Source organism: Mesorhizobium sp. INR15 (assembly GCF_015500075.1).
Lineage (GTDB): Bacteria > Pseudomonadota > Alphaproteobacteria > Rhizobiales > Rhizobiaceae > Mesorhizobium.
This window is the reverse complement of sequence record NZ_CP045496.1, coordinates 5,454,041-5,509,925: the sequence shown is the minus strand read 5'-3', so window position 1 is coordinate 5,509,925 and position 55,885 is coordinate 5,454,041. Positions and strand designations below refer to the sequence as shown.

Annotated in this window: 57 protein-coding genes, 1 tRNA gene and 1 pseudogene (2 of these 59 cut by a window edge); 36 read left to right on the top strand and 23 right to left on the bottom strand. The window is 61.2% G+C overall.

Annotated elements, in window-relative coordinates:
• Positions 1–614, top strand: the 3' portion of a protein-coding gene (locus GA829_RS27000; protein ID WP_195175621.1) for a bifunctional helix-turn-helix transcriptional regulator/GNAT family N-acetyltransferase. It extends 379 nt beyond the left edge of the window; only the last 614 of its 993 coding nucleotides appear in the window; the start codon falls outside the window, past its left edge; the stop codon is at positions 612–614.
• A gap of 22 nt (positions 615–636) precedes the next feature.
• Here GA829_RS27000 and GA829_RS26995 read toward each other — a convergent pair whose 3' ends face one another.
• Positions 637–1,749 (bottom strand): pyridoxal phosphate-dependent aminotransferase, encoded by a 1,113-nt coding sequence (locus GA829_RS26995; RefSeq protein ID WP_195175620.1) that lies wholly within the window; start codon positions 1,747–1,749, stop codon positions 637–639.
• Between the two features lie 144 nt (positions 1,750–1,893).
• Between GA829_RS26995 and GA829_RS26990 the strand changes: the two genes are divergently transcribed.
• Positions 1,894–3,576 carry a tetratricopeptide repeat-containing sulfotransferase family protein gene (locus GA829_RS26990; protein WP_195175619.1) on the top strand — a complete coding sequence of 561 codons (1,683 nt, stop codon included), beginning with the start codon at positions 1,894–1,896 and terminating at the stop codon, positions 3,574–3,576.
• A 370-nt stretch (positions 3,577–3,946) separates the two neighbouring features.
• On the opposite strand, the gene GA829_RS26985 is transcribed toward GA829_RS26990, so the two are convergent.
• Positions 3,947–5,110, bottom strand: coding sequence for a porin (locus GA829_RS26985; protein ID WP_195175618.1), 1,164 nt, complete (start codon positions 5,108–5,110; stop codon positions 3,947–3,949).
• Positions 5,111–5,259: 149 nt separating this feature from the next.
• A tRNA-Ser gene (locus GA829_RS26980) sits at positions 5,260–5,350 on the bottom strand.
• 451 nt (positions 5,351–5,801) lie between these two features.
• Between GA829_RS26980 and GA829_RS26975 the strand changes: the two genes are divergently transcribed.
• Entirely contained in the window at positions 5,802–6,950 is a 1,149-nt protein-coding gene (locus GA829_RS26975) for a porin (protein WP_195175617.1), read from the top strand.
• 289 nt (positions 6,951–7,239) lie between these two features.
• On the top strand, positions 7,240–8,256 hold the full coding sequence (locus GA829_RS26970; RefSeq protein WP_258052365.1) for a tyrosine-type recombinase/integrase: 1,017 nt from the start codon (positions 7,240–7,242) through the stop codon (positions 8,254–8,256).
• Positions 8,257–8,349: 93 nt separating this feature from the next.
• Here the strand turns inward: GA829_RS26970 and GA829_RS26965 are convergent, their stop codons facing one another.
• Positions 8,350–9,240 (bottom strand): alpha/beta fold hydrolase, encoded by an 891-nt coding sequence (locus GA829_RS26965; RefSeq protein WP_195179818.1) that lies wholly within the window; start codon positions 9,238–9,240, stop codon positions 8,350–8,352.
• A gap of 132 nt (positions 9,241–9,372) precedes the next feature.
• A complete protein-coding gene (locus tag GA829_RS26960; RefSeq protein WP_195175616.1) occupies positions 9,373–11,421 on the bottom strand; it encodes a lytic transglycosylase domain-containing protein in 2,049 nt (682 codons plus the stop codon).
• A 272-nt stretch (positions 11,422–11,693) separates the two neighbouring features.
• Between GA829_RS26960 and dapA the strand changes: the two genes are divergently transcribed.
• From dapA to GA829_RS26945, 3 genes are read left to right on the top strand one after another with little or no spacing between them, the layout of a single operon-like run.
• Entirely contained in the window at positions 11,694–12,575 is an 882-nt protein-coding gene (dapA, locus tag GA829_RS26955) for a 4-hydroxy-tetrahydrodipicolinate synthase (protein WP_195175615.1), read from the top strand.
• Positions 12,576–12,600: 25 nt separating this feature from the next.
• Entirely contained in the window at positions 12,601–13,080 is a 480-nt protein-coding gene (smpB, locus tag GA829_RS26950) for an SsrA-binding protein SmpB (RefSeq protein WP_172230692.1), read from the top strand.
• A gap of 57 nt (positions 13,081–13,137) precedes the next feature.
• On the top strand, positions 13,138–13,872 hold the full coding sequence (locus GA829_RS26945; RefSeq protein ID WP_195175614.1) for a glycoside hydrolase family 25 protein: 735 nt from the start codon (positions 13,138–13,140) through the stop codon (positions 13,870–13,872).
• A gap of 24 nt (positions 13,873–13,896) precedes the next feature.
• Here the strand turns inward: GA829_RS26945 and GA829_RS26940 are convergent, their stop codons facing one another.
• Entirely contained in the window at positions 13,897–14,259 is a 363-nt protein-coding gene (locus GA829_RS26940) for a winged helix-turn-helix transcriptional regulator (protein WP_195175613.1), read from the bottom strand.
• Positions 14,260–14,369: 110 nt separating this feature from the next.
• Here GA829_RS26940 and GA829_RS26935 point away from each other — a divergent pair, with 110 nt between their 5' ends.
• A complete protein-coding gene (locus GA829_RS26935; protein WP_195175612.1) occupies positions 14,370–15,383 on the top strand; it encodes a zinc-binding alcohol dehydrogenase family protein in 1,014 nt (337 codons plus the stop codon).
• 43 nt (positions 15,384–15,426) lie between these two features.
• Here GA829_RS26935 and GA829_RS26930 read toward each other — a convergent pair whose 3' ends face one another.
• Both GA829_RS26930 and GA829_RS26925 read right to left on the bottom strand, forming a co-directional pair.
• Positions 15,427–16,089, bottom strand: coding sequence for a uracil-DNA glycosylase (locus tag GA829_RS26930; RefSeq protein ID WP_195175611.1), 663 nt, complete (start codon positions 16,087–16,089; stop codon positions 15,427–15,429).
• 10 nt (positions 16,090–16,099) lie between these two features.
• Positions 16,100–16,681, bottom strand: coding sequence for a LabA-like NYN domain-containing protein (locus GA829_RS26925; protein WP_195175610.1), 582 nt, complete (start codon positions 16,679–16,681; stop codon positions 16,100–16,102).
• 323 nt (positions 16,682–17,004) lie between these two features.
• On the opposite strand from GA829_RS26925, the gene rpoZ reads away from it, so the two are divergent.
• The 8 genes from rpoZ (at position 17,005) to era (ending at position 24,264) form a co-directional block, all read left to right on the top strand.
• Complete coding sequence (rpoZ, locus tag GA829_RS26920) at positions 17,005–17,406, top strand: DNA-directed RNA polymerase subunit omega (protein WP_195175609.1); 402 nt, start codon at positions 17,005–17,007, stop codon at positions 17,404–17,406.
• Positions 17,407–17,517: 111 nt separating this feature from the next.
• Positions 17,518–19,743, top strand: a complete 2,226-nt coding sequence (locus tag GA829_RS26915) for a RelA/SpoT family protein (RefSeq protein ID WP_195175608.1) — start codon at positions 17,518–17,520, stop codon at positions 19,741–19,743.
• 19 nt (positions 19,744–19,762) lie between these two features.
• A complete protein-coding gene (gene pyrE, locus GA829_RS26910) occupies positions 19,763–20,341 on the top strand; it encodes an orotate phosphoribosyltransferase (protein ID WP_195175607.1) in 579 nt (192 codons plus the stop codon).
• Between the two features lie 382 nt (positions 20,342–20,723).
• Entirely contained in the window at positions 20,724–21,323 is a 600-nt protein-coding gene (locus tag GA829_RS26905) for a DUF2062 domain-containing protein (RefSeq protein WP_195179817.1), read from the top strand.
• The gene (acpS, locus tag GA829_RS26900) at positions 21,320–21,733 is read left to right on the top strand and encodes a holo-ACP synthase (protein ID WP_195175606.1); all 414 of its coding nucleotides are present in this window, start codon (positions 21,320–21,322) and stop codon (positions 21,731–21,733) included. Before GA829_RS26905 ends, acpS begins: the two co-directional genes overlap by 4 nt.
• Positions 21,734–21,811: 78 nt before the next feature.
• On the top strand, positions 21,812–22,561 hold the full coding sequence (lepB, locus tag GA829_RS26895; protein ID WP_195175605.1) for a signal peptidase I: 750 nt from the start codon (positions 21,812–21,814) through the stop codon (positions 22,559–22,561).
• Positions 22,561–23,283, top strand: a complete 723-nt coding sequence (rnc, locus tag GA829_RS26890; RefSeq protein ID WP_195175604.1) for a ribonuclease III — start codon at positions 22,561–22,563, stop codon at positions 23,281–23,283. The genes lepB and rnc overlap by 1 nt, the downstream gene beginning before the upstream one ends.
• 51 nt (positions 23,284–23,334) lie before the next feature.
• Complete coding sequence (era, locus tag GA829_RS26885) at positions 23,335–24,264, top strand: GTPase Era (protein WP_195175603.1); 930 nt, start codon at positions 23,335–23,337, stop codon at positions 24,262–24,264.
• Between the two features lie 21 nt (positions 24,265–24,285).
• Here the strand turns inward: era and GA829_RS26880 are convergent, their stop codons facing one another.
• Positions 24,286–24,666 (bottom strand): DUF2147 domain-containing protein, encoded by a 381-nt coding sequence (locus GA829_RS26880; protein ID WP_195175602.1) that lies wholly within the window; start codon positions 24,664–24,666, stop codon positions 24,286–24,288.
• A gap of 185 nt (positions 24,667–24,851) precedes the next feature.
• Here GA829_RS26880 and GA829_RS26875 point away from each other — a divergent pair, with 185 nt between their 5' ends.
• A complete protein-coding gene (locus tag GA829_RS26875; RefSeq protein WP_195179816.1) occupies positions 24,852–25,262 on the top strand; it encodes a DUF2177 family protein in 411 nt (136 codons plus the stop codon).
• Here GA829_RS26875 and GA829_RS26870 read toward each other — a convergent pair whose 3' ends face one another.
• Genes GA829_RS26870 through GA829_RS26860 form a run of 3 tightly spaced genes read right to left on the bottom strand, consistent with a single transcriptional unit; the run spans position 25,263 to position 27,693 of the window.
• The gene (locus GA829_RS26870) at positions 25,263–25,820 is read right to left on the bottom strand and encodes a hypothetical protein (RefSeq protein ID WP_195175601.1); all 558 of its coding nucleotides are present in this window, start codon (positions 25,818–25,820) and stop codon (positions 25,263–25,265) included.
• Positions 25,817–26,857 carry an SAM-dependent methyltransferase gene (locus tag GA829_RS26865; RefSeq protein ID WP_195175600.1) on the bottom strand — a complete coding sequence of 347 codons (1,041 nt, stop codon included), beginning with the start codon at positions 26,855–26,857 and terminating at the stop codon, positions 25,817–25,819. The genes GA829_RS26870 and GA829_RS26865 overlap by 4 nt, the downstream gene beginning before the upstream one ends.
• Positions 26,858–26,862: 5 nt before the next feature.
• Positions 26,863–27,693, bottom strand: coding sequence for a DUF1295 domain-containing protein (locus GA829_RS26860; protein WP_195175599.1), 831 nt, complete (start codon positions 27,691–27,693; stop codon positions 26,863–26,865).
• Between the two features lie 563 nt (positions 27,694–28,256).
• On the opposite strand from GA829_RS26860, the gene GA829_RS26855 reads away from it, so the two are divergent.
• Positions 28,257–29,420, top strand: coding sequence for a porin (locus tag GA829_RS26855; protein WP_195175598.1), 1,164 nt, complete (start codon positions 28,257–28,259; stop codon positions 29,418–29,420).
• A gap of 4 nt (positions 29,421–29,424) precedes the next feature.
• Here GA829_RS26855 and GA829_RS26850 read toward each other — a convergent pair whose 3' ends face one another.
• Entirely contained in the window at positions 29,425–29,631 is a 207-nt protein-coding gene (locus tag GA829_RS26850) for a hypothetical protein (RefSeq protein ID WP_195175597.1), read from the bottom strand.
• A gap of 239 nt (positions 29,632–29,870) precedes the next feature.
• Here GA829_RS26850 and recO point away from each other — a divergent pair, with 239 nt between their 5' ends.
• From recO to GA829_RS26815, 7 genes and pseudogenes are all read left to right on the top strand, one after another.
• On the top strand, positions 29,871–30,632 hold the full coding sequence (gene recO / locus GA829_RS26845; RefSeq protein WP_195175596.1) for a DNA repair protein RecO: 762 nt from the start codon (positions 29,871–29,873) through the stop codon (positions 30,630–30,632).
• A pseudogene (locus GA829_RS37365) lies at positions 30,629–31,148 on the top strand (PaaI family thioesterase). Before recO ends, GA829_RS37365 begins: the two are co-directional and overlap by 4 nt.
• 93 nt (positions 31,149–31,241) lie before the next feature.
• Entirely contained in the window at positions 31,242–34,031 is a 2,790-nt protein-coding gene (locus GA829_RS26835) for a DUF2339 domain-containing protein (protein ID WP_195175595.1), read from the top strand.
• A 161-nt stretch (positions 34,032–34,192) separates the two neighbouring features.
• Positions 34,193–34,711 carry an RNA polymerase sigma factor gene (locus GA829_RS26830; protein ID WP_195175594.1) on the top strand — a complete coding sequence of 173 codons (519 nt, stop codon included), beginning with the start codon at positions 34,193–34,195 and terminating at the stop codon, positions 34,709–34,711.
• Positions 34,708–35,499, top strand: a complete 792-nt coding sequence (locus GA829_RS26825; RefSeq protein WP_195175593.1) for an anti-sigma factor family protein — start codon at positions 34,708–34,710, stop codon at positions 35,497–35,499. The genes GA829_RS26830 and GA829_RS26825 overlap by 4 nt, the downstream gene beginning before the upstream one ends.
• Before the next feature lie 208 nt (positions 35,500–35,707).
• Positions 35,708–36,805, top strand: a complete 1,098-nt coding sequence (locus tag GA829_RS26820; RefSeq protein ID WP_195175592.1) for a peptidase C39 family protein — start codon at positions 35,708–35,710, stop codon at positions 36,803–36,805.
• A gap of 5 nt (positions 36,806–36,810) precedes the next feature.
• Positions 36,811–38,280, top strand: a complete 1,470-nt coding sequence (locus tag GA829_RS26815) for a RimK family protein (RefSeq protein ID WP_195175591.1) — start codon at positions 36,811–36,813, stop codon at positions 38,278–38,280.
• Positions 38,281–38,294: 14 nt separating this feature from the next.
• Here GA829_RS26815 and GA829_RS26810 read toward each other — a convergent pair whose 3' ends face one another.
• Positions 38,295–39,221 carry a LysR substrate-binding domain-containing protein gene (locus GA829_RS26810; protein ID WP_195175590.1) on the bottom strand — a complete coding sequence of 309 codons (927 nt, stop codon included), beginning with the start codon at positions 39,219–39,221 and terminating at the stop codon, positions 38,295–38,297.
• Between the two features lie 108 nt (positions 39,222–39,329).
• Between GA829_RS26810 and GA829_RS26805 the strand changes: the two genes are divergently transcribed.
• A complete protein-coding gene (locus tag GA829_RS26805; protein WP_195175589.1) occupies positions 39,330–40,220 on the top strand; it encodes a fatty acid desaturase family protein in 891 nt (296 codons plus the stop codon).
• A gap of 7 nt (positions 40,221–40,227) precedes the next feature.
• On the opposite strand, the gene GA829_RS26800 is transcribed toward GA829_RS26805, so the two are convergent.
• The 3 genes from GA829_RS26800 to ygfZ form a co-directional block, all read right to left on the bottom strand.
• Positions 40,228–42,372 (bottom strand): putative bifunctional diguanylate cyclase/phosphodiesterase, encoded by a 2,145-nt coding sequence (locus tag GA829_RS26800; RefSeq protein ID WP_195175588.1) that lies wholly within the window; start codon positions 42,370–42,372, stop codon positions 40,228–40,230.
• 93 nt (positions 42,373–42,465) lie between these two features.
• Positions 42,466–43,101: an HD domain-containing protein gene (locus GA829_RS26795; RefSeq protein WP_195175587.1), complete on the bottom strand. Its 636-nt coding sequence runs from the start codon at positions 43,099–43,101 to the stop codon at positions 42,466–42,468.
• On the bottom strand, positions 43,101–43,961 hold the full coding sequence (ygfZ, locus tag GA829_RS26790) for a CAF17-like 4Fe-4S cluster assembly/insertion protein YgfZ (RefSeq protein ID WP_195175586.1): 861 nt from the start codon (positions 43,959–43,961) through the stop codon (positions 43,101–43,103). The genes GA829_RS26795 and ygfZ overlap by 1 nt, the downstream gene beginning before the upstream one ends.
• 75 nt (positions 43,962–44,036) lie before the next feature.
• On the opposite strand from ygfZ, the gene GA829_RS26785 reads away from it, so the two are divergent.
• Positions 44,037–45,371, top strand: a complete 1,335-nt coding sequence (locus GA829_RS26785; protein WP_195175585.1) for a dihydroorotase — start codon at positions 44,037–44,039, stop codon at positions 45,369–45,371.
• Between the two features lie 36 nt (positions 45,372–45,407).
• Here the strand turns inward: GA829_RS26785 and GA829_RS26780 are convergent, their stop codons facing one another.
• The 4 genes from GA829_RS26780 to GA829_RS26765 all read right to left on the bottom strand — a co-directional run bounded on the left by GA829_RS26780 (position 45,408) and on the right by GA829_RS26765 (position 47,734).
• The gene (locus GA829_RS26780) at positions 45,408–46,193 is read right to left on the bottom strand and encodes a hypothetical protein (protein WP_195175584.1); all 786 of its coding nucleotides are present in this window, start codon (positions 46,191–46,193) and stop codon (positions 45,408–45,410) included.
• Between the two features lie 67 nt (positions 46,194–46,260).
• On the bottom strand, positions 46,261–46,518 hold the full coding sequence (locus GA829_RS26775) for a hypothetical protein (protein WP_195175583.1): 258 nt from the start codon (positions 46,516–46,518) through the stop codon (positions 46,261–46,263).
• Positions 46,519–46,877: 359 nt separating this feature from the next.
• Positions 46,878–47,255 (bottom strand): TIGR02301 family protein, encoded by a 378-nt coding sequence (locus GA829_RS26770; RefSeq protein ID WP_195175582.1) that lies wholly within the window; start codon positions 47,253–47,255, stop codon positions 46,878–46,880.
• A 56-nt stretch (positions 47,256–47,311) separates the two neighbouring features.
• A complete protein-coding gene (locus GA829_RS26765; RefSeq protein ID WP_195175581.1) occupies positions 47,312–47,734 on the bottom strand; it encodes an NUDIX hydrolase in 423 nt (140 codons plus the stop codon).
• 129 nt (positions 47,735–47,863) lie between these two features.
• On the opposite strand from GA829_RS26765, the gene GA829_RS26760 reads away from it, so the two are divergent.
• Entirely contained in the window at positions 47,864–48,625 is a 762-nt protein-coding gene (locus GA829_RS26760) for an SOS response-associated peptidase (protein ID WP_195175580.1), read from the top strand.
• Between the two features lie 125 nt (positions 48,626–48,750).
• Here GA829_RS26760 and GA829_RS26755 read toward each other — a convergent pair whose 3' ends face one another.
• Together GA829_RS26755 and GA829_RS36895 are read right to left on the bottom strand one after the other, a co-directional pair.
• Entirely contained in the window at positions 48,751–48,906 is a 156-nt protein-coding gene (locus GA829_RS26755) for a hypothetical protein (protein ID WP_111549195.1), read from the bottom strand.
• Positions 48,907–49,016: 110 nt separating this feature from the next.
• A complete protein-coding gene (locus GA829_RS36895) occupies positions 49,017–49,151 on the bottom strand; it encodes a hypothetical protein (protein WP_258051979.1) in 135 nt (44 codons plus the stop codon).
• A gap of 146 nt (positions 49,152–49,297) precedes the next feature.
• On the opposite strand from GA829_RS36895, the gene cysS reads away from it, so the two are divergent.
• The 8 genes from cysS to GA829_RS26715 form a co-directional block, all read left to right on the top strand.
• A complete protein-coding gene (cysS, locus tag GA829_RS26750; RefSeq protein ID WP_195175579.1) occupies positions 49,298–50,734 on the top strand; it encodes a cysteine--tRNA ligase in 1,437 nt (478 codons plus the stop codon).
• Positions 50,731–51,117 carry a VOC family protein gene (locus tag GA829_RS26745; RefSeq protein WP_195175578.1) on the top strand — a complete coding sequence of 129 codons (387 nt, stop codon included), beginning with the start codon at positions 50,731–50,733 and terminating at the stop codon, positions 51,115–51,117. Before cysS ends, GA829_RS26745 begins: the two co-directional genes overlap by 4 nt.
• Before the next feature lie 6 nt (positions 51,118–51,123).
• A complete protein-coding gene (locus GA829_RS26740) occupies positions 51,124–51,615 on the top strand; it encodes a GFA family protein (protein WP_195175577.1) in 492 nt (163 codons plus the stop codon).
• Positions 51,612–52,088 carry a GFA family protein gene (locus tag GA829_RS26735; protein WP_195175576.1) on the top strand — a complete coding sequence of 159 codons (477 nt, stop codon included), beginning with the start codon at positions 51,612–51,614 and terminating at the stop codon, positions 52,086–52,088. The genes GA829_RS26740 and GA829_RS26735 overlap by 4 nt, the downstream gene beginning before the upstream one ends.
• A complete protein-coding gene (pip, locus tag GA829_RS26730; protein ID WP_195175575.1) occupies positions 52,085–53,041 on the top strand; it encodes a prolyl aminopeptidase in 957 nt (318 codons plus the stop codon). Before GA829_RS26735 ends, pip begins: the two co-directional genes overlap by 4 nt.
• Positions 53,038–54,660: a citramalate synthase gene (gene cimA, locus GA829_RS26725; RefSeq protein ID WP_195175574.1), complete on the top strand. Its 1,623-nt coding sequence runs from the start codon at positions 53,038–53,040 to the stop codon at positions 54,658–54,660. Before pip ends, cimA begins: the two co-directional genes overlap by 4 nt.
• 95 nt (positions 54,661–54,755) lie before the next feature.
• Positions 54,756–55,685, top strand: a complete 930-nt coding sequence (gene rarD / locus GA829_RS26720) for an EamA family transporter RarD (protein WP_195175573.1) — start codon at positions 54,756–54,758, stop codon at positions 55,683–55,685.
• Positions 55,686–55,692: 7 nt separating this feature from the next.
• Positions 55,693–55,885, top strand: partial view of a glutathione S-transferase family protein gene (locus tag GA829_RS26715; protein WP_195175572.1) — the start only. It continues 494 nt past the right edge of the window; the window shows 193 of its 687 coding nt (coding positions 1–193); its start codon is at positions 55,693–55,695; its stop codon lies off the right edge, out of view.

Genomic DNA, 55,885 nt, shown 5'->3' with positions numbered 1-55,885 from the left:
TCGCCGGGCTGCAGGCTGCCGCCAATCACGATATAGCGAGGCTTGTGGAGAACTTGCCCGATCGCCGGCTGCACGAATTGGGAGATGCCTTGCGCAAGGCGGCCGAACTGCTCGGTGATCCGGCGCACGAAAGCCCGACGGTGAGACTACGGCCGCACCGTGTCGGCGACGTCGGCTGGGTTGTGCAGCGCCAGGCGCGGCTTTATGCCGATGAATATGGCTGGAACATCGAGTTCGAGGCCATGCTCGCCGAGATCGGCGCCGATTTCATCCGCAACTTCGTCCCCAGCCGTGATTTCTGCTGGATTGCCGAACGTGGCGATCAGCCGGTTGGCGCGGTTTTTCTGGTTCATCAGGACGATGAGGCGGCGAAACTGCGGATGCTGCATGTTGAAGCGTCGGCCCGTGGCCTGGGCATCGGCAAACAGCTGGTCGACACGTGCATCGCGCAGGCTCGCGCCTGCGGCTACAAGCGGCTTGTGCTGTGGACGAACGATATTCTCCTTGCCGCCCGCGCAATCTACGAGCGCGCCGGCTTCAAGCTGGTTTCGGAAGAACGCCATCACAGTTTCGGCCAGGATTTGACCGGCCAGACCTGGAAATTGCAGCTCTGAGCTCCCCAGGCCGTTTGGGAACCTAGTTGCCCCGCGCGGCCGCAAGAACGCCCGGAAGCTCCTCGGCGAAAATGTCGAGTTCGTGGTCGAGCCCGACACTGACACGGATGCAGCGATCCAGCACTGGCGCCATCGGTTTGCGGATAAACACGTCGCGCGACAGTAGCCCTTGCAGGACTTTCATGGCGAAGGCGCCGTCGCTGCCGCAGTCGATGGTGACAAAGTTGGTTGCCGAGGGCAACGGCTTCAGCCCGTTCTGCTCGGCGATCGTCGAGATGCGATTGCGGCCGGCCGCGACCCGCGCAACCACCGATTCGAGCCAGGCCTGATCGGCAAGCGCCTCGACGCCGGCGATCTGCGCCATGCGGCTGACACCATAGTGGTTGCGGATCTTCTCGAAGTCTCGGATCACCTCGGACTCAGCAACCGCATAGCCGCAACGTATGCCGGCAAGGCCGTAAGCCTTTGAAAAGGTGCGCATGCGGATGACGTTTGGCCGCGAAACATCGATTGGCGGCAGCGCCGAAGCCGGTCCCAGTTCGCCATAGGCCTCATCGAGCACCAGCATCGTGGTTTCCGGCAGGGCTTCGATGAAGCGGCCAAGCTCCGCTGCTTCCCACCAACTGCCCATCGGATTGTCGGGGTTGGAGAGATAGACCAGCGGCGCTTTCTCCCGGCGCACTGCCGCAAGCAGGCCGTCAAGGCTTTCGCGATCATTGTCATAAGCGACAGTGATCAGCCGGCCGCCGACCCCGGCGACGTGGAAATTGAAGGTTGGATAGGCGCCAAGCGACGTCACCACGGCATCGCCAGGCGCCACATACATGCGCGCCACGAGGCTGAGCAGCCCGTCTATGCCTTCGCCGACAACCACATTCTCAGCCGCAACGTTGAGGTGACCGGCAGCGGCCACCTTCAGGTCATGGTTGTCGGGATCGCAATACATCCACATGTCGCGGGCGATGTCTGCCATGCGCTCGATGACGCGCGGCGAGGGGCCAAAACTGCTCTCATTGGCGCCGATGCGGGCGCGAAAAGCGCGGCCGCGATCGCGCTCCTGCGCCTCGGGACCGACAAACGGCACTGTCGATGGAAGTGCGCCGACAAGCGGCGTGAGGAGAGGGCGCTGGCGCATGGCGAGAACTCGCTTGAAAAGGGCCTTCTTGCTAACGCGCGCGGTCGGGCGGTGCAAGTTGCCGATTGGATTGCAGTCGGTCCAGACTTCCGCACAGCGCCTCGGATGCTGGATTCAGTCCTCATTTTTTGCTAGCGAGATGTGATGAACAATCGTCTGCCGCCCGCTTGGTCCAAGCATCTGAAGGTCGCTTCTGGGCCGAAAGCTTCACCAATCCCGATGGCAAAGCCGCCGATCGTAAAAACAGCGCCGAACGCACCGTCCGATGACATGCTGCTGAGGCAGGCGCTTGAGTTTCAGAAAGCAGGGCAATTCCCTGAAGCGGAAAGTCTGTGTCATCGTGTTCTGGCGCGCGCGCCCAACCATTCCTTGGCGCTGTACATACTTGGCACGCTCGGGCTCGATTTTGATGATGATCTGGCCATCAAATATCTTGCGCGCGCCGCTGCCCAAGAGCCTAACAACCCTCATTATCAGCTCACCCTTGGTGAGGCATGGCTGAAAGTTGGCGATTTTTTGCTTGCGATCAAGCATTTGAAGCGTGCCTGCGAACTGAAGCCCGATCTTTTGGAGGCCATATGCCGACTGGGAGAGGCCTATACCAAGTTTGATCAGGCTGAGATGGCTTTGCCTGCCTACGAGAAAGCACTGAAAATCGATAGCAATTCCGCGCGCGCCCGTACGGGTCTGGCGAAGACACTCATGGGTCTTGGGCGGATGGAAGAGGCAGCCGAGTCTCTCAACGAGACCATCGCCCGGCGCCTCGATGTGGCCGAAGCGTACAATAGCCTTGTGAGCACTCGAAAGTTCTCCACAGAAGCCCCCGAGTTGAACAATATCCTGAGCGAGCTTGGCGATCCGACGGTTTCAGGCGAAGCGGCCAGCATGCTTCATTTGGCGGCGGGCAAGATTTTGAACGATCTAGCCCGCTACGACGAAGCGATGGACCATTTCCAGCAGGCTGCCAGAATCAGGGTCTCTGATAAAGCCTATGATTTTGATATTGATTCTTATCGCAGGCGTGTTGACGCTCTGATCAACCTGTTTGACCCAAAGCTGATTGCAGCCAAGGCGGGCCATGGAGATCCCTCCGATGTGCCTGTTTTCGTGTTGGGAATGCCGCGTTCGGGAACGACTCTGACCGAGCAGATATGCTCCAGTCATCCGGCGGTAGATGGGGCAGGTGAAGTCAACAAATTGAAGCGCATGGCCACTGCGCTGGGGTTGGGGATGGAGGCAACGCCAACATTTGGTCGGCAACTCAGGTCGATGACGGAAGAGAAATCGCGGGCGATGGCTAATGAATACGTTGCGAATCTAAAGCAGTACTCGGCTACGGCGCCTTACATTATAGATAAGATGCCTCACAATTTTGAGAATATCGGATTGATCGGTTTTCTTTTTCCAAATGCTAGGATTATTCATTGCACACGCGATGCGATTGACAATTGCCTATCGTGTTTTATGTCGAATCTCAACGACAGCCATAGCTACAGGTATGATTTGAGGCTGCTTGGTTTGTATTATCGGCAATATGATCGATTGATGCGTCACTGGATGGAGCTATTCCCGGGCCGAATATTTGAGAATCGCTATGAAGCACTTATTTCTGACCAGGAAGGCCAGTCTCGGCGTCTGATAGATTATCTTGGCTTGCCTTGGGACGATGCCTGCCTTCGATTCTTCGACAAGTCTGGGTCGGTCAGAACGCTCAGCCGCTGGCAGGTTCGGCAACCGATATACGCATCCTCGGTAAAGCGCTGGAAGAAATACGGCCGCAAAATTCAGCCGCTGATAGATGCTTTGGGTGACCTCGCGGAACTTTGAACGAATTCAGCTTGGGTTGCGGTGCAGAGAGTCGGCCTCCGTTGATGTGCTTGGTAGCTGGAGGGTAGGCATGCACGGCGGCGTGGAGCTCACGACAAAAGGTGGCCCTCGGCACGTTCGCCTTGTCCGCTGCCACCTGCGACCTGCTGCGCCATTTTCACGCCTTTGCATGCAGGACCTCATTCGGGACGAGGCTATGAGACTCTGCGGATAAGGGGCCGATTGGCAATATCCGCTGGTCTGTCCGGAGCGGGGATGTCGCAGCCGACAAACTTGGCCGCGATCGGCTACATCCTACCCATCAACAACCTATAACGAAAAAAACCCGGCGGTTGCCCGCCGGGTTTCGATGTCACCGAAGTGATATTGATTAGAACGAGCGCTGGAAGCGGAGGATGCCGCCGATGTTGCTCTTCTTGGTCGCGCCGGCCCAGATCGAGTTAGCCGGGGTGTCGTTGCCGACGTTCTGGTAGTCGACTTCGGCCGTGACCGTGAAGCCGGGAACCACGTCATAGGCGATGTTTGCCGCGATGCCGAGGTTCTTCCAGTCGTCATACGATACCTGCGCGTTGAACGAGGTCTTCTCGTTGAACTTGTAGGTGCCGCCGCCCCAGATTGCCCAGTTGCCGCCCCACTGCTTGTAGAAGCCGCGGCCGTGCGCGTCGATGGTGTTGTTGGCATCGTCATTGAGGTTGTTATCGCTGCCGTAGCCGCCCATGACGAACAACGACAGTGCGCTGGACACGTTGACGTCCAAGCGAACCTTGCCAGCGACTTCTTCGTAGTTGCTGTCATATGCAACGACGCCGGTGATCGCACCCCAGCCCTGCGTGTACTTCACGCCGCCGACGACATGCGGAACATAGCTGTCGATGGTGCCGACGACGCCTTCGCCTTCTTCAAGCGAGACCACGGCCGAGAAGCCGTTGCCTGCGTCGAAGTAGTACTGCACGACGTTGGTGTCGAAATCGCCGTAAGGAACCAGCGTATCGTTGATGACGTTGCCGGCGTAGCCGATGAACGTATCGAAAGCCGATTCGTCCTTACCGACGCGGAGACCACCGAGCTGGATCCAGGCGAAGTTCAGCGAGACGTTCTTGTTGCCAGCCGGGTTGCCGAGCGCGTTGCCGTCGGAATCGGAGCTGCCGCTGCCATTCTTGTTGCCGAAGTTGAAGCGGGTCTCGGTGTAGGTCTTCAAGGTGCCGAGTTCGGTTTCCTGGCCGGTCCAGGTCTTCAGCGTGAAGCGGGCGTTCTTCATCCAGGTGGCCTGATCCTTGCCGTCCTGGTGATCGGTGCTACGCGCGCCATCGAATGAACCGATGTCGCCAGCGCCGATGTCGTAGCGGATGTAGCCGCCGATGCGCAGGCAGGTTTCGGTGCCGGGGATGTAGAAGTAACCAGCGCCGTAGACGTCGCAGATCTTGACGTATTCAGCGGGTTCCGGCTCGGCAACGACGACGGCGTCGGCGGCGCGCGCACCGGAAACTGCGATCAGGGCCGCAGCGGAGCCGAGAAGAAGGCTCTTAATGTTCATTTTCTGACCTCCAGTCAGAATCGAACGAAACAGCGGCCTTTTCTGCATGTTTCCGAGCCCGATAGCACCGCGGAAGCGGTGCGAAATCGATCTATCTATTTGTTTTTATGGGATTATCTCTGAGAAGCCGCTGTCGGCTGAGGCAAAAGTGGCGGAGAGGATGGGATTCGAACCCACGAGAAGCTTTTGACCTCTACTCCCTTAGCAGGGGAGCGCCTTCGACCACTCGGCCACCTCTCCGTTGCGCCGCTGGATAAAGAAAAGCGCCGGCACAATCAACAAGCCCGTGTCATTATATGGAAAAAATAAGACCGCGCCGAATGGCCCCTGTTCCGGGATGCGGCGGTTCTGCGGCAATTTCCTGGCCGGCGACTCGGGCCACGCTGATGGCTTAGGCGGGATTCGCCGGATTCGGCCGCGTTGCAAGGGCCGCAACGGGCCTGATGGTTAACAAGAGCTTTCTGAGTGAGGCCAAATCGTGTCATTTGTGCAACAACGATAGGGGATAGCAGCCGAACAGCCCGTTTGCCGGTACGATCGTGGTTGAACGCCGCCGCCTCATGGGTAATGTCGATCTCGAAGGAGCGGCGCGGTGCGCATCTTTTTCGGTAGTGGGGATGGGGCAGGGAACGCTGTCCTTCAGCAAAGAATACCCAGACCCGTTTTTTAACTTTTGACTGGAGGTCAGAAAATGAACATTAAGAGCCTTCTTCTCGGCTCCGCTGCGGCCCTGATCGCAGTTTCCGGTGCGCGCGCCGCCGACGCCGTCGTCGTTGCCGAGCCGGAACCCGCTGAATACGTCAAGATCTGCGACGTCTACGGCGCTGGCTACTTCTACATCCCCGGCACCGAAACCTGCCTGCGCATCGGCGGCTATGTCCGCTACGACATCGGCGTGGGTGACCGCGAAGGCGCGCAGAACGTTCCGGACCACCTGAATGGTGCCTCGCATGATACCTATGCCAAGAATGCCCGCTTCACGCTGAAGACCTGGACCGGCCAGGAAACCGAACTCGGCACCTTGAAGACCTACACCGAAACCCGCTTCAACTTCGGCAACAGCGCTGGCGACTACACCAACCAGAACGTTGGCATCAATCCGTACCTTCCTGGCGGCGCTGTGAACCCGCTATACAATGCGGATGCCAACAATTGGCAGGCTCGCAATTCGGGCGTCTCGCTGAACTTCGCTTGGATCCAGCTCGGTGGTCTCCGTGTCGGTAAAGACGAATCGGCCTTCGATACATTCATCGGCTACGCCGGCAACGTCATCGACGACACGATCGTCGGTTACGGCTCGTTCGACACCAATGCCATCCAGTACTATTTCGACGCTGGCAACGGCTTCTCGGCCGTGGTCTCGCTCGAAGAAGGCGCTGGCAAGAACACGATCGACAGCTATATCCCGCATGTCGTCGGCGGCGTGAAGTACACGCAGGGCTGGGGTGCGGTCACCGGCGTCATCGCCTATGACAGCAACTACGAAGAAGTCTCTGGCAAGGTTCGCTTGGACGTCAACGCCACCAACGAACTGTCGCTGTTCGTCATGGGCGGCTACGGCACGGACAAGAATACCGACCAGAACTTCTTCAAGCTCTGGAACGGCAACTGGGCGATCTGGGGCGGTGGCTCTTACAAGATCAACGAGAAGACCTCGTTCAACGTCCAGGCTTCGTATGACGAAGGCAAGACCTTGGGTCTCGTGGCCAACGTCGCTTACGACATCGTCCCCGGCTTCACGGTCACGGCCGAAGTCGACTACTTCAACAAGGCCAACAGCGTCTATCACGCCAGCAGCGATGGCATCGGCGGTATCCTCCGCTTCCAGCGCTCGTTCTAAGGGCTGGTTCCTTACAGGTGAAATCCAGCCCGGGCGCTTCAACGCCCGGGCTGTTTTGTTTTCGTGACTGAGCCAGAGCAGACAGAAGGAACAGGGGGAACGATAGCTGAATAGAGTCCGCGGTATGATTTCGTGGGATCCACCGCTTGGTGGATGAAATCGACCGTATGACTTAAAACTCTTGAAAGGACGCTTCCAAGTAGGCTAGGTGAGACCTATCCACTCGGGGGTGTGGCTAATAATGACAAACGAAGCGATTCAAGAGGGTGCGCCCTCTGATCATTTTTCGATGTTTTCTTCTCAGAATTCAAAAATAAGATACAGTTACAACAAGATCAGAGAAGTAAAGTCATATAGGGTCGCAGAGCTTTTTTCGGCATATCGGGACATATTGTGGGACGACGGGCGGCATAAATACAATGTCAGTTCGTTCATCGGCGAGATAGATGAGCTCCTGCTAGGAGAGCGTTTCAGCGCCTTCGACCAGAGTACCCTGGACAACCTTATCGGCACCTTGCGCCAGCGCGGCAACAGCAACGCAACCATCAATCGAAAGATGGCTGCTCTCAGCAAACTGCTGCGCAAGGCTCACAAGATGGGGGACATCCATAGCCTGCCTGAGTTCCGCCGCCAGAAGGAGCGGGCGGGACGGATTCGTTTCCTGGAAAGGGACGAAGAAGTCAGGCTGTTCGCGGCGATCAAGAGCCGCAGCGAGGATGCCTACCGGCTTTCCGTCTTCCTCGTCGACAGCGGTTGCCGTCTCGGCGAGGCGCTTGGTCTGATCTGGAACGACATTCAGGAACATCGCGTCAGTTTCTGGATCACCAAGTCCGGTCGCAGCCGCACAATTCCGATGACCGAGCGGGTCAAGGAGGTCATCAAGCTTCCGCCAGCCGAAGGACGCCGCCCAAAAGGGCCGTTCACCAAGCTCAGCCAGGCGCAGTTTCGCGCCATCTGGAATGATGCCAAGGCTGAAGTCGGCCTCGGCGCCGACGACCAGGTGGTGCCGCATATCTTGCGCCACACTTGTGCTTCGCGCCTTGTCCAGGGCGGAATAGACATCTGCCGTGTGCAGATGTGGCTCGGCCACCAGACGCTTTCGATGACCATGCGTTACGCGCATCTGGCCACCAACGATCTCGATGGCTGCGTCATCGTGCTGGAGACACCGCGTTGCAGTGGTTCGGACGGCGGGGCTGGAAAGCCCGCATCATCTCCCTGCACGGTAGTGGCTGAGACCAAGAGCGAACCAGTCGCGGACAAAGCCGCAGCGAAAGTGGTGAAGAAGCGGTCGAAAGTTCAATAGAGCATCGGATCAGATCCGCTGCTGCTGACGACGTGTCAGCCAGAGACAGTTCAAGCCCCGCGATCGGCCTCGATTCGCGGGGTTTTGCGTGGATCAGGAAAGTTGCTCGGCTCTGTCGAGGAACGTGGCGATGTTGTCGGGCAAGTCGCCGGTTTCAAGGAAGGGTGCGTGGCCCTGGCCTTCGACAGTGATCGCTTCCATTGCCGGGTGGCGCTTTTGCATCTCACGCAGCGTTTCGACGGAGAACAGTTTCGAATTGGCGCCGCGTATGGCGAGCAAAGGGATGGCCGCCAGCGCATCGAATTGCGGCCATAGCGACGGCAATGGCTGCGTCAGGTCGAGATTGGCCACTGCGTCGGCCAGCCTGGGATCGAAATCAGGCATCAGGCCGCCATCTGTCAGGTGATAGAGCGCTGACACCATCCGTTCCCAGTCTGAATCCGTGAGGGCCGGGAAGTCCGCGCCATGCACGCGGCGCTGCGCGTCGACCGCCTGGGCAAAGGTCTTCGGTGTCGGCGTGCGCTCAAGGTAGGACTGGATATGAGCAAGCCCGGCCGCCTCGAGCACAGGTCCGATGTCATTGAAAACAATGGCTTTCAATATTGCCGGTCGGATCATGCCCAGCACGTGGATGATCAGCCCGCCGCGTGATGTACCGATGAAGGCCGCTTCTTCGATGCCCAGCGCCGCCAGCCCGGCCAGAGCGTCGCCGGCCTCCACACCAACATTGTAGTTGGCGGCATCGGGGTCACGAGCCGACTCTCCGCGGCCGCGATAGTCGAAGACGATGACCTTTCGTGTGTGCTTTACCCGTGTGGACAGGTACAGTGCCAGTTGATGAAAGTCTCGCGCGTTACGGGTGAGGCCAGGCAGACAGACCACCGGCCAATTTCCTGAATCGGCTTCCCCATAGATCCGGGCATGAAGCTGGAGGCCATCCGGCGCGGCATAGAAGAAGTCGGAAAAATCCGGATTGCTCGACATCTGCACGCTCTGGCTCGCCATCTCAGTTTCGGCCTGACTGCTACAGACGGGGAGGGATTGGGTCAAATCGGGCGAGCGCCCGCGCTAGCGCAAGCAGGACGATGGCAGCCGTTGCTGCCTGGCAATAGCGCCTCAATTCCGGCCATTCACCAGATCGCCGACGATGTCGTACTTGCCGGAAATGCGCATCTTGTAGACTTCATAGTTCTCCATGACGCGCTGCACGTAACTTCTTGTTTCCGTGTAGGGAATCCGCTCGACCCAGTCGACGACGGCGTCGATGTCCTTGCCGCGCGGATCACCATATTTCGCCACCCATTGTCCAGCCCGGTTGGGGCCTGCATTGTAGCCGGCGAAGGTCAGCACGTAGGAGCCATTGAAGCGGCCGAGCTGTTCGCCGAGGAAGGCAGCACCCAGCGTCGCGTTGTAGCCGGCGTCGGTGGTCAGCCGCGCCTGCGAGAACTGTAGCCCGGCCTTCTTGGCCAGTTGCCTGGCGGTGCCTGGCATCAGCTGCAACAGTCCGCGCGCGCCTGCACTGGAGACCGCGCCGACATTGAATTCGCTTTCCTGGCGGGCGATCGCATAGGCCAGCGCCTTGCCCGAACCGGAGATATTGGCCGAATCCGGAATCACGCCAAGCGGATGCGACAGAGCGCCGACATCGATGCCGCGCGCGCCGGCAATCTTGCCGACTTTCAACGCCATGAAATGGTTGTTTTGGTTCTCCGCCAGTACCGCGAGCAGGGCCAGTTCGCCAGGGCTGGTCAGCTGCCCAGCCAGATCGCGATAAAGCGTCTCGGCGTAGCGGTCATACCCTGCTTCCTGCAGTCTTTTGATCGCGCCGACGGCCTCGCGGCCAGCGAAATTCTGGCGATCGGCGGCACTCGGCTGCGGGTAGACGATGCTGAGCGCCTGCCGGCCAACGCGTTCGGCAGCCAACTGGCCATAAAATGTCGTGCCATAGGCGGCGGCCTGGGCGAAATAGTCCTTGGCGCTGCCGGGGCCGCCCACTTCGGCGGCGCGGCCGAGCCAGTAATAGGCGCGCGACAAGGTCATCGGCCCTTGGGCCAGTTCGGCGATGCGGGCGAAATGTGTCGCCGCGAGCTTGGGGTCTTTCAGTCCGCGCAGGGCATACCATCCCGCATGGAATTCCGCATCGGCGGCATTGGCGGCACTTTCGGCGGCATGCGCGGCGACGATCCGGTAGGCTGTCTTCATGTCGCCCTGGTCGACCAGTTCGCGCGACAGCACCCGGCGCTCGACCCACCAGGCATCAGGATCGACCAATGATTCGCGATCAGCCGGCGCCTGCATCACCATTGCGGCGGCGTCGGTAAATTTCTGTTGCTTGCGCAGATACTCGGCCTGAGCGAAGAAATAGCCGGCGGAGCGCTGTGTAGCCGGCACGGCTTGCAACAGTTTCGGGGCGTTCTTGTCACCTTTATCCGCCGCCGCCCAGGCCTTCGCCAACGGTTCCGCATCCGCCAACACGGCGACGCGCTGTGCCGAGCTCGCCCTGTCGGCATAAAACATCCGCTCCATGCGAAAGCGGTGATCAGCAGCCGGGATCAGCGTGCCGAATTCGCCAATGAGCGCGGTCTCGTCCTTGGCCTCTAGCAATGCGGTACGCCAGAATGGCGACAGAACCGAGCGCGCGGCCTTGGCATTGCCCAACGCCACATAGGCATGGGCAAGGCTCATCACACCTTCGAAAGTCTGTGGCTGGCTGCCGTTGAATGCCTGCACCACGGTCTGCGGGGTAGGGTTTTCACGGTAGAGCGCGCGCTCGCTGTTCTTGCGCAAAGCCATTGTGCCTGGCCAGTTCGGCAGCATCTTGGCGGCATCGGCGATGTCGGCGCTTGGTACCTTGTCGCCACCATACAGTGCGATCGCCCACGCCAGAATGTGCCGGTCGAGAGAATTGGCCGGCAAAGCCTCACGCGCGGCGCGGGCGCCGGCGATGTCGTTGGCGGCCAGTGCATCGAGGCCGCCCTTCAGTTGCGCAACGCTGTTGGAGCCGGCGGTATTCGCCGCGTCGGAATCCTGCAAGCTCGCAATTGGGATGGCCGAAGTCATTCGCGGGTCGACGCTGCTGCAAATCGCAATGCCTGGCACCAGCGCCAGCAAGGCACCGAACAGCGCGAAAAGCTGAGGCTTCCTCGTTGGCGTGGTTTCGGTCATTTCCTGTCCTTGACGATCACCAACAGGCATATAGTAAGCCTAGGCCGATGTGGTGAAGGGCCCGTTAACAAAAGGTTATCGAGGCCGTTCGAATTGCGCGTGTTGGCACCATCGCCATGCTTGCCGCGTAACAATGTCGAGACTATGGTGCGCCGCTTCGCTTTCAGCTAGAAGGCGCGACGATAAAACACTGATACATGTCGCCCAAAAGCAGGTACCGGTTTTGGGGCAACGATATGCATTTACAAACAAGTCCCAAGGAGTTGGACGATATGCTGAGAGGCTCGCTTACTGCGCTCGTGACACCGTTCGAAAAGAGCGGGCGTTTCGACGAGAAAGCCTTTCGCACGTTTGTCGCCTGGCAACTCGCTGAAGGCACGACGGGTCTCGTTCCGGTCGGCACCACCGGCGAGTCGCCGACGCTGTCGCATGACGAGCACCGTCATGTCGTCAAGGTCTGCATCGAGGTGGCCAATGGCCGCGTTCCGGTCGTCGCCGGCGCCGGCTCCAACAACACCGAGGAAGCTGTCGGCCTCGTGCAATATGCCGAGAAGGCTGGCGCGGATGCAGCACTTGTGGTCACGCCTTACTACAACAGGCCGACGCAGCGCGGTCTCTACGAGCACTTTGCCGCTGTCGCCCGCGCCACCAAGCTGCCGATCATCATCTACAACATTCCACCGCGCTCGGTGATCGACATGATGCCGGAAACGATGGGCCGGCTAGCGCACGACTTCAAGAACATCGTCGGCGTGAAGGATGCCACCGGCAAGGTCGAGCGGGTGTCAGAGCAGCGCGCGACATGCGGCAAGGATTTTATCCAGCTCTCGGGCGAGGATGCCTCGGCGCTCGGCTTCAATGCGCATGGCGGCGTCGGCTGCATCTCGGTGACATCGAATGTCGCGCCGCGGCTTTGTGCCGAATTCCAGGACGCGACACTTGCCGGCGACAACGCCAAGGCGCTGGAACTGCAGGACCGGCTCCTGCCGCTGCACAAGGCCATCTTCATCGAGCCTGGCGTCTCCGGCGCGAAATATGCGTTGTCGAAGCTCGGCAAGGTCGAGAACGTGCTGCGTTCGCCGCTCGTCACGATCGAGGAATCGACCGCAGCCAAGATCGATGCGGCTATGAAGCACGCCGGCTTGATTAATTAGGGATGAGGCGCCACCTCTCCACATCATGAACCAGGTCAGAAAAGCCGATCCCAACAACAAGACCGTCTCGGAGAACCGCAAGGCGCGGTTTTCCTATGAGGTGCTCGACACGGTCGAGGCCGGCCTGGTGCTGACCGGCACCGAGGTGAAGTCGCTGCGCCAGGGCCAGGCCAATATCCAGGACAGCTATGCCTCGGTCGAAGGCGGCGAGATCTGGCTGATCAATTCCTATCTGCCGGAATATCTGCAGGCCAACCGTTTCAACCACGAGCCCCGCCGCCGCCGTAAACTCCTGCTCAACAAGCGCGAGATGGCGAAACTGTCGCAAAGCGTCGACCGTGAGGGCATGACGCTGGTGCCCCTCAAGATCTATTTCAACGATCAGGGCAGGGCCAAACTGCTACTGGCTGTCGGTCGTGGCAAGAAGCTGCACGACAAGCGCGAGACCGAGAAGCAGCGTGACTGGTCCCGCGAAAAGGGCCGCCTGCTGAAAGAACGCGGGTAACATCAGGTTGCTATTCCTGGTGATGACAGCGCGTGAAGGCCGGTTGGAGATTGCTGTTTGAAGAACCGGATCGTTCTTTGGGGCGCCGCAAGTCTGGTTGTTGCCGGCCTCGCCGCTGCCGGCGGCTTCCACTACTTCCGGACGTTTTCGCCTGATCGCGACAGATATCCGATCCGGGGTATCGATGTTTCCCATCACCAGGGCCGGATCGACTGGCGCCGCGTTGCCGCCGACGATGTCGCTTTTGCCGTCATCAAGGCAACCGAGGGCGGCGACCATGTCGACGATGCCTTCGCCAGCAATCTCCAGGAAGCCCGTGCCGCTGGTCTCGCCGTCGGCGCCTATCACTTCTTCACTTTCTGCCGGCCTGGCGCCGATCAGGCGCGCAACTTCATTTCGGTGGTGCCGCACGATCAGCCCTTGCTGCCACCGGTTGTCGATATCGAGTTCGGCGGCAACTGCCCGCAACGGCCGACATCCGAGCAGCTGAATGCCGAGCTACAGGCGTTTCTCGGGCCGGTCGAGGCGATGTTTGGCAAGCCGGCGATCGTCTATCTGACTGATGAGGCCGCGGATGCCTATTCCGGGCGGATTGCTGTTCGCCCGCTCTGGCGCCGCTCGCTGGTGCTGCAGCCGGATCGAGATGATTGGGTCTATTGGCAGTATCACAACAGGGGCCATGTCGACGGCATCAGCGGCGATGTCGATCTGAATGTCCTGCAGGGTGGGGCTGGTGTCTTGGCATCGCTATATCAGGCCTCACCAGTTTCCGAAGCGCTGCCATCTCCTTGACGCCTCAGGCGCTCGCGGCACCACCTATGCGGCGGCTTGGGAAACCTCCGGTGCGAGCGCCACATTGGCATCGCCCCAGGCCTTCAGCGCTGTAATCACCGGCTCAAGGCTCCTGCCGCGCGGCGTCAGGCTGTACTCAACCTTCGGCGGCACCTCTGCATAGATCTTGCGGGCAATCAGCCCGTCGGCCTCCAGCTCGCGGAGCTGGTTGGTCAGCATGCGCTGCGTGCAGTTTGGAATGCGCCGGCGGATCTCGTTGAAGCGCAGCGTGCCCTCGAACAGATGGTAGAGCACGACGCCTTTCCACTTTCCGTCGATGTAGCGGAGTGTTCCCTCCACGGTGCAGCCCGGGCTGCAATCAAATCGATCGTGGCGGATGCGCGGCACGACGGTATCCTTTTCGACACTATGTGCTTTATATGTGCATTCTTGCGCTTACCGCACATAATTCGCATCTCTGCTCCTGATCGTGCTGAACAGCAATCACGGAGATCAAAATGCGCGCCGTTGGCTACCAAATCCCAGCTCCCATCACCGATGAGGCATCGCTTGTCGACATCGACTTGCCCAAGCCCGAACCGAAGGGCCGTCAGCTGTTGGTCGAGATCAAGGCGATCTCGGTCAATCCTGTCGATACCAAGGTGCGGCGCAACGCCAGCCCCGAAGCCGGTGCATGGCGCGTGCTCGGCTGGGATGCCGCCGGCCAGGTCGTCACGGCCGGACCGGACGCGACCCTGTTCAAGGCCGGTGACGATGTTTTCTATTCGGGGGCTTTGGCACCGCAGGGCACCAACGCCGAGTTCCATGTTGTCGACGAGCGCCTGGTGGGCCGCAAACCCGGCTCAATTGGCTTTGCGCAAGCCGCCGCCCTACCGTTGACGGCGATCACCGCCTGGGAGGCCCTGTTTGACCGCCTCGACGTGAACAAGGCCGTCGCAGGTGCGGCGCGAGCCATCCTGATCGTTGGGGGCGCTGGCGGCGTCGGCTCGATCGCGGTGCAGCTTGCGCGGCAACTGACCGATCTCAAGGTGATCGCCACCGCATCAAGACCCGAGACACGAGAATGGGCGCTCGGCCTCGGCGCGCATTACGTCATTGATCATTCCAGGCCGCTCGCTGCCGAGGTCGCCGCACTGGGCGCCGGCGCACCAGCCTTTGTCTTCTCCACCACCAACACCGACCAGCATCTGGCCGAAATCGCCGAATTGATCGCGCCGCAAGGCCGCTTCAGCCTGATCGACGATCCCCAGTCGCTCGACATCAATCCGTTCAAGCGCAAGAGTGTATCAGTGCACTGGGAGTTCATGTTCACGCGCTCGATGTTCGAGACGCAGGACATGGCCGCGCAGGGCGAGCATCTCAACGAATTGGCACGACTCGTCGATGCCGGAACCATCCGCACGACTTTGGGCGAGACGATGGGTCGTATCAACGCTGCAAACCTGAAGCGAGCCCACGCGCTGATCGAGACCGGCAAGGCCAAGGGTAAGATTGTGCTGGAGGGCTTCTGACCCGCTGGCCGTGGCGCTGCCGCCTGAGACGCCAGTGCTGCTTTCAGCCTTTCAGGAAGGCAGCTATCTCGCTGAAGACGTTGACGAACATTGCTTCGGTCAACACGCCCGTGTTGGTGTTGTAACGTGAACAATGATAGCTGGAAAACAGCGTGATCCCGTCGGCAGGCAACTGTCCGCCATGCTTGAACGGATAGGCGGCAACGCGCTTGCCGAGCGCGCGGACGGTCGATTGGTGGGCGATCGACCCCAGCGCCAGCACGGCGCGCAGCTTGGGAAACCGTGCAATCGTTGGCACAAGGAATGTGCGGCAGGTGGAAATTTCCGCACCCACCGGCTTGTTCTCCGGCGGCACGCAGCGAACCGCGTTGGTGATCGCGGTGCCGACAAGCTCCAGCCCATCATCGGGCCTCGCCTTGAACTCACCGCGCGCAAGACCGTGCGAAATCATTGTGCTGTAGAGCAGGTCGCCGGCATAGTCGCCGGTGAACGGGCGCCCGGTGCGGTTCGCGCCGCGCAGGCCTGGCGCCAGCCCGACGATCAGCAACTGAACCGTATCTTGGCCCTCAGGCGGCAGGAAAGTCGGCACCGGCGCATTGAACCATGACGGTTCGCGCTGCCGCCAATCGGCAATGAAGCCGTGCAGCCGCGGACAGAGCGGGCAGTCGCGATCGGGTTCGGACGCGGTGGCAATGGCAGTAACCAAGGTCGCCGCCTCAGTAGTCGTCTTCTTCGACCTCGGCGGGCTCGGGACGGCGCACGGGCCTCTCGGACGGGTCGCGGCCGACTTCGTTCTTGAGCGTCACAAGGTCGATGAAATGGTCGGCCTGGCGTCGCAGGTCGTCGGAAATCATCGGCGGCTGGGAGGCCATGGTGGAGACGATCGAGACCTTGCGTCCACGCCGCTGCAGCGCCTCGACCAATGTGCGGAAATCGCCGTCGCCGGAGAATATGACATAGTGATCGACAACATCGGCGAGCTCGAGCGCATCGACGGTGAGTTCAATGTCCATATTGCCCTTGATCTTGCGGCGGCCGGTCGAGTCGGTGAACTCCTTGGCCGGTTTTGTCACGACCTTGAAGCCGTTGTAGTCGAGCCAGTCGATCAGCGGACGGATCGAGGAATATTCCTGATCCTCGACCAGAGCGGTGTAGTAGTAGGCGCGCAGGAGATAGCCGCGCTTCTGGAAGCTCGACAGCAGCTTGCGGTAGTCGATATCGAAACCGAGCGCGCGAGAGGTGGCGTAAAGATTGGCGCCGTCGATGAAAAGAGCGATTTTTTCACGAGGGTCAAACATGGAAATATCCTTTTTTGGAAATAAGCGGTCTCTTAAATACGCCGTAACTATCCGTCGGGTTTCGAAATAAGCCGACTGCCATCCACCATTCGGAATAACGCCAGTTTTGCGGCAATCCAAGGGTGAGTTGCCCATCGCAAGCAATTGTGATCGACAGTCGCGGCGCGGCTGCGCAAATCGATTTCGATCAAGAATCCGGTGGTCGAACGACAGATCGGGCGCGGTTCGAGCCGGCTATTGCCATGATGCTTGTATTTTGGCGGCGTTCAGGTTATGGACCGCGCCTGTTTTCCATCAAATCCATCGCATGAAAGGGGCAATCCATGGCCCGCGTAACCGTTGAAGATTGCATCGACAAGGTCGACAACCGCTTCGAACTGGTGCTTTTGGCCGGTCATCGCGCCCGGCAGATCAGCCAGGGCGCGCCGATCACCGTGCCGCGCGACAACGATAAGAACCCGGTCGTCGCGCTGCGCGAGATCGCCGACGAGACCTTGTCGCCCGACGATCTCAAGGAAGATCTGATCCATTCGCTGCAGAAGCACGTCGAAGTCGACGAGCCGGAAGCGGACGGCGAGGTGATCGCCGACCAGACCGGCGGTGCTGTCGCGGCGACCGACACCGACGATGCCGAGGAGAACGTCACCTTCGATCGCATGACCGAAGAAGATCTGCTGGCTGGCATCGAAGGTCTGGTGCCGCCGGAAAAGAGCGACGATTATTGATCTTTGCAGTGACTGCCGACACTTTCGCGTAGGCAGTTTCGTGGCTATCTATGACATGCGCCGTACAACAGTGCGGCGCATGATTCATTTCAGCCCTGTGAGATTGCGCCCATGATGCGTCAGTATGAGCTTGTCGAGCGCGTTCAGCGCTACAAGCCCGACGTCAACGAGGCGTTGCTGAACAAGGCCTACGTCTACGCCATGCAGAAGCATGGCCACCAGAAGCGCGCTTCCGGCGATCCCTATTTCTCGCATCCGCTCGAAGTCGCCGCCATCCTGACCGAAATGCACATGGACGAGGCGACGATTGCCGTTGCGCTGTTGCATGACACGATCGAGGACACGACGGCGACGCGGGCCGAGATCGACGAACTGTTCGGCCCTGAAATGGGCAAGCTGGTCGAGGGCCTGACCAAGCTCAAGAAGCTCGACCTCGTCTCCAAGAAAGCTGAACAGGCGGAAAACCTGCGCAAGCTCTTGCTGGCGATCTCGGAAGATGTCCGCGTGCTTCTGGTCAAGCTTGCCGACCGCCTGCACAACATGCGCACCCTCGACCACATGCCGGAGGCCAAGCGCCTGCGCATCGCCGAGGAGACGATGGAGATCTATGCGCCGCTGGCTGGGCGCATGGGCATGCAAGGCATGCGCGAGGAGCTGGAGGAGATTGCCTTCCGCTTCATAAACCCGGAGGCCCACCGCGCCGTTACCGCGCGGCTCGCCGAAATCTTCGAACGCAACAAGGATGTGTTGTCCGAGATCGAGAGGGCGCTGTCCGCGCTGTTCGAGAAATACGGACTCAAGGCCGATGTGAAGAGCCGCCAGAAGAAACCCTGGTCGGTATTTCGCAAAATGGAAGCCAAGGCACTGTCGTTCGAGCAGCTGTCCGACATTTTCGGCTTCCGCGTCGTTGTCGAGACCGTCGAGGATTGCTATCGCGCCCTCGGCGATATCCACACGACATGGTCGATGGTGCCAGGCCGCTTCAAGGACTACATCTCGACGCCGAAGCAGAACGATTATCGTTCGATCCACACCACCATTGTCGGGCCGTCACGTCAGCGCGTCGAGCTGCAGATACGCACCCGGCAGATGAACAAGATCGCCGAATACGGCGTTGCCGCGCATTCGATCTACAAGGACACCGGCGGCAAGACCAATGGTGCAGCGCATGCGATCTCGAAGGAGACCAACGCCTATGCCTGGCTTCGGCGCACCATCGAGCAACTCGCCGAGGGCGACAATCCCGAGGACTTCCTCGAGAACACCAAGCTGGAACTGTTCCAGGATCAGGTGTTCTGCTTCACGCCCAAGGGCATGCTGATCGCGCTGCCGCGTGGCGCGACGCCTATCGATTTCGCCTATGCGGTGCATACCGATGTCGGCGACACTTGCGTCGGCGCCAAGGTCAATGGCCGCATCATGCCGCTGATGACGGAATTGAAGAATGGCGACGAGGTCGAGATCATCCGCTCCAAGGCGCAGGTGCCTCCGGCCGCGTGGGAATCGGTCGTCGTTACCGGCAAGGCGCGCTCGGCCATCCGCCGCGCCACCAAGAACGCCATCCGCAAGCAATATTCAGGTCTCGGCATCCGCATTCTGGAGCGCTCCTTCGAGCGCGCCGGCAAGACCTTCACCAAGGAGAGCCTGAAGCAGGTGCTGCACCGGCTGGCGCGCAAGGACATCGAGGATGTGCTGGCCTCCGTTGGCCGTGGCGAACTCGCCTCCAGCGACGTCATGAAGGCTGTATTCCCTGACTACAAGGATGAGCGCGTCACCACAGCCGCACCCAAGCGTGAGGAAGGCTGGTCGAAGATCCGCAACGCCGCCGGCATGCTGTTCCAGATTCCGGGCCGCGCGGCGCGCAAGGACAAGGACCAGCCGCGCGACGGCGCCGTGCCGATCCGCGGCGTGCGTGGCGATCTGCCGGTGCGCTTCGCGCCGGAAGGGGCGGTGCCCGGCGATCGTATTGTCGGCATCATGCAGCCGGGAACTGGCATCACAATCTATCCGATCCAGTCGCCGGCGCTGCAGGCCTATGACGATCAGCCCGAGCGCTGGATCGACGTGCGCTGGGACATTGACGAGCGCACCAAGGAACGGTTTCCGGCACGCGTTTCGGTTACCGCCATCAATGCGCCGGGTTCATTGGCCGATATCGCCCAGGTAGTTGCCTCCAACGACGCCAACATTCATACATTGTCGATGGTGCGGACCGCGCCCGATTTCACCGAGATGCTGATCGATCTGGAAGTCTGGGATCTGAAGCACTTGAACCGGCTGCTGTCGCAGCTCAAGGACAATTCGAGCGTCAGCGATGCGCGGCGCGTCAACGGCTAGTTATTGGGGGCTGGGCTACATGAACACCGATGAAGTGCTGGGTATTTTCCGCGAGGCCGGCGCTGTCCTCGAAGGACATTTCATTTTGACCTCGGGCCTGCGCAGTCCGGTCTTCCTGCAAAAGGCGCGGGTATTCATGCATGCCGACAAGACCGAGCGACTATGCAAGGCGCTGGCGGAAAAGATACGGGCGGCCGTGCCGGGCAAAATCGACTATGTCGTCGGCCCGGCGATCGGCGGCATCATTCCGGCCTATGAAACGTCGCGCCATCTCGGCGTGCCGGCGATCTGGGTGGAGCGGGAAGGGGGCGAGTTCAGGCTGCGCCGCTTCGAGATCGCCAAGGGCGCGCGCGTCGTCATCGTCGAAGACATTGTCACGACTGGCCTGTCGATCCGCGAGACAATCGAATGCCTGCGCGAGATTGGCGCCGACGTTGTTGCCGCTGCCTGCATCATCGACCGTTCGGCCGGCAAGACACACGTTGGCGTGCCGCTCATCGCGCTTGCCGAATACGAGGTCCCGGCCTACCCGGCCGACCGTCTGCCGCCTGAACTTGCCGCCATACCGGCGATCAAGCCCGGCAGCCGCAACATCTGAGATGCGGCTCGCCAATCGGCCGCTCGGACAGGTCTGAGCCGGCTTGCAGGCCAATGGCGTTGCCATTGAGCTCGAGCGGGTCGGCGTGCGTGGCCTTATGACGTCGATCCGGAAGGCAATCTGATCCAGGCCCGTGAATACTGGCCGTCGTCGGCGCAGGTGGCTCCTTAAATCCGCCGCGATTTGGCGGTGAATGCAGCTTACCAAAATGTAAAGCCGAGCCGGCTCGTTGTAGGCCGCTCTCGGTTGTTCTTCAGCCGGCACGTAGCTATATCAACGTTGCGATTGCCTTCCGGTGACCGTAAAGCGCAAGATGTGGCTGTCGCGTCCCGGCTGGAGTGGCCGGCGCGTGAGCCGTGAAGTTGCCGGGAATAGGAACAGAGTGCTTTTTCGACGCCGCAATCCTGATGGCCTGTTTGATCGTGTGCGCACCTACTTGTGGCCGCGCCGCTCGTTTTCGCGCTCGCTTCAATATTTTTCCAAGCGCATCCTGCGGCTGAAAGCCACCCCGCACGCCGTGGCTGCTGGCGTGGCCGCCGGGGTTTTCGCGTCGTTCTTCCCGGTAGGTTTCCATTTTATCATTGCCGCCGTTCTGTGCTGGGTGATCGCCGGCAACCTGGTCGCGGCAGCACTCGGAGCGGTTCTCTTCGGTAATCCACTGACCTTTCCGCTGTTGTGGGGCGCGTCCTGGGAGACCGGCAAGCTCATCCTGCACGATCGACTGCCGGCACATGGTCCGCCCGCGCATCTGGGCGAGATGATGCACACGCTTTCCTTCGCGAAACTCTGGCATCCCGTGCTGGAACCGATGTTGATCGGCGCGGTGCCGCTCGGACTGGTGTTTGGTCTCGTGTTCTACGGCATCACCCGCTGGGGCATGAATGTCTTTCGCGAGCAGAGGCGCAAGCGCTTGGCCGAGCGCGCCAGCCGCCATGCGCAATCGTCTCATCCCGGCGCGAGCGTCGGTTCCACCGCGCGATGATCATCGGCATTGGCAGCGACCTGATTGACATCAGGCGCATTGAAAAGTCGCTGGAGCGGCATGGCCAGCGCTTCATCCAGAGAATCTATACCGACATGGAACAGGCCCGCTCCGAGAACAGAAGAGCCCGCGGGGCTTCCTATGCCAAGCGTTTCGCCGCCAAGGAGGCTTGTGCCAAGGCGCTTGGTACCGGCCTTGCCCAGGGCGTTTTCTGGCGCGACATGGGGGTCGTCAACCTGCCAAGCGGCGCGCCCACCATGGCGCTGACCGGCGGCGCCCTGGCGCGGCTTGAGAAAATCCTGCCGGCTACGCATCGTGCGGTGATCCACCTCACCATCACCGATGATTTCCCGCTTGCTCAAGCCTTTGTGATCATCGAGGCGCTGCCCGTCGAAGAAGCGCCACATTGATTGCTTCTGACGGCTGGCATTGACGTTGCCCAGCGCGCGCCGAGACTCTATACCATCCAACGCACAATCGAGGACGACATGAGCGTGGCTGAAAAATCCGAGAAGAAATCCGGCGGGCTTGGCGAAACCGTCAGCGTCATCGTCCAGGCGCTTTTGCTCGCCCTGGTTATTCGTACACTGCTGTTCCAGCCTTTTTCGATCCCGTCTGGTTCGATGCGGCCAACACTTCTGGAAGGCGACTATCTGTTCGTTACCAAATGGTCCTACGGCTATTCCCGGTATTCGCTGCCATTCGGCCCTGACCTTTTCTCGGGCCGTATCTGGGGCTCCGAGCCGAAGCGCGGTGACGTGGCGGTGTTCAAGTTCCCGCCGGACCCGTCCATTGACTACATCAAGCGCGTGGTCGGCCTGCCGGGCGACAAGATCCAGATGAAGGATGGTCAGCTGTTCATCAACGGCGTCGCCGTGCCTCGGGTGAAGACCGGCCAGATCGACAATCCCGATATCACCGAAATGCCTCAGCCGATCGATGTCTACCGGGAAACCCTGCCCAATGGCGTCAGTTATGACACGCTCGACCTCAATCCGAACTCGATTGGCGACAACACCCGCGAGTTCGACGTGCCGCCCGGCCACTATTTCATGATGGGCGACAACCGCGACAATTCCGCCGACAGCCGCTTTACCGTCGGCTATGTCCCGGCTGAAAACCTGGTTGGCCGCGCCAATCTTGTGTTCTTCTCGATCGCCGGCAAGGCAAGCCCGCTCGAAATCTGGAAGTGGCCGTCGCTGATGCGCGCTTCGCGCCTGTTCCATTTCGTCAATTGATGGCGCTGAAACGACCAACCGGCGAAGCATTGGCCGATGCGGTACAGGCCAGCACGGGTTACGCCTTCAAGGATAAGAGGCTGCTCGAAACGGCGCTGACCCACTCCAGCGCCGTCAAGGCCGCCAGCAACAATGAGCGGCTCGAATTCCTTGGCGACCGGGTGCTCGGCCTGGTCGTTGCCGACATGCTTTTCCAGAAATTTCCCGATGCCCCGGAAGGCGAGATCGCCCCGCGTTTCAACGCGCTGGTCGATTCGCGCACCTGCTCCGAAATCGGCGTCCTGATGGAGCTGGAAACGCTGGTTCGTGCCGATGCTGCCCTGAAGGCGCGCTCACGCGGCTCTGGCGGAAGCTATCTCGCGGATGCGGTGGAGGCGCTTATCGCCGCCATCTATGTCGACGGCGGCATCGAAGCGGCACGGCAGTTCATCCTTCGTTACTGGGAGCCGCGCTCGCGCATGGTCGTGACCAAGCCGCGCAACCCCAAGTCCGAGTTGCAGGAATGGATCGCCAAATCCAGCGAGAGCAGACCGGAATATGTCATTGAGAAACGCGAAGGGCCAGACCATCAGCCGGTCTTCACGGTTGCGGTACAGGTGAACGGTTTCGCGCCGTCGATCGGCACCGGCGGCTCCCGCAGGGCCGCCGAAGAAGCTGCGGCATCGGCTTTTCTGCTGCGCGAAGGCGTCTGGGACAGCGCACCATCTCCAGAAACGCTATAGATTGCCGCCAAACATAGTGCTTTGATTGAAATTATTGGAAGGATGCGCGGCATGACCGCCACTGAAGATGCTGTTGCGGCGACGCCTGCGCCCACCCACTCCGGCTTCGTTGCGCTGATCGGTGCGCCCAATGCCGGCAAGTCAACGCTGGTCAACCAGCTTGTCGGCGCCAAGGTTTCGATCGTTACCCACAAGGTGCAGACGACCCGCGCCATCGTGCGCGGCATCGCCACGCACGAGAATGCCCAAATCGTCTTCGTCGACACACCGGGCATTTTCAAGCCGAAGCGCCGGCTGGACACCGCCATGGTAACGACCGCCTGGGGCGGCGCCAAGGATGCCGATATCGTGCTGCTTCTGATCGACGCCGAGCGCGGCATCAGGGGGGATGCCGACGCCATTCTCGAGCGGCTGAAGGATGTGCGCCAGCCGATGGTGCTGATCCTCAACAAGGTCGACCGGGTCAAGCATGAGGCTTTGCTGGCCTTGTCCGCGGCAGCGAATGAAAGAGTGCCGTTCAAGCGCACGTTCATGGTCTCGGCGCTGACCGGCTCCGGCTGCAAGGATCTGCTCGACTATCTGGCCGAGGCGCTGCCCGCGGGTCCCTGGTACTATCCCGAGGACCAGATTTCCGATTTGCCCATGCGCCAGCTCGCGGCCGAGATCACGCGCGAAAAGCTCTATCTGCGGCTGCATCAGGAACTGCCTTATTCCTCCCATATCGAGACAGAGAAATGGGAAGAGAAGCCGGATGGCTCGGTCCGTATCGACCAGACCATCTATGTCGAGCGCGACAGCCAGAAGAAGATCGTGCTTGGCCACAAGGGCGAGACGATCCGCGCCATAGGCCAGTCCGCGCGGATGGAGATAGCAGGCATTCTCGAGCAGAAAGTGCACCTCTTCCTGTTCGTCAAGGTGCGCGAAAACTGGGGCGATGACCCGGAGCGTTATCGCGAGATGGGTCTCGAATTTCCGCGCTGAAAGCGCCCAGGCGCTAGCGATCTATTGCGCGCGCGACCAGTTCACATTCTTGCAGACCAGCCCGCCGACCACACACCCGCGCGTGACGAGGCTGGCTTTCCTCACCTTGACCTGGATCGAATAGGTCAGGTTGCGCTTCGGGTCGAAGGCCTTGCCGGCAAGCGTGTCGGCGGATTTCGGCGTGACGGTCATCACCAGTTTGTCGCCGACATTTTCGCCGCGGCTGGTGTCCTTGATCCAGAGATTGGTGGCGCAGATGTCGGCGCCGCAAGGGGCGATGCGCACCTTCGCATTGCCGTCGCCACGCATCCAGGTGCCGCTCGGGTCCGGTTGCGATGCAGCGACAGCGGCTCCGGCCAGCCAGAGCACACTGAGCCCCAGCCCAATCTTCTTTACTTTCATGCCGACCTCGCCGCCAATACAGAGGCAAATACGCAGCTCATCCGCCTGGAGTTTCGGGGAGAGACCGCTTTTTCGAACGCTTTCCTGCCTTTTTACGGAACGTCTCGTGCTGACGCTCGAAACTGTAACTGCATCCCGGCCGTTCTTGCTGCGGACGGCAAAGCCCAACGCAGGAGAGTCATTTGTTGAGAACTTACGGAGTGGCCTATCTGGCGACGGCGCTGGTCTTCCTTGGCATCGATTCAATTTGGCTGACGCTGACGGCGAGCCGGCTCTATCGGCCGCTTCTGGGTGACATGCTGGTCGATGGCTTCAACCTCACTCCGGCCATCCTGTTCTACCTCATCTACATCGCCGGGATCGTCTATTTCGCCATTCAGCCGGCTTTCGGCACCGGCAGTGCGATGACCGCAACCATGAATGGCGCCGTTTTCGGCTTCGTTGCCTACGCCACCTATGACCTCACCAACCAGGCGACGCTGAAGAACTGGCCGGTGCAGATCACCATTGCCGACCTGTGCTGGGGAACGGTCCTGTCAGCCACCGCTGCGACGATCGGCTTTCTCATCGCCAGGCATTTTGCGCGCGTCGCATAGCTATTTTCTGCCGTCGATCAGGCCGGCCACCAACAGCCCGACAAAGGCGGTGAGCGTGCCAACACTTGTCGCATTGAGCTTGACGAAACTTGCATATTCCTCGGGCGTGTAGACATGCATCGGTGCGCCGTAGCGCCCGTGCAGCAAGGCGAACACAAGGAAGGCAAGGCCGGCAATGGTCAGGCCGATCAGTTTCTGGTTGGGCCTGAACACCACAAGGCCGATCAACACGCAAGGGATGAGAAACATCTCGACGCCCGACGCGGTGCCGAACACCTTCGCGCTCAGCATCGTGTTGGCGATACCAGCCACGGGCAGCAGCGCGCGGCCGGCAATCGTGTTCAATCGCGCCACCGCTGGCACGGCGGCGAAGAATGGCGTCGACAGGAACAGCCAGTATGACGGCGCGATATCAGGCCCGACCAGCCAATAGAGATAAAGCGGATAGAAGGGCTGGTTGGAGACAACCACCAGCGCGATCAGGTTGGCAGTGGCTACCAGCGGATCGTCATGCGCGGCGTAGTTCTTTATCGACAGCCAGAGCGATGAAAGGCTCAACTCTGGCTGTCCGTGGCCGGGCGCAGCCGATAATGGCTGACGCCCCATTCCTCGCCGTTGGCGTGGCCGAACAGCCCAGCGGTTGCCAGGAAGAACAGCCGCCAGCGCCGGCGCCACAAAGCGGCATCCTTGCCGTAGACATCCGTCAGGATACGGTCGATTTCCGGTAGATTGGCGTCGAAATTGGCAAGCCAGTCATTCGCGGTTCGTTCGTAGTGCTTGCCGCTCCAGCGCCATTCCTGCTCGACTTCGAAAATCTCGGGGAAGCGCCGGATCAAGCCATGGCTTGGCATGACGCCGCCGGTGAAGAAATGGTTGGCAATCCAGTCGCTCTTGTCGGCATGGTCGAATCGGTAGCAGCCCTGTTTGTGGGTGAATACATGCAGGAACAGCTTGCCGTGCGGCGCGATCCAGCCCTTGACCCGCCCCAGCAGCGCCTTCCAGTTCGACATATGTTCGAACATCTCGACCGAGACCACCCGGTCGAACACGCCTTCCGGGCTGAAGTCGTTCATGTCGGCGGTGATGATCTGGACATTGGCCAGTTTCCGCATTCTGGCCTGCTCTTCGATATAGCGGCGCTGCGGTGCTGAATTGGAAACGGCGATGATTTTGGCGGACGGAAAACGCTCGGCCATGAACAAGGTCAGCGAACCCCAGCCGCAGCCGAGTTCGAGGATGCGCTGGCCGTCGGCCAGATCGGCATGGGCAATGGTCTCCTCCAGCGCCCGCACCTCGGCCTGCTCAAGCGTTTCGGCGCCGTTGTCATAGAGGCAGCTCGAATATTTGCGGCGTGGTCCGAGCGCCAGACCGAAAAAGGCCGGCGGCAGTTCGTAGTGCTGCTCATTGGCGGCCTCGACATGGGTGGCGATCGGATGCTCCGCCATGGCGCGGGCGAAATCGCTGTCGGTGGCCATTGAGCCCGTGGACAGGCGCCGGCGCGTACGGCCGACGAGAAACTGGATGCCGTATCGGGTTACCGGATCCGGGAATGGTGTGCGTTCGACCGTGGTTATGGCTGAGGCGATCAGGTTCATGAGATTTAGCTCCCCGGGCTTTCGAGAGACGATGGCTGCAGTGGCGGGCCGGGCCAGAAGGCATTGATGCGGCGCTGATAGGCGCGAAAGGCTTCACCACGCGATTGCAGCATATGCGCCTCCAGCGGCGGTATGCCGGAGACATGCACCAGCAGCCAGTACATGAACGCTGGTCCGCAAAGTGCTACCCAGCCCCAAGGGTAGACGCCGCTGAGGTCGATGGCGATCGCCGTGTAGGCGAGCCAGCCCAGCCATTCGAAGAAGTAATTCGGATGACGCGAATATCCCCAGAGGCCGACATCGCAGACCCGCCCCTTGTTGGCAGGGTCAGCACGGAAGCCCGTCAATTGACGATCGGCCAGTGCTTCGCCACCAACAGCGACGATCAGGATTGCCATACCCAGCCAATCGCCGAGGCGAAGCCCAGGCGCCGGGTTGTGGGCTGCGGCGGCGATGGCAAGCACCAGCAGGAAGGCGCAAGCCGCCTGAATCTGCAGGAACCAGAACAGGCGTCGGGGAAAATCCCCGGCCCAGTCCTTTCGCAACTGCGCATAGCGGGGGTCATCACCACCCTTCCTCGTGCGGGCGACGATGTGCAGGCCGAGGCGTAGCGACCAGAGCGCAGCAAGACCCGCGACGATCATCTGCCGCGTCGTTGGCTGCGAAAGCGCGCCGAAGGGAATCAGCGATGCCGCGACACCGGCGGCGCCCACTGCCAACGACCATGTTGCATCCACCCATCCAGATTTCCCGGAGCGAAGCGCGATCGCCCAGGCGCCTGTCATGGCGAGCGACAGCGCGACGGCGAGGACGGCAAGGATGGCGAGAGGCGTCATGGAAGATCGTCTTGATTGGATGTTGTTCGAGTCAGGCCAGTAACGCTCGGCCGCCTGCGCGAGTTTCGGCTGGCTTGGCAAAAACCGCCTTCTGCCGGCGACCCATCCGCCGAAGGTCCCTGCATGTTGAATCGTGTCAGCGTATTTTCGCCGATGAAGTGGTGGCAAATGCCTGCGTTAGTGGCGGAAAATTCCGACATATATAGATGTAAAAGGAATGAAATTTTAAAAGTATTGAATGGTGTGGATTATAAGATAGTTGTATGTTGATTAACATTAAATATAGATGGCGTTTGTAACATAAATATGACACCGTGCCGATTGTGCCAATTGTACAATGTGCCGAACAATCCGAGTGTTATTTGTGCAACACGAATTTAATCTGTGTTCGAAATATGGATTATTTCAGGAATCGTCATTGAAGGCGGACGATCGATGAGTATGTTCCGGGCCGAAAGGGGCGAGCGGTGCGAGCCTTTTTCATTGTGGGGGTGAGGCGGGAAATGTTGCCGCCAACCACAAAATCCGAAGCCATTTTTAACTTTGACTGGAGAGGTCAGAAAATGAACATCAAGAGCCTTCTTCTCGGCTCAGCTGCGGCTTTGATCGCAGTCTCCGGCGCGCGCGCCGCGGACGCTGTCGTCGTCGCCGAACCGGAACCGGCCGAATACGTCAAGATCTGCGACGTCTATGGCGCTGGCTACTTCTACATTCCCGGCACCGAGACCTGCCTGCGCATCGGCGGCTATGTCCGTTACGACATCGGCGCTGGCGACGTCGGCTCGCTCGATGGTGTCAATCATGTCCCGGACCATCAGGACGGCAACACCCATTCGACCTTCTACAAGAACACACGCTTCACGCTGAAGACCTGGACCGGCCAGGAAACCGAACTCGGTACCCTGAAGACCTACACCGAGACCCGCTTCAATTACGGCAACAGCAGCGGCGACTATCTCAATCAAGGTGCAACCAACGCCGACGACTGGCAGGGCCGTAACAAGTCGCTCTCGCTGCGTTTTGCCTGGATTCAGCTTGGTGGCCTGCGCGTCGGTAAGGACGATACGGCGTTCGATACATTCATCGGCTATGCCGGCAACGTCATCCAGGACACGATCGTGCCTTATGGCGGGCAGGAGAGCAACGTCGTTCAGTACTACTTCGACGCAGGCAACGGCTTCTCGGGCCTGGTCTCGCTCGAAGAAGGCGCCGGCAAGCTCGGTACCATCGACAGCTATGTTCCCCACGTCGTCGGCGGCTTGAAGTACAAGGCCGATTGGGGCGCGATCACCGGTGTTGTCGCCTATGACAGCAATTACGAAGAAGTGGCCGGCAAGGTTCGTGTGGACGTCAACGTCACCAAGGAATTCTCGCTGTTCGTCATGGGCGGCTACGGCACCGATGACAACCTCACCGACCCGACCAATGCAATCAACGCGAAGGGCCGTGGCTTCTACAAGCAGTGGGGCGGCAACTGGGCAATCTGGGGCGGCGGCACCTACAAGATCAACGCCAAGACGTCCTTCAATGCCCAGGTTTCCTATGACGACTGGAAGAACCTCGGCGTCGCCGCGAACATTGCCTATACCGTTGTGCCCGGCTTTACGGTCACGGCTGAAGTCGACTACCAGAACGTCGGCAATGATACCCCGGCCAACTCCTTGTGGGCCGGCGCGACCAAGAAGAGCAACCTCGGCGGCATTCTCCGCTTCCAGCGCTCGTTCTAACAGATCAGCCGATCTTATCGACCGCCCGCGGCACCAGTGCTGCGGGCGTTTTTTGTCGGTCGATTTTCCAGACAGGCCGGCGACCGTGCAGGCGACCTGGCTTGATTTCACCTTCCAGACTATGAAACGCTCTCGCCGACCCTTCAATCAGGTCAAATGCGTCGCGCTCGATGATGATCGTGCTCGCCAGAGGCTGTCGTTCAATTGACATGCGGCCTCGCTATCGCTTCCGCGTGGACCTGACCTCCAAGAATGGCCTGCGACCATGGCCCGCCGTTCCGTCCGGAGCGTCGGGCCTCATCGCAATTTGGGGCATAGCGGACCACAAGCTCACCTTTTGATACGCCGCTACGGGTAACCTTCTTTGACAAGGCCACCTCCGCACGATGGTGTCAGGTACACCAACACGTCATCTTGATTTCGCCACCCAACCGGTGAAAAGCTTTCGCCATGGAGTGGCGCGACGAGGGAATCATTCTCGGCACCCGCAAGCATGGCGAAACCAGCGCCATTCTCGAGGTGATGACGCGCGCGCATGGGCGCCATCTCGGCCTCGTGCGCGGCGGCCGCTCGCGCAAGCAGCAGCCCGTCCTCCAGCCAGGCAACCGTGTCGACCTGTTGTGGCGGGCACGGCTTGACGAGCATCTCGGCACCTTCCAGGCTGAGGCCATCGAGATGAATGCCGCCCGGCTGATGGACAGCGCGGTCGCCGTATACGGCCTCCAGACCATGGCGGCACACTTGCGCCTGCTGCCGGAACGCGACGCCCATCAAGGGCTCTACGAGACACTTGGCGTGATGATCGTCCATCTCGACGATGCCGATGCGGCCGGCGAGTTGGTGGCGCGCTTCGAACTGCTGGTGCTGGACGAACTCGGCTTCGGTCTAGATCTCAGCCAATGCGCCGCGACCGGCGTGCGGCAGGATCTTGCCTATGTCTCGCCAAAATCGGGCCGCGCCGTATCGCGTGAAGCCGGCGCGCCTTGGCATGACAAGATGTTGGCACTGCCAGCCTTCCTCCAGCGCGGTTCCGGCCTGCGCGCCGACCCAGCCGCGATCGAGGATGCCTTCCGGCTGAGCGGGTTCTTCTTCGCTCGCCACGTCTATGAGCCGCGCGGTATCGAGGAGCCTGGCGCGCGGACCGGTTTCCTCGCGGCATTGCGCAAGCACCACGCGGCGCGCAAGGTTATCACCGGAGAAAACGCTGCATGAGCGAAGTGGAAATCTACCCAGGCCGGGTCTCGCCGCTCGGCCTTGGCACCATCCCGCACGAAGACATATTGCGATACAGCGGGATCGAACTTCTCCAGCGCATCATCGACGGCAAATATCCGGCGCCGCCGATCTCCTTCCAGCTCAATTTCGCGCTGACCGAAGTCTCCGAGGGCCGCGCTGTTTTTTCGCGGTGTGCCAAACGAGCGTCATCTCAACCCGCTGGGCAGCGTACATGGCGGCTGGGCGGCGACATTGCTGGACTCAGCCCTGGGCTGTTCCGTGCAGACATTGTTGAAAAAGGGCGAGGCTTACACGACGGCGGAGTTCAAGGTGAACCTGACGCGGCCGATCAAGCCGAAAACCGGCGAGGTGGTGTGCGAAGGCAAAGTGATCCACAAGGGCCGGACTTTGGCGGTGTCGGAGGCGACACTCAAGGATGCCAATGGCAAACTGCTGGCTTTCGGCACCGAAACATGTTCGATCTTTCCGGCCGCCAACCTGGCCGAGCGTTGATTTGCCCGGCCATCGGCCGCACTTGAATTGCTTAGCCGTCTGTCGGCCATAATTGATTGTCAGTGAAGACCGGCCTGGTTTGGGGGAACCGCCATGTTTGAAAGCCTGATCGGCCTTGTCGCGATCATCGCGCTGTTCGTCATCATATCTCGCCAGCAGAGCCGCATCGGCCTGATCGAGCGCGAGCTTGGCGCGCTGCGCAGTCTTGTGCTCTCAAGTGCCCAGGAGGTGCTGCCTGTGGTCAAACCATCCGAACTGGCGGTGCTGGAGACGACCAGCCTGGATGCCCCAGCTGTAACCAATGAGGCCACTCCTGTTGCCACGGAGCCTGTGGCGCAATCAGCGGCCGCGGCAATGTCGGTGACCGTTGCTGAAGCGCCGGCCGTGGTTGAGCCCAGCCAAGCAGCATCTGGCCCGTGGAGCGCCGGCGAAACCACAGCGGCAACGGCCGGATCCATCCCGCCAATTTCCGAACCGGCGAAAGCCGCCAGGAAACCTGACATCGAGACCGCTCTCGGCACCCGCTGGGCGGTCTGGGTTGGTGGCATCGCGCTTGCAATGGGCGGCCTCTTCCTGATTCGCTACACCATCGAGGCCGGCATTTTCGGCCCCGGTGTACGGCTTTCAATGGCCGCTGTGCTCGGTCTGGTTCTGGTCGCTGGCGGCGAGTTCATCCGTCGCACCGGCTTCAAAGTACCGGTCCAGGGTGCCGCCGGCGCCTACATTCCGGCCATCCTGACAGCCGCCGGCGCCTTCATCCTGTTCGGCACGGTCTATGCGGCTTATGGGGTCTACGGCTTCATCGGCCCGACATTCGCCTTTGTGCTGCTCGGCATCATCGGCATTGCCACCATTGCCGCAAGCCTTGTCCATGGCCTGGCGCTGGCCGGCATCGGCTTGCTGGGCGCCCTGGTGACACCGGCGCTCATCAGCTCGCAGACGCCCAATTTCTGGGCGTTGTTCGGCTATCTCGCAGTCGTGCTGATCGCCACCAGTGTCATTGCCCGCATGCGCGACTGGACCTTCCTGATGGCGGCAGCCTTTGCCGGCACCGGCATCTGGACGATCCTCTACATGAGCGATGCACCGGCCGCGAACCTCTCCATCATTCTCTTCATCGACGCGGTCACGCTGGGAGCGCTCGCCTTTGTCTGGCTCGGCCATCGTGGCGGCGACGCGGAACCGGGGAAAAAGGGCTTCGATTGGCCATCGATCGTGCCGGGAGCTTTTGTCGCGTTTTCGGCTCTGGGCCTGTCGGTCGATACGACACTTGTCGCCGCCGGGGATGCCTTGCCGGGTGCCGTGGTCCTTGCTGCTCTTGTCGCTGTTGCGGCCTATCGGCCGCGTGCCCTGCCGCTGCTGCACGCTGCTGGACTGGTGACCGTGCTGATCCATCTGGGCATCATTCCGCCTACCAACATCGGCTCCGATTTTGCGCGAGGCAATGTCGGCTTTGACGGGCTGCCCGTGACGGCAGGCAATGCCCTGACGTTGCGTATCGGCATTGGCCTCGCCTTGGTTTTCATTGGCGCCGGATTCTGGTCCGCGCGCCGCTTCGCGGCTTCGGCGCAAATCCGCGCCGCCTCTTGGGCGGCATGGGGCGTTGGCGCCCCACTGATCATCCTGCTGGCGCTGTGGCTCACCTACGGCAACCTCGACCGCGACCTTGCCTATGCGGCGGTCGCAGCCCTTCTCGTCGTGGTTTTCGCGGTCGGTGGCGAATGGATCGCACGAGGCGAAGAACCGCCATTGCAGGGCAGGGTGGCGACATCCTTTGCACTCGGTGGCGCGGCCATCGCCGGCCTGTTGATGCTGCACATGGCCTTCGGATCCGGCTGGACCACCATTCTGCTCGGTGCCTCCGCCATCGTGCCGGCGCTGGCTACGCGCTGGCGTGGCTATCCCGTGCTTGGCTGGATCTCTGTCGGCGCGGTGATCGCGGTGCTTGGCCGCGTCGCCTTCGACCCGACAATCGTTGGCGCCGAGTTACTGTCGACGACGCCGGTCTTCAACTGGCTGCTGCCCGGTTATGGCGTGCCGGCACTTGCCTTCGGCTTTGCCGCCTGGCAGCTCGCCCGCACCACCAATGGCCGGCCGCGTCTTGTCATGGAGGCGGCGACAGCGCTGTTTGCGCTGCTGACGCTCGCCATGCTGGTGCGCCATGCCATGCATGGCGGCGTCATCAACACCGACACGGTGACACTGGCCGAGCAGGCGATTTACACGCTGATTGCCATCGGCGCCGGCGGCATCCTGGTCGCCATCGACATGCGTTCACCGAGTTCGGTGCTGCGCTATGGCTCCATGGCGGCGGGTGTTCTTTCGGTCGCTTTCATTGTCATCCGACACTTCGTCGTGCTGAACCCGCTGTTCACGGACGAATCGACCGGCCAGATCCCGGTCTTCAACCTGCTGTTCCTTGCCTATCTCTTGCCGGCGATCGCCGCTGGCGGGCTGGCGCTGTATGTGCGAGGCAAGCGGCCAAGGTGGTATTCGGCCATGTTGGCGCTGGTCGCTGCCTTGCTTGCCTTCGCCTACGCCACGCTGACCGTGAGGCGCATCTTCAAGGGCGAATTCATTGGCCTCTGGAGCGGCCTTGGCCAGTTGGAAACCTACACCTATTCCGCACTCTGGCTGGTCATTGGCGTGGTGCTGCTAACCGCGGGTGTCTGGCTGAAGTCGCAGGTGCTGCGCATCGCGTCCGCCGCGCTGATCGCGATTGCCGTGCTGAAGGTGTTTCTCTTCGACATGTCGGAACTGCAAGGCGTCCTGCGGGCGCTGTCCTTCATCGGCCTCGGCGCCGTGCTGATCGGCATCGGCCTGTTCTATCAGCGGCTGCTGACGCAGGCAGCGAGGGAGAAGGCGCCGGCTGGCGAGCCATGACACCAGGATTTCACTTTGGGCGGGAATAAAACGGCTGTCCGCCACGTTATCTCATTGCTTGGGTGACCGGGGCGGCGGACCGCTTCGCGCTGGCCGCTTGCGCCGCGCCGGGAAGGCGCGTTGAATTGGGATCAACAAAGGCGACCTCAGAACCAGCGGTCATGAACGAAAAGAAGGCAGCAATCCTTGGCGAAATACCGCGCCTGCGCCGCTACGCACGCTCGCTTTTGCGCGACCGCGATGCTGCCGACGACCTTGTTCAGGACTGTCTCGAGCGGGCACTCGTCCGGCTCGACAACTGGCAGACAGGAGAAAGCCCCCGGAGGTGGCTGTTTACGATCATGCATCATTTGTTCATCGACCAGATGCGCAAGGTGAACCGGCGCGGCGAAGCCGCGATGCTGCCCCTGGAGGCCGGCGAGGCGCTTGCCCAGCCCGCCGAACAGGTGGAGAGCATCGCCTCGCGCGAGATCATCGACGCCTTGCAGGCGATCAGCCCCGATCGCCGTGCAGCTCTTGTCATGGTCGCCATCGAAGGGTTTTCCTATGCCGAGGCCGCCAATATCCTTGGCGTTCCGGCGGGCACGCTGATGTCGCGCATCGCGCGCGGGCGTGAGGAATTGCGCGGCCTGCTCGATGACACCGCGCGCCGCCGCGCCATAAGGATCGTCGAGAAATGATCCGCCGCGATTTTTCCGAACGTGACATCCACATGGCGCTCGATGGTGAGCTGCCCGGCGACGAGCGCGTGGCCTATGACGCCTGGCTCGACGCGAACCCTGAAATGAAGGCCAGGAGCATCCGCTATACCGCCGACCGGGCCGCATTGCGCGCCGCCTTTGCCGGTGTGCTTGATGAACCGGTGCCGGCGCGGCTGCAGAAGGTCGTGCTTGGCGAGGCGCCGTTCAGGGTTGCGGCATCACGCTCGCGCTGGTGGCTCGCGGCTGCTGCCGCGGCAATGCTCGCCGTTGGCGGTCTGGGTGGCTATTTTGCCGGCATTGACAGGATCGGCCAGGAAGATCCGGCCGAGGACCAGCTTGCCGAGCAGGCGATCGCCGCCCATGTCATCTACGCCGCCGAAAAGCGGCATGCGGTCGAAGTGCCGGCCAGCGACAAGGATCATCTGCAGACCTGGCTGTCCAACCGCGTCGGCTTGAAGCTGGTGGCGCCGGATCTGACCGCGAACGGTTTCCAGCTGATCGGCGGCCGCTTGCTGCCAGCCGGCGATGGCAAGGCCGCGATGCTGCTCTATGAGGACGACAAGGGCGAGCGCATCTCTCTCTTCGTCACGGCGGAATCGACCGAGAATGCCAGGGGCACCTATGCTTCGGCGCAAGACGGCCCGCAGGCCGTCTACTGGCTGGACAAGGGCTATGGCTGCGCCGTCGTTGGCTCATTGCCTCGCGAGCAATTGGCCGTGGTGGCCAAGAGCGCCTACGGCCAGCTTCTGGCTGGCCTCGCCACTTGAACGGCCTCACCTCGAGGTGAGGCCAATCCGCGAATAGCGATCGTGTTCAAAGCTCTTTTTCACGATTGGGCAGGCGTCGAATCTGTCACAATTCGGCCCTATTCGAGGTGCGATAGCGCTTGATGACTCCCAGCACTTCGGCTGGCGTCATGGACGTTTTCGAACAGGGCCTTTTCCAACAACCCAATCGAGGTTTTTCGAGCTCCGCATGCCTGCCGAGATCCGCAAGGCCCGCGCTTCCGACGTCGATGATCTCGCCGCCATTGAGAAAGCTGTTTTCTCCGGCGACCGTATCTCCCGCCGCTCTTTCCGCTTGTTCATCGAGCGCGAAACCGCCGAGACGCTGGTTGCGGAATGCGACGGCCGCGTCGCCGGCTATGCCATCGTGCTGTTTCGCAAGGGCAGTGGCGTGGCCAGGCTCTATTCCATCGCCATCAGTCCGTTCTTCGGCGGCCGCGGCATTGGCCGCACGCTGCTGGAGCAGGCGGAGGACGCCGCCTTCGAGCATGGCCGCATGATGCTGCGTCTTGAGGTGCGTGAGGACAACGCCAGGGCGATCCGCATCTACGAGCACAGCGGCTATCGCAAGATCGGCCGCGAGCCCGGCTATTATGAGGATGGCCAGGCCGCGCTGCGCTACGAGAAGACGCTGCGCGGCGACATTCCGATCGCCACGAAGGTGCCGTTCTACCCGCAGACTTGCGAATTCACCTGCGGCCCGTGTTGCCTGATGATGGCGATGGCCAATTTCGATCGCGCCTTCGTGCCGGATCCGGTCATGGAGATCCGCCTGTGGCGCGAGGCGACGACCGTCTTCATGATGTCGGGACCTGGCGGCTGCGAGCCGTTCGGTCTCGCCGTCTCCGGCCACGAGAGCGGGCTTTCAGCGGAAATCCACGTGTCATTTTACGGCGCGCTGTTCCTGCAATCGGTGCGCAGCGAGGACAAGCGCCGGGTGATGGAACTGGCTCAGGTCGACTTTCGCCGCCGCGCGGAACTTTACGGTATCCCGGTGAATTATCGTCCGTTCACCATCGACGACATTCGCGCCGCGATCGCCGGCGGCAAACTGGTTCTGGTGCTGATCAGCGGCTTCCTGATGTTCGGCAAGAAGGTGCCGCATTGGGTGCTGGCCATCGGCGATGATGGTGACCATATCCTGATCCATGACCCCTGGGTCGAGGACGAAAGGCAGGAGACCATCCTTGATGCCGCCAACATTCCCGTGCCTTACGGCATCTTCATGAACATGGCGCAGTTCGGCCGCGACGGACTGCGTGCCGCCATCACTCTGGGAAAGCGCTGATAACAATGACCTGGGTCATCCTTACCGGTAGGCAGAGCGATCTCGATCAGGTGGCGACACCGCACAAGATCATCACCAACCGCGATTACCTCGCGCATCCTTCGCTGTTTCGCGGCCAGCGGCCGAAGGTCATCAACCTGTCGAACAGCTACAGCTACCAGAGCCGTGGCTATTATTCCTCGTTGTTGGCGAGTTCGCGCGGCCACAAGGTCATTCCGACCGTCGAGACGATGATCGACCTGTCGGAGCGCAAGCTCTACGAGCATGCGCTGCCCGAATTGGAGCTGGCGCTGAACAAATGCCGCAAGGATCTGGGCGGCGCTTTTCCGGCCAAGGTCTGCATCTTCTTCGGCATCGGTCCGTCGAAAGTCTGGGACCGTTTCGCCAAGCTGCTGTTCGACTGGTTCCGCGCGCCGGCGCTGGAAGTTCACATCAAGGACAGCGCCGAATGGGCGTCGATCCGCAAGATCGGCTTCCATCCGCTGGCCCGGATGACGGAGGATGAGGAAGCGCACTTCATCCAGTGCCTCGAGACCTATACCAACCGCGAATGGCGCGACACCAAGGGCCGCACGCCGGCACGCTACACCTTCGCCACGCTGGTCGACCCGCATGAGGAACTCCCGCCGTCGGAGATTTCATCGCTGCGCTACTGGGCCAAGATCGCCGAGAAGATGGGCGTTGAAATCGAGCCGATCACCAAGAAGGATCTGGCCAAGCTCGCCAACTACGACGCCTTGTTCATCCGCGAGACGACATCGATCTCCAACCATACCTATCGCTTCGCCCGGCGCGCGCAGCAGGAAGGCATGCCGGTCATCGATGATCCGCTGTCGATGATCCGCTGCACCAACAAGGTCTATCTCAACGAGTTGATGACCTACAACAAGGTGCCGGTTCCGCCGACAGTGATGATCGCCGGTACCTCGGATCTCGAGCTAGCGGCGCAGACGCTTGGCTTCCCGCTGGTGTTGAAGATTCCCGACTCCTCTTTTTCGCGTGGGGTGAAGAAGTGCGGCACCTTCGAGGAGTTGAAGACGCTCGCCACCGAGTGGCTGGAGGATTCCGACCTTCTGATCGCGCAGAAATTCATTCCGACCGAATATGACTGGCGCGTCGGTGTGCTCGGCGGCCAGCCGCTGTTTGCCGTTCACTATCTGATGGCCAAGAAGCACTGGCAGATCGTCAACCACAAGGCCAACGGCAAGCCCGACCAGGGCGGCATCAAGACCTTCACCTTGAAGGAAACGCCGGCTCATGTCGTCGAGACGGCGGTGAGGGCGGCGCGCTGCATCGGCGACGGCCTTTACGGTGTCGATCTCAAGGAAACCAAGGACGGCGTCTTCGTGATCGAGGTCAACGACAACCCCAACCTCGACCATGGCTGGGAAGATTCCGGCGAGAAGGACGAAGTCTGGGTTCGTTTGACCCAGTGGTTCCTGGAGCGGCTCGATCGGCCGGGCGGTCGGGGATAACAGTCTGATTTCGATCAGGATTTCACAAGCAGGGCCGGCGAGCCGACGGAGCGCAGGCATTCACCGATCAGCCATTGTCTGAACGCGACCACCACCTCTCGTCGCGCGCTCCTTTGCGATATCGTCAGACAATAGGGCTGGCGCAGTTCGAGAGCCCGGACGAAGGGCCTGACCAATCGGCCGTCCTCCAGGGCCTCCGCGCAGAACACGCCCTGGCTGAGCGCCACGCCGAGGCCGGAAATGGCGAGGTCCAGGGCTGCTCGCGACGAATTGGCTGAAAGGCCACGCTGAAGGGCGCGGCCGGGTTCGATGCCGGTCGCTTCGAACCAACTGCGCCAGGAGGGAAACGATGCCCCCGCCGGCCCCCAGTCGGTATGGATCAGCGGCAGGCCGAGCAGACCACCGGCATCGCTGGCGCGATCGGTGGCAATGCTTGGCGCGCAAACCGGATAGACAGCGTCCGGGACGATGTCCTCAGTGATATGGTCGCGATAGTGAGGCCCATAGGAAAGCCTGATGTCGATCAGATCACGGTCGAACGATACCGGGTCGTCTTCGCCTCTAAGCGATATGTCGACCGCGCCATGAGCCGCGACAAAGCCCGCCAGCCGGGTTGAGAGCCAGCCCATTGCCATGGATGGCGGAACCGACACGACGAGCCGCGACCGGAATTCGGAATTGCCCAACTCCCGCGCCACGCTGCCGATCTCTGAAAATGCCGTCGTCAGCCGTGGCAGCATTTCCACGCCTGCCTCGGTAAGCACGACGCGGCGGTTGATCCGATGAAACAGCTTTCGGCCCAGTTGGTCCTCAATGGTCCGGATCAGCTGACTGACCGCTGCGGCCGAGATCGAAAGCTCTTCGGCGGCTGTGGCAAAGCTGCCGGTGCGCGCTGCGGCTTCGAAAGCCTGGAGACCACGTAAGGATGGAGATGCAATCATCGCAACCAGATAGATAAGGTGGTCTTATCTAAATTGCAGAAATCCTCGTTTTTGGAAAGGTTTTATGTCGGCTAGGGTATGAGATCAGAGCCGTCACCGGAAAAGCCAATGGACCATCGTGAAGCAATAGCATCCCTGACCCAGGAAGAGCGCAATCGCCTGACTGCCAAGTCTGATATCAGGGGGCTCGTTCAACTCGCCGCGCATTTTGGTGCGATTCTGATCCTTGGCTGGCTGATCGCCGCGAAGGTACCGCTGTGGCCGATCCTGATGTTGCCGCAAGGCATCCTGATCGTGTTCCTGTTCACGCTTCTCCACGAAACCGTGCATCGCACGGCGTTCGAAACGCAGAGGCTGAACGACGTTGTGGCACGCATATGCAGCCTGGCCATCGCGCTGCCGGCCGACTGGTTCCGCTACTTCCATTTTGCCCACCACCGGTTCACGCAGGACCCGGAGAATGATCCGGAACTGGCGTTCCCAAAACCGGAGACGTGGCGGCAGTATCTCGTCCATGTTTCCGGCATTCCGCTATGGCGCGGACATTTCCAGACGCTTTGCACCAATGCGATGGGCCGGTGCCGGGCAAGCTACGTTCCGCCCAAGGGCTACGGCAAGGTGCGCGCCGAGGCACGCGCCATGCTTGTCTTCTACGCCGTCATGCTTGTTCTGGCGGTCTATTTCCGCGCTACGGTCCTGCTTTATGTCTGGATCCTGCCTGTGCTGCTGGGACAGCCGTTTCTGCGCCTCTATCTCCTCGCGGAGCACGGCCGTTGCCCGTTCGTCGCCAACATGCTGGAGAACACCAGAACCACGCTGACTAACTGGGCTGTCCGCAAGCTGGCATGGAACATGCCGTTTCACGCCGAACATCACGCCTATCCGGGCGTGCCCTTTCACCAACTGCCGGAGTTTCATGCCTTGATAGAGCGGCACCTCAAGGTGATCGAGCCGGGCTATGTCAGCTTCCACGGCAAATACACCGAGACACTGCGCTGAGACAGCTTCAGCCGGAATGGCTGCGTGCGGCGCCCGATTTCAGCAGCCGAAGTATATCCGCCGCATTTGATGGCGGGCCAATCAGATAGCCTTGGGCTTCGACGCAGCCATCCTTGCGCAGGATGTCGAGCTGCCTCTCGGTCTCGACGCCTTCGGCTGTGACAACGATGCCGAGCTCCGCGCCCAACGCGATGATGGTGCGCACGATCGCGGCGGTGTGGCGATTGCCGATGTCGCGGGTAAACGAACGGTCGATCTTGATCTTGTCGACAGGGAAGCGCCTGAGGTAGCCGAGTGAGGAATAACCGGTGCCGAAATCGTCGAGCGCGATCCTGACGCCCAGTTCGCGCAACTGGCGCAGTGCCTTCAGCACTGTGTCGCTCTCGTCCATCAGCACGGTTTCGGTGATTTCGAGTTCCAGCCGGCTGGCCGGCACGCCGGAAAAGGCCAGCGCCGAGATGACATTGCGAGCGAAGCCGCCGTTTCTGAGCTGCATGGCCGAAACGTTGACCGCAATGCTCAGGCCGGGGGGCCAGCTTGCCGCCGCCGTACAGGCCTTTCTCAGCGCCCATTCGCCAAATGAAATGATCAGCCCGGTTTCTTCAGCCGCCGGAATGAATTCATCCGGCACCACGACACCACGGGTAGGCGAATGCCAGCGCATGAGTGCCTCGGCGCCGACAATCTCGCCTGACGCAATGTTCATGATCGGCTGGAAATCGAGATCGAGCTCCTGGCGCGGCAGCGCCGTTTCGAGATCGATCTCAAGCGCATGGCGCGCCCGCACCATGGCGTCCATCGCGGGCTCGAAGAAGCGGCAAAGGTTACGCCCTTCGCCCTTGGCCCTGTAGAGCGCCATATCGGCATTTTTCAGGAGCGTTTCGGCATCCTTGCCGTCATTGGGGAAAATCGCCACCCCGACGCTGACGCCGACATGCATGTCGCGGCCCCTGTCACGAAATGGCTTTGCGATGCTCTCCACAATGCGTTTCGCCAGTTTTTCCGCGTCGGCCGAGTCCCTCACGCCGGACTGAAGGATGACGAACTCGTCGCCGCCGAAACGGGCCACGATGTCGGTGTCTTTGCGCAGGCAGCGCTGCAGCCTCTCTGCCACGCATTTCAGCAGCCAGTCGCCTGCCGGATGTCCCCAGGTGTCGTTGACCGCCTTGAAGCGGTCGAGGTCGAGCGACAGGATCGCCAGCGGTGCCGCCTTGGCTTTGCCAAGGGCCTGGTCGAGCCGTTCGCGAAACATCGAGCGATTGGGCAGGCCGGTCACCGTGTCGTAATGCGCGAGCTGGGTCATGCGCTCTTCGACACGCCGGCGCTCGGTGACATCGTCGAAAGTGGCGACCCAGCCGCCGCCGCTCATCGGTCGGCGCGCGATCATCAGCGCTCTGCCATCGGCAAGATGGCGATAGGTGGACCGGGTCTCCCCGGCCTGCATGGAGGCTGATGTTCTCTCTACTTCGTCTTCGACGTCGATGTCGTCGGGATAGATGCCCTTGTCGATCAGCAACCCAAGCAGTTCGCGATGGGTCAGGCCAAAAGGGAAATCGGCTTTGTCCAGCCGAAAAAGTTCGAGGAAACGCTGGTTGCGCACGATCAGCTTGCCGTCGACGTCATACATCAGCAGGCCTTGCGACATGTTCGCCAGTGCTGCGTCGAAGCGTCGATGCTGTTCCTTCAGTTCCTGCTCCGCGCGCCGCTGCACGGTTATGTCCTCATAGATCGACACCCAGCCGCCAGAAGCGAGCGGCCGATGCGAGATGTCGATGGTGCGTCCGTCGGACAGTATTTCCTCATACGTCGAGGGCTTCGCCTGGTCGATATAGGGTTTTCGAATGGCGTAGAGTTCCTCGGCGGTTTGCGAGGCAACACCGATGTCGACGCTGTGCTGCAGGATATCCAGAAACCGGATGCCTGGCCGCACCACCTTGGCATCGAGGCAGAAGATATTGATGTAGTTGCCGTTGCAGATGATCATGCGCTCACCGGCATCGAACATGCACAGCCCATGTGACATGTTCTCGACCGCGGCCGAAAAGCGCTCATTCTGTTCGCGCAACTCGTCCTCGATATGCTGCGGCAAGCTCAAGCCTCCGGCCTCTCGTCCAGCGACGGGTAAACCATGCTTGGTATCAGCGACGGGCATAGGGCGCGCCTGCAGACCGTGATCGGACAAGATACTGTTGTCTGTTCGGGTTAATTTAGAGCAAAGGAAGGTTTGGGCCAGCCTTGCTGATCTTTAGCCAGCTGAAGGGGCAGGCGACTTGGCGCGCGATTTTTCGATGGCCGCGAACCGCTTGAGGAAAGCCTTCTGCGCCCAGGTTACCGAACGGGACGTGAAATCGAAGCGATCGGCACTGAAACCGCGCGGCCGGCCGAAGAACTCGGTCGCCTCGGCGGTCGAAAAGCCGGCAAGGAGTGTCGCCTCGAAATAGGCTGCGATCTGGTCGGCGCGCTTGATGTCCCTGCGCAGGCCGTCGCCATGTTCGGGCGCCAGCGAAAAGCGCAGGTGGATGGCGCGCTGCAGCCGTAGTTCACAATCCTTGTAGCTGCCGCCCATGACCGACTTGAACGGCGAGATCATGTCGCCAATGACATATTCGGGCGCATCGTGCAGCAGTGCCGCCAGCCGCGCGTTGGCCGATGCCTCGGGCACCAGGTCAGCAAAAATCGCCTCCACCAGCAAAGAATGCTGGGCGACCGAAAAGGCATGGTCGCCACGGGTCTGGCCGTTCCAGCGCGCGACGCGGGCAAGCCCGTGCGCGATGTCCGAAATCTCGATGTCGAGCGGCGAGGGGTCGAGCAGGTCGAGCCGCCGGCCGGACAGCATGCGCTGCCAGGCGCGCGCCGGCGCGCCGACACGGTCGGCCGCCATCAGGCGCCCTCCGCGCCAACAGTTTCCTGTGGGTAGCTGAATTTGGCCCAGGCCGGTATGGCAAGCGAGACGGGAATGTCGCCGGCCATGATCTGCTGGCCGGCATCAAGCGCGGCCTTGACGCGATCGATGCGCGCGATGGCAAGGCCGGTGGTGCCGGCATTCGAGCCGAGCGTCCCGACCGGCCGCCCGTCGACGGTCAGTTCGGTGCCGGCGCCGGGCAGGGGCTGCTCGGCGTTGACGATCAGCACGCGTCGCCTGGCGGTGCCGCGGTGGTGCATGCGCGAAACCACTTCCTGCCCGACATAACATCCCTTGCGGAAGCCGACACCTCCGGTTTCGTCGAGCAGCACATCATGCGGGAAGGCATCGCTGAGCGGATAGTCGGCCCCGCTCTCGGCAATGCCATGGCTGATGCGGAACGCCTGCCATGCTGCAATGTCGCCGCTCTGTGCAACGCCGCCATAGGAGCGGGTGACACCGCCATCGGGGAAGCGCTTGTCGGCAACCGCTGTTGAATCACTTTGTGAGGCGGTTGACTCATCTCCCCATGCAATGGCGACAATCGCTTGTTCCGCTTTGGCAATCTCGACCTTGGCGCGCAGCTTGTAGAGCATCAGCCGGCGTACGAAATCGTCCGATATGTCGGCGCGGCATTCGAGGCGGAACGCGTTTTCACCAGCACGTGAGATCAGGAAGTCGAACAGGATCTTGCCTTGCGGCGTCAAAAGCGCGCCGGGCTTCGCGTCGCCAGCAGCCAATGCATCGAGGTCGGTGGTCAGGATGTTTTGCAAAAAGTGCTCGGCGTCCGGGCCAGACACGGAAATGAGCGCGCGGTCGTTGAGCGAGGCAAAGGGCATGGGCGGCAAACGAACCTGATCTTGCAAAACAGTCGGCCATTACGTAAGCCGCTGACACTCCCCCCGCAAGAGAGCATGGCCATGACCTACGACCTCATCCTGACAGGCGGCACGGTAGTCAACCACGATGGTGAAGGCCTGCGTGATGTCGGCATCAGCGGCGGTCGCATTGCCGCCATAGGCGATCTCGGCCAGGCTTCGGCCGGCGAAACAATAGACTGTCGCGGCCTGCATATATTGCCGGGTGTCGTCGACAGCCAGGTGCATTTCCGCGAGCCGGGGCTGGAGCACAAGGAAGACCTGGAGACAGGGTCGCGCGCGGCCGTACTCGGTGGCGTGACCGCCGTGTTCGAAATGCCCAACACCAATCCGTTGACGACGAGCGAGGCAGCACTTGCCGACAAGGTGCGGCGCGCCACTGGCCGCATGCATTGCGACTTTGCCTTCTGGGTCGGCGGTACCCGGGAGAACGCAAGGGATGTGGGTGAACTCGAGCTGTTGCCGGGCGCTGCCGGGATAAAAGTCTTCATGGGTTCGTCCACCGGCGACCTGCTGATCGAGGATGACGAGGGCGTAGCCTCGATCCTCAGAAACACGCGCCGGCGCGCCGCGTTTCATTCCGAGGATGAATTCCGCTTGCGCGAACGGCTTGGCGAGCGGGTCGATGGCGATCCGTCCTCGCATCCGGTGTGGCGCGACGAGATCGCGGCGCTGCGCTGCACCGAACGGCTGGTGCGCATCGCCCGAACTGTTCGAGCCCGCATCCATGTTCTGCACATTTCGACAGCGGAAGAGATCGTGTTCCTCGAACGGCACAAGGATGTCGCGACATGCGAGGCGACCCCACACCATCTGACGCTCTCGGCTGATGACTATGCGCGGCTCGGCACATTGATCCAGATGAACCCGCCAGTGCGCGCCGCCCGCCATCGCGACGGCATCTGGACCGGCATCGCGCAAGGCATCGTTGACGTGCTTGGCTCGGATCATGCTCCGCACACGCTGGCCGAGAAGGCAAAGCCCTATCCGGCTTCGCCATCGGGCATGACCGGCGTGCAGACACTGGTTCCGATCATGCTCGACCACGTCAATGCCGGGCGGTTGACCTTGCAGCGCTTTGTCGATCTCTCCAGCCACGGCCCGCAGCGCATTTTCGGCATGGCCAGAAAAGGCCGCATCGCCGCCGGCTATGATGCCGATTTCACCGTTGTCGACATGAAGCGGCGCGAAACCATCACCAATGCACAAGCCGGTTCAAAGGCCGGCTGGACGCCCTATGACGGCAAGCAGGTTACCGGCTGGCCGGTCGGCACGGTCGTGCGTGGCCGCCGCATCATGTGGGAGGGCGAGATTGTCACACCCGGACAGGGCAGGGCGGTGGAATTTTCGGAGGCACTGCCCATCGCGTAAGGGCGGCGCCTTGAGACACTTCAACTTGGTGGCGCGTTAGTCGCCGGCGACGAAGAAGGCCCATTGCCCGGCGGGCGTGATGCCGACCCGATAGAAGATATACGCGCCGAACTGCTTCATGTCGTCGAAGTCGCCGGCGGTGACGATCTTGAAAAGTTCGACACGCTGTTTGGCATCGAGCTTGTCCAATGGCAGTGCGAAGAAATAGGGCCAGACATAGAGCTCTTCCGGTGTCCCCGCGTCGAGATGGACGTAGCCGGCATTCAGCACCTCCTCCATGATGGCGAGGATCTCCTGGCCCTCAGGGTCGCCGGACAGACCCTTGAGGAAGGCGATTGCATCGCCGTCTATATCGGTCAGCGATAATTGCGTCATGGTATCGCCCTTGCCGACCAGGGGCCTAAGCTTTTCGATGTCACCGCTCTTGCACGCCTCGACGATGAGGTCGTGCATGCGCCTGACCGGTTCGGGCAATTTGCTCAGATCGTAGAGGACCTCGGGAAGGGGCGCATCGGGATCGATTCGAGGACTGGCAGCGCCGCTCGGCGGGCTGTCCGGCTCGGCTTCGGCGGGCGCGGTGGGTTGGCTGGTTGAAGGCGGCGTCCCAATTGGATCGGGCATTGGCACCGTGCTGCCGGGTGGCGAGGTGTCATCATCGGCGGATGGTGTAACCGGCGAGGGGAGCTCTTCGCGCTTGATTTCGCTCAGCGCGTAGGCGGGGCCGCTCAGGAGACACAGCACCGGAGGAAACGCGGCGCAACAAGTGGCGAAGCAGATGCTAAGGATCAAGCCGCGCGGCTTGCCTGACATCGAAAAATTCACTGCCCGCTACTCCTTGATTCCGGGCATTGTGCCCGAGCGGCCTATCGTCAGAGAACCGTATGCCGGTTCAGTGCCGTAGCCGTTCAGGTTCGAAGGCGCCAGCAATCACCTTTTCACGCATGCGATCGAGCAGGGCAAGGGCTGACGTCTCGCCATTGGCGCGCAACATTTCGCCGAATGCCGTCTCGAGCGCTGCCTCGGCGATAATTTCGGGCTCGATACCTGCGGATAGTCCTTCCGCCCAGGCTTCGTTGTGGCTCTCAACCGCGGTCAGGCGCTTTTCTTCCCTGACCAGCGCGTCGATGTCGTTGACACCTTGTTCCATATGCGATGTCCACCCTTGCAAGCTGTGATCCGTCTAAGTGGATCAGGCTCGATCTGTTACCTTCACACGCGGGCCCAATTAAGTATTTGTAAATACGACATTTTTTTGGTCGATTTCTACGAATCTCATCGCCGTTTCATCAGGCCTGCGTGCGATCCGATTCAAACTTAGCCGATTAGGTCGGCCCGCGGGGTGAAAACCTTCAGTTTGAGTTAATTCCGCATCCGCACGGTAACGTTTCATTAATGCTGTTGCAGAAGTGCCACAGTACGATTGCACCAACATATCGTTCTGCACAAGCACGATATGTCATCTCCGGCAGCGGGAGGCCCGATACCTGTTGATGATTGAGGGAAAACCTAGTTCCCGTAGCGCGAGGCGATGTCGCGCGACAGCGTCTCGCCTTCCTTCATGTAGCGGCTGATGGCTTCGGTCGCCGAGGCAGTGCACTGCGTGTAGGTACCGCCGAAGGAGCGGTAGCCTCGGTTGAAGCTGGCGATGAAGCGCGCACGGCGCTCGGGATCGGGATTTTCCGAATCGATCAGCTTCTGCATCTCGCCCCGCCACTGGTTGCCTTTTTCACCGCACAGATTGCGCAGGAAATGCAGCGAGCCCAGAACTTCCGCCAGCCGCATCAGCCCGGGTTCGAATGGCGCCTCGGCGCTGAACGCCGGCCGTGCCGCCGTGGCCGTGGATACGGCAAGACAGGCGGCGAGGAGGAGGGAGGCGCGGCGCATAAGCCTATGTGGCCAAACAATTTGTCGTCCGCAAGGCCGATTTTTCAGCGGTGCGTCTAGGCATTCCGGTTTGAACCGAGGAGTTCATCGGCAACGGCGAACACCGAGCCGGCGAGTGGCAGCGCCGCCATCTCGGCAAGCGTATAGAACGCGGCTGTCTCGGCATCGTCGCTGGCCACCGCTTCACCGCCGATATGGGTGGCGCCGAATACGGTCAGCAGGTAGTCGACCGGATGGCCATCAAGCTTTCCGTCGATGAGAATTTCGCGCAGCGGCAGGTAGCCAACGGCCCGCAATTGGGTCTCTTCCAGCAACTCGCGCCGTATCGCCTCTTCCAGCGTCTCGCCGGGTTCGACCTTGCCGCCTGGAAAGGCGTAGAGCCCTTGCGACGGTTGCCGCGCCCGCTTGACCAGAAGCACCGTGTCGCCGCGAACGACGGCGACCGAGACCGCCGGAATGAGTTTTCGCGCTTCGTCCATGAAACATCCGATCATCTTGATTGCGCAGCCTGTTGTGGACCGGCTGGCGGCAAACAGCTTTAGCGGTTGCAGTGCGGCTCTTCCATCGCCACTTTCGAGGTCAAATAAATCCGAAGGATGTCAATCGCCATGTGCGGACGCTTTGCCTTGACCGCGACGCCGGACCAGACTGCTGCCTTCCTCGATGTGGCGGGTCTCGAGGATTTTCCAGCGCGCTACAACATCGCGCCGACCCAACCGGTCCTCATGGCAATCTCTGGTCCTGCGCGGGCGCCGGGTTCGAACCTGCCCGACCGGCAGCCGATGCTGGTGCGCTGGGGATTGATCCCGGCGTGGGTGAAGGACACGCGCGAGTTTCCGCTGCTGATCAACGCCCGCTCCGAGGGCGCCATCGAAAAGGCCTCATTCAAGACCGCCATGCGCCATCGCCGCGCTTTGGTGCCGGCATCCGGTTTCTACGAGTGGCGTCAAACCGGCGGCAAGAAGGGGCAACCCTATTGGATACGGCCAAGGCACGGCGGGCTGGTTGCTTTTGCCGGGCTGATCGAAACCTATGCCGAGCCAGGCGGCTCGGAAATGGACACTGGCGCCATCCTGACCGTCAATGCCAATGCCGACATCGCGCATATCCATGACCGCATGCCGGTGGTGATCGCACGTGAGGATTTTGCCCGCTGGCTGGATTGCCGCACCCAGGAGCCACGCGATGTCGCCGGCCTGTTGCGGCCGGCACAGCCCGATTTCTTCGAAGCCATTCCGGTCTCGGACCTCGTCAACAAGGTCGCCAACACCGGGCCTGAAATTCAGGAGAGGGGCGCCATTGGGCCGGAGCCCGAGAAGGTCAGGCGCCAGAAGCCCGGGCCGGACGACAGTCAAATGACGCTGTTCTGAGGCAGGTCCCGAAAAAGCGGGAACCGATTTCGCATAGGATCATGCTCAGCAAATAGTCAAAGCAGCTGTTCCAGAGCGCGCCAGGCGCTTCATTTCCGGCGCCTTCCGGCACCGGTCGCGCGGCCTCAGGCGGCGCGGGGCGATACGATCTTCTGCGCCGGCTTCTTCTTCTTCGCGGTGTGAAGAAGGGCGGCGACAATCGCGGCCGGGCCGATTGCCCGGTAGTGATTGGCCAGCGCCGGTTGCTTGGCGCGGTTCGATTCCTGCTTGGTTCGCGGCATATCTCTCTTCCCAGATAACATTTTCGTGTCTGCGTTTGATGGCCGATTCTGACCAAATCGTGACGCCCGCTGATCTAGCCGGCGAATGTTTCATGACTGTGCCGACATGTTTAATAAAATGTTTCAGTGCGGGATTGCGTGCGATCCAGCGGCGCTTTTGCCGAAACTAGCGACTTGACGGCAACACCGGCCAAGGCGATAAAGCTGCCCATGAAAACGTCTTTCGCCATTTGCGGCATTTGCATTATTGGCTAGCCTCGCGCTGGTCCGGACGTTTTCGCCTCATCTTTCCCTAGATTGGACAAACGCCCCGGCCAGCAGGCTGGAGTCTGATTTTGCGCCTCGGCGCAATGCAGATTTCATACAGAATAATACTGAACGGGAAGCACGAATGTCTGACGCATCGCAGGGACTGCGCCTCTACAACACGCTGACGCGGAAGAAGCAGGATTTCGTCCCGATCGATCCGAAAAACGTGCGCATGTATGTTTGCGGCCCGACGGTCTACGACTTCGCCCATATCGGCAACGCCAGGCCGGTGATCGTCTTCGACATACTTTTCCGCCTGCTGCGTCATGTCCGTGGCGAGGCGCATGTCACCTATGTGCGCAACATTACTGACGTCGACGACAAGATCAACGCACGCGCCCTGCGGGATTTTGGCGGCGAGATAGCCTCGGGCGCATTGTCGCTCAACGAGGCAATCAGGCGCGTCACGGAAAAGACCGCCAGCCAGTTCCACAAGGATGTGGCGACCCTCGGCTGCCTTGAGCCGACGGTCGAGCCGCGCGCCACCGAGTTCGTCGAGCCACGCGCCGACGGCAAGGCCGATATGATCACCTTGATTCAGCGCCTGATCGAGCGCGGCCATGCCTATGTCGCGGCAGGCGAAGTGCTGTTCGACACGGCGTCCATGCCGGACTACGGCCAATTGTCGAAGCGCAATCTCGACGAGCAGCAGGCTGGTGCCCGTGTCGCCGTCGATGCGCACAAGAAGAGCCCCGGCGATTTCGTGCTGTGGAAGCTGTCATCGCCTGAGGAGCCCGGCTGGAATTCGCCCTGGGGCAGGGGCCGCCCGGGTTGGCACATCGAATGCTCGGCGATGTCGGCGGCCTATCTCGGCGAGGTCTTCGATATCCATGGCGGCGGCCTCGACCTGATCTTCCCGCACCATGAGAACGAGATCGCCCAATCGCGTTGCGCGCATGGCACCGACGTGATGGCCAATATCTGGATGCACAACGGCTTCCTGCAGGTCGAAGGCCAGAAGATGTCGAAGAGCCTCGGCAATTTCTTCACGATCGCCCAGTTGCTTGAGACCGATATCTTCGGCGGCCGCGTATGGTCGGGCGAGGTGCTGCGGCTGGCAATGCTGATGACGCATTATCGCGAGCCGATCGACTTCTCGGTGCGCAAACTGGAAGAGGCCGAAAACACGCTGCGCAAATGGAAGCGCGCCGCCGATCTGGCGCCGGCCGCGGCAAAGCCATTGCCGGCGGAGGTGGTCGAGGCTCTGTCTGATGATCTCGCCACCTATGCCGCGTTCCAGGTGCTGACGCAGCTGGCCGGCGACGCGGCTGAAGGCAATGAGGCGGCCGGATCGCTGAAGGCTGCGCTGCTGTTCCTCGGCTTCGATGTCGCGGCGGCAAATGTCGATGAAAGCAATGTCGCCAAAGCGATCGCCAATCGGCTTGCACTCATCGCCGCGAAGAACTGGGCCGAGGCGGATCGCATCCGCGACGAATTGCTGGCACAAGGCGTCCAGTTGAAGGATGGCAAGGATCCCGCCACCGGCGAGCGCGTCACCACCTGGGAGGTAAAAAGATGATCGATCATCTCGGCATTACCGTTTCCGATTTCGAGGCGTCCAAGGCTTTCTACGACAAGGCGATGGCGCCGCTTGGCGCGTCGCTGCTGTATATGGTGCCGCTGGAGTATACCGGTGGCGCCAAGGTTGGCGGCTATGGCCGCGACCGGCCGGTGTTCTGGCTGAGCACGGCCAAGGACAAGCCGAGGGACCATCAGCATGTCGCCTTCACCGCGCGCAGCCGCGCGGAGGTCGATGCCTTCCATGCCGCGGCACTTGCCGCTGGTGGCAAGGACAATGGCGGGCCGGGACTGCGCCCGCACTATCACCCTAACTACTATGGCGCCTTCGTCTTCGATCCCGATGGCAACAATGTCGAGGCTGTCTGCCATGCCGAGGGGTGATCAGTGATGAGCCTCGACAACCGGCCAATCTATACGGGCGGCTGCCAATGCGGCGCGGTGCGCTTCCGCGTCGAGGGCGCACTCGGCGATGCCTCGATCTGCCATTGCCGCATGTGCCAGAAGGCGTTCGGTTCGTTCTATGCGCCGTTGGTTTCGGTGGGTAGCGCCAGGCTTGATTGGACGCGCGGCGAGCCGAAATACTTTCGCTCGTCCAACCATGTCGATCGTGGCTTTTGCGCCGATTGCGGCACGCCGCTGGCCTTTACAGCGCCGGATGGCGTCGGCCTTGCCATCGGCGCCTTCGACAATCCAGCCGAGATCGTGCCCTTGGTTCAATGGGGCACCGAAGCAAAACTTCCCTACGTCGATACCATCCCGCAACTGCCGGCCGAAGACACGATGGCCGATATGGCTTCGGCACCGTATCTGGCCGATCTCGCCTCTTACCAGCACCCCGACCACGATACTGAACAATGGCCGCCGGAGGAAAAGTCATGACCGAGACAGTGAGAACCGGTGGCTGCCAATGCGGCGCGGTGCGCTTTCGCGTTCATGGCGCACTCGGCCGCCCGTCCATCTGCCATTGCCGCATGTGCCAGAAGCAGTTCGGCGCCTTCTTTGGCGCGCTGGTCACGGTGCCCAGGGATGGCGTCGAGTGGACCCATGAAGAGCCAAGCTATTTCCAGTCGTCGATCAACATCGATCGCGGCTTTTGCGCACGCTGCGGTACGCCGCTAACCTATCGGCAGCCGGACGGGCTAGAGATTGCGATCGGCGCCTTCGACGACCGTTCTGATCTGGCTCCGCAAATCCAGGTCAACTACGCCGCGCGGGTGCCTTGGGTGGAAACGATCTTCGACCAGCCGATCCATCAGGACCCCGACTATTACGCCAGGCAGGAAGCAATCATTTCCTTCCAGCATCCCGATCACGAAACGGCCGATTGGCCGACAAAAGGCTTGCAGCTATGAGCAGTGAATTGCGTACCCTTTACCCGGAGATCGAGGCTTTTGATTCCGGCATGATCGATGTCGGCGACGGCCATCAGGTCTATTGGGAACGGTCCGGCACCAAGGGCGCCAAACCGGCAATCTTCCTGCATGGCGGCCCTGGCGGCACGATCTCGCCAAACCACCGGCGGCTGTTCGACCCGAAACTTTACGACGTTATCCTGTTCGACCAGCGCGGCTGCGGGAAGTCGACGCCCAATGCCTCGCTCGAAGCCAACACGACATGGCACCTGGTTGCCGACATCGAGCGCCTGCGTGAAATGGCCGGCTTCGACAAATGGCTGGTGTTTGGCGGCTCCTGGGGATCGACACTGGCGCTGGCCTATGCCGAGACCCACCCGGAGCGGGTGAGCGAGCTGGTGGTGCGCGGCATCTACACGCTGACGCGTGCCGAACTCGAATGGTATTATCAGTTCGGCGTCTCGGAAATGTTCCCCGACAAATGGGAGCGTTTCCTGGCGCCAATCCCGGAGGCCGAGCGCGGCGACATGATGGCCGCCTACCGCAAGCGGCTGGTCGGCAGCGACCGCGAGGCGCAGCTCGAGGCAGCCCGTGCCTGGAGCCTGTGGGAAGGCGAGACGATCACGCTTCTGCCCGCGCCTGAAACCAGCGGCCCGTTTGGCGAGGATGATTATGCCGTCGCCTTCGCCCGCATCGAGAACCACTATTTCGTCCACGCCGGCTGGCTGGAAGAAGGCCAGTTGCTGCGCGACGCCGGGAAACTCAAGGACATACCCGGTACCATCGTCCACGGCCGCTATGACATGCCGTGCCCGGCACGCTTCGCCTGGGCATTGCACAAGGCTTGGCCAAAGGCTGATTTCCATCTCATCGAGGGCGCCGGCCATGCCTATTCGGAACCGGGGATCCTCGATTGCTTGATCCGTGCAACGGACAAGTTTGCAGGCAAATGACCATGACCCGCGAACGCCTCTATCTCTTCGACACGACATTGCGCGATGGCCAGCAGACGCCGGGCATCGACTTTTCCGTCGAGGACAAGATCGCGATCGCAAAACTGCTCGACGCGTTCGGCCTTGATTATGTCGAGGGCGGCTATCCCGGCGCCAACCCGACCGACACCGCCTTCTTCAGGGAAAAGCGTACGGCGCTGGCAAAATTCGTCGCTTTCGGCATGACCAAGCGGGCCGGGGTCTCGGCCTCCAACGATCCCGGCCTTGCGGCACTCGTCCAGTCGAAATCGGATGCGATCTGCTTTGTCGCCAAGAGCTGGGATTATCATGTCCGCGTTGCACTCGGCTGCACCAACGAGGAAAACCTGGACTCGATCAAGGCCTCTGTCGAGGCCGCGATTGCCGCCGGCAAGGAGGCGATGGTCGATTGCGAGCATTTCTTCGACGGCTTCAAGGCCAATCCCGACTACGCGCTGGCCTGTGCCAGGACCGCCTATGATGCCGGTGCGCGCTGGGTGGTGCTGTGCGACACCAATGGCGGCACGCAGCCGTCGGAAATCCGCACCATTGTCGAAAAGGTCGTTGCCTCGGGCATTCCCGGCGGCCATCTTGGCATCCATGCCCATGACGATACCGGCCAGGCTGTGGCCAATTCGCTCGCCGCCGTCGAGGCCGGCGTACGCCAAATCCAGGGCACCTTGAACGGCATCGGCGAGCGTTGCGGCAACGCCAATCTGATCTCGATCGTGCCGACGCTGGCATTGAAGCCGGCCTTTGCCACCCGTTTCGAAACGGGCATTTCCGAGGAGGCCCTGACTGGCACCTCGCGCCTCTCCCGTGCCTTCGACGAATTGCTGAACCGCGCGCCGGAAGCGCAGGCGCCCTATGTCGGCGCCTCGGCCTTCGCCACCAAGGCCGGCATCCACGCCTCGGCACTGGCCAAGGAACCAGCGACCTATGAGCATGTCGCGCCGGAAGCGGTTGGCAACCGCCGCCGCGTCATGGTTTCCGACCAGGGCGGCAAGGCCAATTTCCTGGCCGAGCTGAAGCGGCGCGGCATCGACGTGCCGAAGGACGATCATCGGCTGGATGCGCTGATTGCCGTGGTCAAGGAGCGCGAGGCCGAGGGTTATGCCTATGAGGGCGCCGACGCGAGTTTCGAGCTTCTGGCGCGCAAGATGCTGCACGGACTGCCCGAATTTTTCCACGTCACCTCGTTCCGCTGCATGATCGAACGACGCTTCGACGCCAATGGCCAGTTGAAAACCGTGTCGGAAGCGGTGGTGAAGGTGCTGGTCGAGGGCGAGGAAAAAATGTCGGTGGCCGAAGGTCACGGTCCGGTCAATGCGCTCGACATCGCGCTGCGCAAGGATCTCGGCAAATTCCAGAACGAAATCGCCGACCTCGAACTAGCGGACTTCAAGGTGCGTATCCTCAATGGCGGCACCGAGGCGATCACCCGCGTGCTGATCGAATCGCATGACGGCACGGGCGCGCGCTGGTGGACGGTCGGCGTCTCCGAAAACATCATCGACGCCTCGTTCCAGGCGCTCATGGATTCCATCGTCTACAAACTGATGAAGAACCGCGACATGGCCGGGCTGGTGGCGGCCGAATAGCAACGGCTGTCGGGTTGAACCATCAGCGGAAGTCCATTGATCCATCAGAAATTTGTGATGGTTTCCGGATCATGGCTGGCGCATAGCGTTGGGCCATGGCCATGCAAACAACTCAGATCGACGCCCATGCCGGCGCACGTCGCGGCTTCCTGTTGGCGTTGGGCGCCTACCTCCTGTGGGGGCTCCTGCCATTCTACATGAAGGCGGTCGCCCATCTGCCGCTGGCCGAAGTCATTGCCCACCGTATCGTCTGGTCGGTGCCGATCGCCGCCGCCGTGCTGATCTGGGCCGGCCGCACGGCTGACTTCAAGGCGGCGCTGCGCTCGCCACGCACCATCGCGATGGCGGCGCTGACAGCGGCGCTGATCTCGGTCAACTGGGGCATCTATGTCTGGGCGATCGCCGTTGACCGCACGGTCGAGACCGCGCTCGGTTACTATATCAATCCACTGGTCAGTGTGGTTGTCGGCGCGCTGCTGCTCGGTGAGCGGCTCGACCGGCTGCAGATAGCCGCCGTGGTGCTGGCGGCGGTTGCTGTCGCGGTGATGACGATCGAAGGCGGCAAGCTGCCCTGGGTCTCGCTTGCACTGGCCTTTTCCTTCGCCGCCTACGGCTTCTTCCGCAAGACGCTGCCGATCGGCCCCAGCCAGGGCTTCCTGCTCGAAGTGCTTTTGCTGTCGGTTCCGGCGCTCGCCTACATCACCTACCTGATAGCCACCGGGCAGGACCACTTCGTATCCGGCAACTCGACCGATACGGCATTGCTGATCGGCTGCGGCCCGGTCACGGCGGTGCCGCTGCTGTTGTTCGCCTTCGGCGCCAAGCTGTTGCGCCTTTCGACCATCGGCATCATGCAATATATCGCCCCAACCATGGTGTTCCTGATCGCGGTGCTGATTTTCAATGAGCCTTTCGGCACTATTCAGGCGATTGCTTTCGGCCTGATCTGGGCAGCGCTGGCGATCTATTCCTGGTCGATGCTGACGACGGCGCGCCGCGCCGCCGCGGTCCAGGCCGCGCAATAGGCACCGAATGTACCAGCTGCATATCGCCAACAAGAACTATTCCTCGTGGTCGGTGCGGCCATGGGTGTTGATGCGTGAACTGGACATTCCGTTCGAGGAACGGTTGACGCCGTTTCCGACCGGATCGAGCTGGGATCTCTACCGGCCCTTTTCGCCGAACGGCCAGGTGCCCTGCCTGATCGATGACGGCTGGGCGGTGT

Bases quoted from the DNA above. Each gene is read 5' to 3' on its own strand.
- rpoZ (WP_195175609.1), top strand. From the start codon at position 17,005: ATGGCCCGCGTAACCGTTGAAGATTGCATCGACAAGGTCGACAACCGC.
- lepB (WP_195175605.1), top strand. From the start codon at position 21,812: ATGAGCGTGGCTGAAAAATCCGAGAAGAAATCCGGCGGGCTTGGCGAA.
- GA829_RS26860 (WP_195175599.1), bottom strand. From the start codon at position 27,693: ATGACGCCTCTCGCCATCCTTGCCGTCCTCGCCGTCGCGCTGTCGCTC.
- GA829_RS26985 (WP_195175618.1), bottom strand. From the start codon at position 5,110: ATGAACATTAAGAGCCTTCTTCTCGGCTCCGCTGCGGCCCTGATCGCA.
- GA829_RS26915 (WP_195175608.1), top strand. From the start codon at position 17,518: ATGATGCGTCAGTATGAGCTTGTCGAGCGCGTTCAGCGCTACAAGCCC.
- GA829_RS26795 (WP_195175587.1), bottom strand. From the start codon at position 43,101: ATGGCGGCCGACCGTGTCGGCGCGCCGGCGCGCGCCTGGCAGCGCATG.
- cimA (WP_195175574.1), top strand. From the start codon at position 53,038: ATGACCATGACCCGCGAACGCCTCTATCTCTTCGACACGACATTGCGC.
- GA829_RS26865 (WP_195175600.1), bottom strand. From the start codon at position 26,857: ATGAACCTGATCGCCTCAGCCATAACCACGGTCGAACGCACACCATTC.
- cysS (WP_195175579.1), top strand. From the start codon at position 49,298: ATGTCTGACGCATCGCAGGGACTGCGCCTCTACAACACGCTGACGCGG.
- GA829_RS26850 (WP_195175597.1), bottom strand. From the start codon at position 29,631: ATGTCAATTGAACGACAGCCTCTGGCGAGCACGATCATCATCGAGCGC.
- GA829_RS26995 (WP_195175620.1), bottom strand. From the start codon at position 1,749: ATGCGCCAGCGCCCTCTCCTCACGCCGCTTGTCGGCGCACTTCCATCG.
- recO (WP_195175596.1), top strand. From the start codon at position 29,871: ATGGAGTGGCGCGACGAGGGAATCATTCTCGGCACCCGCAAGCATGGC.
- GA829_RS36895 (WP_258051979.1), bottom strand. From the start codon at position 49,151: ATGCAAATGCCGCAAATGGCGAAAGACGTTTTCATGGGCAGCTTTATC.
- rnc (WP_195175604.1), top strand. From the start codon at position 22,561: ATGGCGCTGAAACGACCAACCGGCGAAGCATTGGCCGATGCGGTACAG.
- GA829_RS26800 (WP_195175588.1), bottom strand. From the start codon at position 42,372: ATGCCCGTCGCTGATACCAAGCATGGTTTACCCGTCGCTGGACGAGAG.
- GA829_RS26810 (WP_195175590.1), bottom strand. From the start codon at position 39,221: ATGATTGCATCTCCATCCTTACGTGGTCTCCAGGCTTTCGAAGCCGCA.
- GA829_RS26825 (WP_195175593.1), top strand. From the start codon at position 34,708: ATGATCCGCCGCGATTTTTCCGAACGTGACATCCACATGGCGCTCGAT.
- GA829_RS26785 (WP_195175585.1), top strand. From the start codon at position 44,037: ATGGCCATGACCTACGACCTCATCCTGACAGGCGGCACGGTAGTCAAC.
- GA829_RS26775 (WP_195175583.1), bottom strand. From the start codon at position 46,518: ATGGAACAAGGTGTCAACGACATCGACGCGCTGGTCAGGGAAGAAAAG.
- dapA (WP_195175615.1), top strand. From the start codon at position 11,694: ATGCTGAGAGGCTCGCTTACTGCGCTCGTGACACCGTTCGAAAAGAGC.
- GA829_RS26740 (WP_195175577.1), top strand. From the start codon at position 51,124: ATGAGCCTCGACAACCGGCCAATCTATACGGGCGGCTGCCAATGCGGC.
- GA829_RS26745 (WP_195175578.1), top strand. From the start codon at position 50,731: ATGATCGATCATCTCGGCATTACCGTTTCCGATTTCGAGGCGTCCAAG.
- GA829_RS26770 (WP_195175582.1), bottom strand. From the start codon at position 47,255: ATGCGCCGCGCCTCCCTCCTCCTCGCCGCCTGTCTTGCCGTATCCACG.
- GA829_RS26735 (WP_195175576.1), top strand. From the start codon at position 51,612: ATGACCGAGACAGTGAGAACCGGTGGCTGCCAATGCGGCGCGGTGCGC.
- GA829_RS26975 (WP_195175617.1), top strand. From the start codon at position 5,802: ATGAACATTAAGAGCCTTCTTCTCGGCTCCGCTGCGGCCCTGATCGCA.
- GA829_RS26805 (WP_195175589.1), top strand. From the start codon at position 39,330: ATGGACCATCGTGAAGCAATAGCATCCCTGACCCAGGAAGAGCGCAAT.
- GA829_RS26820 (WP_195175592.1), top strand. From the start codon at position 35,708: ATGCCTGCCGAGATCCGCAAGGCCCGCGCTTCCGACGTCGATGATCTC.
- GA829_RS26765 (WP_195175581.1), bottom strand. From the start codon at position 47,734: ATGGACGAAGCGCGAAAACTCATTCCGGCGGTCTCGGTCGCCGTCGTT.
- GA829_RS26970 (WP_258052365.1), top strand. From the start codon at position 7,240: ATGTTTTCTTCTCAGAATTCAAAAATAAGATACAGTTACAACAAGATC.
- GA829_RS26880 (WP_195175602.1), bottom strand. From the start codon at position 24,666: ATGAAAGTAAAGAAGATTGGGCTGGGGCTCAGTGTGCTCTGGCTGGCC.
- GA829_RS26925 (WP_195175610.1), bottom strand. From the start codon at position 16,681: ATGTTTGACCCTCGTGAAAAAATCGCTCTTTTCATCGACGGCGCCAAT.
- GA829_RS26960 (WP_195175616.1), bottom strand. From the start codon at position 11,421: ATGACCGAAACCACGCCAACGAGGAAGCCTCAGCTTTTCGCGCTGTTC.
- GA829_RS26815 (WP_195175591.1), top strand. From the start codon at position 36,811: ATGACCTGGGTCATCCTTACCGGTAGGCAGAGCGATCTCGATCAGGTG.
- ygfZ (WP_195175586.1), bottom strand. From the start codon at position 43,961: ATGCCCTTTGCCTCGCTCAACGACCGCGCGCTCATTTCCGTGTCTGGC.
- acpS (WP_195175606.1), top strand. From the start codon at position 21,320: ATGATCATCGGCATTGGCAGCGACCTGATTGACATCAGGCGCATTGAA.
- pyrE (WP_195175607.1), top strand. From the start codon at position 19,763: ATGAACACCGATGAAGTGCTGGGTATTTTCCGCGAGGCCGGCGCTGTC.
- GA829_RS26935 (WP_195175612.1), top strand. From the start codon at position 14,370: ATGCGCGCCGTTGGCTACCAAATCCCAGCTCCCATCACCGATGAGGCA.
- pip (WP_195175575.1), top strand. From the start codon at position 52,085: ATGAGCAGTGAATTGCGTACCCTTTACCCGGAGATCGAGGCTTTTGAT.
- GA829_RS26855 (WP_195175598.1), top strand. From the start codon at position 28,257: ATGAACATCAAGAGCCTTCTTCTCGGCTCAGCTGCGGCTTTGATCGCA.
- smpB (WP_172230692.1), top strand. From the start codon at position 12,601: ATGAACCAGGTCAGAAAAGCCGATCCCAACAACAAGACCGTCTCGGAG.
- GA829_RS26760 (WP_195175580.1), top strand. From the start codon at position 47,864: ATGTGCGGACGCTTTGCCTTGACCGCGACGCCGGACCAGACTGCTGCC.
- rarD (WP_195175573.1), top strand. From the start codon at position 54,756: ATGGCCATGCAAACAACTCAGATCGACGCCCATGCCGGCGCACGTCGC.
- GA829_RS26755 (WP_111549195.1), bottom strand. From the start codon at position 48,906: ATGCCGCGAACCAAGCAGGAATCGAACCGCGCCAAGCAACCGGCGCTG.
- era (WP_195175603.1), top strand. From the start codon at position 23,335: ATGACCGCCACTGAAGATGCTGTTGCGGCGACGCCTGCGCCCACCCAC.
- GA829_RS26830 (WP_195175594.1), top strand. From the start codon at position 34,193: ATGAACGAAAAGAAGGCAGCAATCCTTGGCGAAATACCGCGCCTGCGC.
- GA829_RS26965 (WP_195179818.1), bottom strand. From the start codon at position 9,240: ATGTCGAGCAATCCGGATTTTTCCGACTTCTTCTATGCCGCGCCGGAT.
- GA829_RS26990 (WP_195175619.1), top strand. From the start codon at position 1,894: ATGAACAATCGTCTGCCGCCCGCTTGGTCCAAGCATCTGAAGGTCGCT.
- GA829_RS26835 (WP_195175595.1), top strand. From the start codon at position 31,242: ATGTTTGAAAGCCTGATCGGCCTTGTCGCGATCATCGCGCTGTTCGTC.